We start from the raw sequence: 56748 nt of genomic DNA, 5'->3' as shown, positions 1-56748 counted from the left end.
CGCGAGATCGACGCCGAGCGCCTCGGCCTGTCCCTCGACGAGACCACCACCCCGGCCGGCGTCGCTGCGCTCTGGGCGGTATTCGCCGACGACCAGAACCTGCCGGTCTTCGCCGAGCTGGCGTCCAGTGTCACCGCGCGCCTGCCGCAAGGCCTGCTGCGTCAGTCGGCCATCCTCGCCCACCCGGTATTCAATCGCTATCACTCGGAAACCGAGCTGATGCGCTACCTGCGCAAGCTGGCCGACAAGGACCTGGCGCTGGATCGCAGCATGATTCCGCTGGGCTCCTGCACCATGAAGCTCAACGCCGCCAGCGAGATGATTCCGGTGACCTGGGGCGAGTTCGGCAACCTGCACCCCTTCGCCCCGGCCGAGCAGAGCCAGGGTTACACCCAGCTGACCACTGAGCTGGAGGCCATGCTCTGCGCCGCCACCGGCTACGACGGCATGTCGCTGCAGCCGAACGCCGGCTCCCAGGGCGAGTACGCCGGTCTGCTGGCGATCCGCGCCTATCACCGCAGCCGCGGCGACGAGCAGCGCGACATCTGCCTGATCCCGCAATCGGCCCACGGCACCAACCCGGCAACCGCCAGCATGGCCGGCATGCGCGTGGTGGTGACCAGCTGCGACAGCCTGGGCAACGTCGACATCGAAGACCTGCGCGCCAAGGCTATCGAGCACAAGGATCGTCTGGCCGCGCTGATGATCACCTACCCGTCCACCCACGGTGTGTTCGAGGAAGGCATCCGCGAGATCGCCCAGATCGTCCACGACAACGGCGGCCAGGTGTACATCGACGGCGCCAACATGAACGCCATGGTCGGCCTCTGCGCCCCGGGCCAGTTCGGCGGCGACGTCTCGCACCTGAACCTGCACAAGACCTTCTGCATCCCCCACGGTGGCGGCGGTCCGGGCGTCGGCCCGATCGGCGTCAAGGCGCACCTGATCCCCTTCCTGCCCGGCCACGCCAACATGGCACGCAAGGAAGGTGCGGTCAGCGCCGCACCGTTCGGCAGCGCCAGCATCCTGCCGATCACCTGGATGTACATCACCATGATGGGTGGCGAAGGCCTCAAGCGCGCCTCGCAGCTGGCGATTCTCAACGCCAACTACATCGCCCGCCGCCTGGAAGAGCACTACCCAGTGCTCTACACCGGCAGCAACAGCCTGGTGGCGCATGAGTGCATCTTGGATTTGCGTCCGCTCAAGGACATCAGCGGCATCAGCGTCGACGATGTGGCCAAGCGCCTGATCGACTTCGGCTTCCACGCCCCGACCATGTCCTTCCCGGTGGCCGGTACCCTGATGGTCGAGCCGACCGAGAGCGAAGCCAAGGAAGAGCTGGATCGTTTCTGCGACGCCATGATCGCCATCCGCGAGGAAATCCGTGCGGTGGAGCGTGGTGAGGTGACGGCCGACAGCAGCCCGCTGAAGAACGCGCCGCACACCGCGGCCGAGTTGGCCGGCGAGTGGACCCACAGCTACAGCCGCGAACAGGCGGTGTACCCGCTGGCCTCGCTGGTCGAAGCCAAGTACTGGCCGCCCGTCGGCCGGGTCGACAACGTGTTCGGCGACCGCAACCTGGTCTGCGCCTGCCCGTCAATCGAAGCCTATCAGGAGGCCTAAGCACTAACGCCCTCTCTCTCGCCGAGAGAGAGGGCCAGGCGTTTTTGACCTGCGCGGTGCGCGCCCTGTGTCGGCGCTCATGGCGTTCACCGCGCAGGCCAGGAACACAGTTCACCACTCACGCGGATTCAGCATAACCCTCTACAGGTTTTTCCTTCGCGCTACCCGCGCGCACCAGCCCTTATCTGACGCGGGTCAACCCGCGCACTTACAACAATAAAGAGGTGCTCCAGATGGAATTCATCAACAACCTAACCAATCAAATCAACGGACTGGTCTGGGGTCCACCAATGCTGGTGGCAATCCTCGGCACCGGTCTGTTCCTCATGCTGCGTCTGAAATTCATGCCCCTGAGCAAGATAGGCGCGGGCTTTCGCCTGTTGTGGCAAGGGCGCAAGAAAGACGACGACGCCAGCGGCGAAATCAGCCCGTTCCAGGCGCTGATGACCTGCCTGGCGGCGACCGTCGGTACCGGCAATATCGCCGGCGTCGCGACCGCGATCTTCCTCGGCGGCCCAGGCGCGCTGTTCTGGATGTGGTGCACGGCCCTGGTTGGCATGGCCACCAAATACTGTGAAGTGGTCCTGGCGGTGCATTACCGCGAGACCGATGGGCGCAAGGAGCACGTCGGCGGGCCGATGTACGCGATCAAAAACGGCCTGGGCAAGAAGTGGCTGTGGCTCGGCACCGCCTTCGCCATCTTCGGCGGTTTCGCCGGCTTCGGCATCGGCAACATGGTCCAGGTCAACAGCATGGCCCATGCCCTGACGGACACCTTCGGCATACCGTCCTGGGTCACCGGCGTGGTGGCCATGGTCTTTGTCGGCCTGGTGATCCTCGGCGGTATCAAGCGTATCGGTAAAGTCGCCGCGACGCTGGTGCCGGCCATGTGCGTGATCTATGTCGCCGCCGCCATCGTGGTCCTGATCGTTAATATCGACGCCATTCCGGGCGCCTTCGAGCTGATCTTCACCCATGCCTTCACCCCGACCGCCGCCACTGGTGGCTTCGCCGGCGCGGCAGTGATGGCGGCGATTCGCTTCGGCGTAGCGCGCGGCATCTTCTCCAACGAGGCGGGCCTCGGCACCGCCGGTATCGCCCAGGCCGCCGGCACCACCCACAGCTCGGTACGCTCGGGCCTGATCGGCATGCTCGGGACCTTTATCGACACCCTGGTCATTTGCACCCTGACCGGTCTGGCGATCATCTCCTCGGGTGTCTGGACCAGCGGCGCCAGCGGTGCCGGCCTGTCGGCTGCGGCCTTCGAGTCGGCCATGCCCGGCTTCGGCGGCGCCATCCTCAGCATTGCCCTGGTGGTCTTCGCCTTCACCACCATCCTCGGCTGGAGCTACTACGGCGAGAAGTGCTGGGAGTACCTGGTCGGCACCAAGTCGATCCTGCCGTTCCGCATCGTCTGGGTGCTGGCCGTGCCGTTCGGCGCCGTCGCCCAACTGGACTTCGCCTGGCTGGTCGCCGACACCCTCAACGGTCTGATGGCGCTGCCCAACCTGCTGTCGCTGCTGCTGCTCAGCCCAGTGGTGGTCAAGCTGACCAAGGAATATTTCGCCCGCGACGGCCGTGTCACCAGCGACACACCGGCGCAACGCTAAACCATACCCCTCTCGACGCGACCGCTAGGCGGTCGCGTCCTTAGTACAGGATTGATCCCGATGTTCCATAAAAGCCTGACCCTGAACAACTACGACCCGGCCCTGGCCGAAGCCATAACGGCGGAAGAGCGCCGCCAGGAAGACCATATCGAGCTGATCGCCTCGGAAAACTACACCAGCCCGGCGGTGATGCAGGCCCAGGGCACCGGCCTGACCAACAAGTACGCCGAAGGCTACCCGGGCAAGCGCTACTACGGCGGCTGCGAGCACGTCGATGTGGTCGAGCAGCTGGCCATCGATCGGGCCAAGCAACTGTTCGGCGCCGACTACGCCAACGTCCAGCCGCACTCCGGTTCCTCGGCCAACAGCGCGGTCTACCTGGCCCTGCTGCAGGCCGGCGACACCCTGCTGGGCATGAGCCTGGCCCACGGCGGCCACCTGACCCACGGCGCCAAAGTCAGCTCCTCTGGCAAGCTGTACAACGCCGTGCAATACGGCATCAATAGCGAAGGCCTGATCGACTACGACGAAGTCGAGCGCCTGGCCGTCGAGTGCCAGCCGAAGATGATCGTCGCCGGCTTCTCCGCCTACTCCAAGACCCTGGATTTCCCGCGCTTCCGCGCCATCGCCGACAAGGTCGGTGCCCTGCTGTTCGTCGACATGGCCCACGTCGCCGGTCTGGTTGCCGCCGGCCTGTACCCGAACCCGCTGCCTTACGCCGACGTGGTCACCACCACCACCCACAAGACCCTGCGCGGTCCGCGTGGCGGCCTGATCCTGGCCAAGGCCAACCCGGATATCGAGAAAAAACTCAACTCAGCAGTCTTCCCTGGCGCCCAGGGCGGCCCACTGATGCACGTGATCGCCGCCAAGGCCGTGTGCTTCAAGGAAGCCCTGGAACCGAGCTTCAAGGACTACCAGGCGCAGGTGATCAAGAACGCCCAGGCGATGGCCGCAGTGTTCATCGGCCGCGGCTATGACGTGGTTTCCGGGGGCACCGACAACCACCTGTTCCTGCTCAGCCTGATCAAGCAGGGCTTGACCGGCAAGGCCGCCGACGCGGCGCTGGGCGCCGCGCATATCACGGTGAACAAGAACGCGGTGCCGAATGACCCGCAATCGCCGTTCGTCACCTCCGGCCTGCGCATCGGCACTCCGGCAGTGACCACCCGTGGCTTTAAGGAAGGCGAGTGCCGCGAGCTGGCCGGCTGGATCTGCGACATCCTCGCCGAGCTGGACAACCCCAGCGTGATCGAACGGGTTCGTGGTCAGGTCACCGACCTTTGCACGACTTTCCCGGTCTACTCTGCATAAGCAACGCACTGGTTCAGTGCCGACTGTAGGAGCGGGGCATGCTCGCGATAGTCGCGGGCATGCCCCGCTCCTACAGACAAACCGTACCGCGGCCTGACCAGATGCCGGAGAGATGTATGTCACTTAGCGTTTTCGATCTATTCAAAATCGGCATTGGCCCGTCCAGTTCGCACACGGTCGGGCCGATGCGCGCCGCCGCTCGTTTCGCCGAAGGCTTGCGCCGCGACGACCTGCTGGCGAGCACCGAATCGGTAAGAGTCGAGCTGTACGGCTCGCTCGGCGCCACCGGCAAAGGTCACGGCAGCGACAAGGCGGTGATTCTCGGCCTGCAAGGCGACCAGCCGGATACCGTCGACATCGACAGCATTGCCGGGCGCCTGGAGACCTTGCGCAAAACCGGCGAACTGCAACTGCTCGGCGAAAAGCCAATCCGCTTCGTCGAGAAAGAACACCTGGCGATGATCCGCAAACCGCTGGAGTTCCACCCCAACGGCATGATCTTCCGCGCCTTCGACGCCGCCGGCCTGCAGATCCGTTCGCGCGAGTACTACTCGGTGGGTGGCGGTTTTGTGGTCGATGACGATGCCGCCGGCGCCGACCGTATCGTCGAAGACCAAACCGCCCTGGCCTACCCCTTCACTACCGGCAAGCAATTGCTCACCCACTGCGCCGAACACAAACTGTCGATCAGCCAGGTGATGCTGGCCAACGAAGCGGCCTGGCGCCCGGAAGCCGAGACCCGCACACGCCTGCTGGAAATCTGGCAGGTGATGCAGGACTGCGTCACCGCCGGCTGTCGCAACGAAGGCATCATGCCCGGCGGGCTCAAGGTCAAGCGCCGCGCCGCCGCCCTGTACCGGCAACTGTGCCAACACCCGGAAGCCGCCCTGCGCGACTCGCTCAGCGTGCTCGACTGGGTCAACCTCTACGCCCTGGCAGTGAACGAGGAAAACGCCAGCGGCGGCCGCGTGGTCACCGCCCCAACCAACGGCGCGGCCGGCATCGTGCCGGCGGTGTTGCACTACTACACGCGCTTCATCCCCGGCGCCAACGACGACGCAGTGGTGCGCTTCCTGCTCACCGCCGCCGCCATCGGCATCCTCTATAAGGAGAACGCCTCGATCTCCGGCGCCGAAGTCGGCTGTCAGGGTGAGGTCGGCGTGGCCTGTTCGATGGCCGCTGGCGCCCTGTGCGAAGTGCTCGGCGGCAGCGTGGCGCAGGTCGAGAACGCCGCCGAAATCGGCATGGAACACAACCTCGGCCTGACCTGCGATCCGATCGGCGGCCTGGTTCAGGTGCCCTGCATCGAACGCAACGCCATGGGCTCGGTCAAGGCGATCAACGCCGCACGCATTGCCCTGCGTGGTGACGGTCAGCACTTCGTCTCGCTCGACAAGGTCATCCGCACCATGCGCCAGACCGGTGCCGACATGAAGAGCAAATACAAGGAAACCTCGCGCGGCGGCCTGGCGGTGAACATCATCGAATGCTGATGCCCCGATTCAAGACGACACACAAACCCCTGTAGGAGCGGGCCATGCCCGCGAAAATGACTGACGCAAAGCATCGCGGGCATGGAACTAGGCGTCCCCCCCGCTCCTACGTTGAATTCCTATCCGTCATACAGACACTTAGCTTTGGAGTAACCGCATGACCAGCGAAACCCTGGCGAAAACCCCGCTACACGCTCTGCACCTGGAACTGGGCGCGCGCATGGTGCCCTTCGCCGGTTACGACATGCCGGTGCAATACCCACTCGGCGTGATGAAAGAACACCTGCACACCCGTGAAGCGGCCGGCCTGTTCGACGTCTCGCACATGGGCCAGATCATCCTGCGCGGCCCGAATGCGGCAAAAGCCCTAGAAAGCCTGGTGCCGGTCGACATCATCGACCTGCCAGTGGGCATGCAGCGCTACGCCATGTTCACCGATGAGCAGGGCTGCATTCTCGACGACCTGATGGTCGCCAACCTGGGCGACGACACCCTGTTCCTGGTGGTCAACGCCGGCTGCAAGCACCAGGACCTGATGCACCTGCAACTGCAGATCGCCAGCCAGTGCCAGATCGAACCCTGCTTCGACCGCGCCCTGCTCGCCCTGCAAGGCCCGAAAGCGGTCGACGTGCTGGCGCGCCTGGCCCCGGAAGTGGCGAAGATGACCTTCATGCAGTTCGCCCCGGTGCGCCTGCTCGGCGTCGACTGCTTCGTCAGCCGCTCCGGCTACACCGGCGAAGACGGCTATGAAATCTCGGTGCCGGCCGACCACGCCGAAACCCTGGCACGCAGCCTGCTGGCCGAGCCGGAAGTCGCGGCCATCGGCCTCGGTGCGCGCGACTCGCTGCGCCTGGAAGCCGGCCTGTGCCTGTACGGCCACGACATGAGCACCAGCACCACGCCGATCGAGGCCAGCCTGTTGTGGGCCATTTCCAAGACGCGCCGCGCCGATGGCGCACGTGCTGGTGGCTTCCCCGGCGCCGAGCGGATCTTCGCCCAGCAGCAACAAGGCGTCGCCAACAAGCGCGTCGGCCTGCTCCCGCAGGAGCGCGTGCCGGTGCGTGAAGGCGCGGAAATCGTTGATGCCGATGGCAACGTAATCGGTTCGGTCAGCAGCGGCGGCTTCGGCCCGACTCTCGCGGCACCAGTGGCCATGGGTTATGTGCAGAGCAGCCACATCGCCGTGGACAGCGAAGTCTGGGCCATGGTGCGCGGCAAGCGCGTAGCGATGAAAGTCGCCAAGACTCCGTTCGTGCCGCAGCGCTACTATCGCGGCTGAGGCCTTGGCCAGCGCAGGCTGCGGCGCAATCCGCAGCCTGCGCACCCGCTAGGCCGGGTGCAATCCGGGAAAATTCGAAACGCCCTCTCCTACCCCGCTTGCATCCTGGCTACCGGCTACCTGTAGAAGGCGCGCCCCGCGGCGAATGCAGTCCACAGGGCTGCCGGGTTGTGCGGTCGCGGTACAGACAAAGGCTTCGCCTTGAGGACGGGCCTCCCACAGGGAGGACTCACGCCTGCGGAGCCGAACCGTACCAGCCACCAGGCACTCAAGATAGCTGATGGACCGACCCGGATAGATCGGTGACGTCTTTGCTATCGAGCATCGTTGTTGGGGGATGGCTAAAGCGTCATCCGCCCTACGCTCCTGCCTATTCGCGGATGAAACCCAGCCGACTGCCAAAGGGATAGGTGGCGCGCCTATCGCGCACCCAGGCATCGCCTCGATGCTTGACGGGCATAACCGCAGTCCTGCTGTGCGACTCATCCAACCCCGGCGCAGCGATGCGCAATGCCAGCTCACACAACCACCCGCCAGACAACTGCGTTTGTTACTGAAAACCTCCCGCTCGATATCCCGTACATCCAGGGAAATCGCCTCCACGCTGGGCAGCCGCGCGACCAGGGCGCGGACGATCTGCGTCGACAACTGCTGCTTATGCGCCTGGGTACCACCAGGAGGTTGTGAAAATATCGAGCGCCGTCGCGAAGTAGTCACGGCAAGGGAGTTTTTTCACAAACGCTCATGTCCGATCGAGCGGGCTCAGCACCGCCAGCCCTCCACGATTCAGCACATGGGTATAAATCATGGTGGTCTTGACATCGGCGTGCCCCAGTAACTCTTGCACCGTACGGATATCCTGACCACTTTCCAGCAGGTGGGTGGCAAAGCAGTGCCGCAGCGTGTGCGGGGTGGCCAGCTTGGTAATACCGGCCTCCTTGACCGCCGCCTTGAAGGCGCGCTGCACCCGCTTCTCGTCAAGGTGATGGCGGCGCATCTTGCCACTGCGCGGATCTCGCGACAGACCGCCAGCCGGGAAAACGTACTGCCAGGCCCACTCCAACGGAGCCTTCGGGTATTTCCGCTCGAGGGCAAAGGGCAAATACACATCGCCACGTCCGACCTGGATCTCAGCCTGATGGATGGCCCGCACCACAGCCAAGTGCCGTTGCAACGGCAGGATCAAGCGTTGCGGCAGCACTGTGACCCTGTCCTTCATGCCCTTGCCATCACGGATCACAATTTCCTGGCGGGCAAAATCCACGTCTTTGACCCGCAAACGCATAACCTCCATCAAGCGCATGCCCGAGCCATACAGCAGACTGCCAACCAGCCAAAGCTCGCCCTTGAGCCCTGCCAACACCTGACGAACCTCGGCGATGCTTAGCACCACTGGTAAACGCACAGGCTTCTTCGCCCGGACGATTTCCCCGAGCCACGGCAGATCCAGCTTGAGCACCTGCTTGTAGAGAAACAACAGAGCAGCCAACGCCTGATTCTGCGTGGAAGCGGACACATTTCTGCCTACCGCGAGATCAGATAGGAAAGCCTCGACTTCAGCCGCCCCCATCTCGAGAGGGTGGCGATAGCGATGAAAACGTATGAAGCGCCTGACCCACTCGCAATAGACGCGCTCGGTCCGAATCGAGTAGTGTTTCAGGCGAATCTGCTCGCGCACTTGATCGAGCAACCGGGGCTTTCCGTCCATGGTGTATAACTCCCTTATGCGGTCATCCAACCGCTACAACGCCCAGCCTAGACAGGGATCGACGAGAGGACAAGGAATGTTATCCACCACGCCCGTAAAGCGTTATCACACCATTTGGTGTCTATTTATAGTTAGCAAACCGTATTTCGCTTAAAGGTTTTTTGCACCGCGTACATCAGTAACATCGCTCCATTGCTTACGGGTTTAAAAGTTTTCGAAATTTGCCTTTCTGAACGTCCGCCGCCACTATCGGCGCACAGGCAAATCCGCATATAGTCAGCAGCATTGCAAACATTAAATTTATCGTGTTTCGCTAGGTTCACCGCGTAACGCGTTACAAGCAGGGAAGGCGGTGCTTTAAATTATGCGTACATCCGAGCGTCTAACAATTGGTTCAAATCGCTCGCTGCGCTCGCTGGGACGGGCTAAAGCCCGCCCCTTAACCAAAACGTTAGCCCTCACACATGGAGCCACAATGATTCGTAGCCTTCGGAAAGGTCGTTCAAGCATTTATATCCAGCACCCAAGCACTGGGCATAGCATTGGAGCTGAAAAATACGAATCAGAGATCGCTGACGACAAAGCTATTCTTCGGCTGACATTAAACCCAGTCGACAGTAATCAACGTTCCGATGAAGAATACTTTCATACCGATCAATTAGTATCCGTAAGCATTGATGACTCAACTGTCATTAAAGGTTTTGGTGAGCACGTAACGTCACACAAGCAAAAAATTTCATCGTGGCAGCTGGAAGTTATTTCTTGCGGTAAAAAGTTTTATTATTCGGTCGAGCCGGAGCTTGAAGAGCACGGCAACTATGAACAGCTTAATCTCCGTGTAATCCCCAGCAATGGCTAACAAGTGGTTCAAATCGTTCGCTACGCTCACTGGGACAGGCTAAAGCCTGCCCCTTAACCAAACGTTAAGTTCTTCGGGGGCATCAATGAGTCATGAAGGAAAAACATGCGTGCTCTGCGGTCAGGGGGTTTCAACTAGAAAAGGTGATCACCTGCCACCCGAAAACATTTATCCAAAACCCAGACCAGAAAACTTGGAATTGCATAAAGTTCCCGCTTGCAAGGAGTGTAACAATCCTGCCGGAGTGGACGATGAGGAGTTCAAAATAATAATTGGCCTTAGCACTGGCGAATTCCGGAGCAACGGCAAAGATATAATTAATTCGCTGGGTAAAACTATTGGATTTAACAAAAGACTCGCACGTCAAATTTTCTCCACCAAAAGAGACATGTATGTAAATCGTGGCTCCGGGATTTTAGAGCCAGTAGTGGCAGTAACTTTTGAGTCAAAGGCTTATCAGAACGTCATTAAAAGAATGGTCAAGGGCCTGTACTGGCGTGAAACAAATACGATACTGGACAGCTCGTCAGTCATTCACGTAATACCCACAACTGGGCTCTCTCACAACCTAGCGACCGCATTTATAAATCTAATGAACTCACTTGCTCCTAACCTTTTAAACGATGGAACCTTTGCATATAAATATGTGATTAACGATGACGGTTCAAGCATCTGGGGCATGGAGTTTTTTGGAAAACATACTGTTTTCGCCACTACCGAGCCAAACGAACATAACTAGTGGTTCAAATCGCTCGCTGCGCTCACTGGGACGGGCTAAAGCCCGCCCCTTAACCAAACGTTAAATGACAATGGCTTGCTCCGTGCCAAAACGCATAGAAGAACTAACAGTTACTGATCTAGAGAATAATCGTTGGTGTGTATACCATAACGACGAAGAGGGCTATGACAGCTTTGAATTCGTCATTCCTGACACTCACCCCGGCTTTTCTGAGCATATTATTGAAATCGAATTAGCGAATTTTATTTTTTCTGACGGCACTGTTCTAAAAGGTCTTTTTAACGGCTCAGAATCCTTTTCAGTCTTTCACAATGGCAATTGGTATGATTTCTGGTTCGGCGTTTCAAAACCAAGCGAGAGCATCATGGCCGAATTCAAAGCGTTCTTAACAAAAAATCGCTTAGCCATGCCCGTTACGGCAATCGCGGTACATAGCGGCACATCAAGAACATACAATGGCTTGAAGTACATTGATGACACCAGGGCTATCTGTGAACTTGTCATTTAACAACTGGTTCAAACCGCTCGCTTCGCTCACTGGGACGGGCTAAAGCCCGCCCCTTAACCAAACGTTATACATCATAGCCAAAGAGCATGCATATGGAATGGATTTTAAAAAACAAAGAGTGGCTCTTTAGTGGAATCGCCATTGCAATTCCACTTGCAATAATTGGCTGGTTAATTTCCAGCCGAAGAAATAAACAAACTCAGAAGAGTGGTGACAACTCAACAAACATACAAATTGGTGGGAGTTTAAAATTAGGCGGCAATAAAGATGATAAATAGCCAAAATCAAAAAGGCGGAGATAGCTCAACCAATATTCAAGCTCAGCAAATGGTAGTGCATGTTGGAATTGATGAAAAGCGCGCGAGAGAAATCTACCAAGAAATGATTTTGCAGCTGAGGAATGATTACAGTCAAGAAGCTCTTAATATTGCAAATTATAGAGTTACTGAGTTCGAAAACAGACTAATGTCTAAAATCACTCAGGTTGAAGGCGCATTGGAAGCATTTGCAGATCCTAGCTTCCAGTTGCTTCTTGTAGAAGCTCAAAAAGCTGCGGCTTCTACTGAAAGGCCAGTAGATTATGATCTTTTATCTGAACTGCTAATACATAGATTCCAAAAAGGTGAGAATCGGATCGCGCGCGCAGGCATTAGTCTTGCGGTAGAGATTGTAGATAAAGTTTCTGATGATGCCCTACTAGGCTTGACTGTAAGACATGCATTAGACAGCTTTCTTCCCACAAGCGGAGATATTCATCAAGGACTGGATGTTTTAAATGATCTATTTGGGAAAATACTCTATATGGATCTTCCAATTGGGCAGGACTGGCTTGACCACTTAGACATATTGGATGCAGTACGCTTAATTAATTTTGGGAGCTTAAAAAAGATAGGCCAGTATTATCCTGAGAAATTACCAGGTTATGTTGATGTAGGCATTGAAAAGAACTCGGCGGATCATAACAAAGCCATTGACATACTAAAGAGCCACAACCTATCAATCAACATATTAATTGAGCACGCCCTTAATAGCGACTACGTTAGGCTTTGCGTTCGCAGCAAAAACAGCATTGATGAACTTTCGCTAACTACTCCAATGATTCATGACGGAAAATTAACCACCATTCAACAAGATCTTCCTGAAGAACAGAAGCAAGCAATCCACTCCATATATGAGCTTTACTCTAAGGACGAAAATATAAGGCAAAATAACGTAAAATCATTCTTGAGTGAATGGGACAAAAGGTCGAACTTAAAAACTCTTATGGAATGGTGGGATAACATCGCCACTAGCTTTACCGTCACGTCTGTGGGTAAGGTGCTAGCACACTCTAATGCTCAAAGGTGTGATAGAAATCTACCACCTCTAGATTAGAGTATCAGCGACTGATGTATAACAACTGGTTCAAATCGCTCGCTGGGACGGGCTAAAGCCCGCCCCTTAACCAAACGTTAGGCCGACAACTAGCGTCGAGGCTCACTTAGAAATGTACCGACGCTACGCTCGACAGATGGTGGAGTGGAATCACAGACTCGCCCCGGGGAGGGATCCTGATCCGTTTCGAGCGTGCCTTTTTTCTTCTGCCCTCTACACGGTCAACTTACTCTGCTTATCGCTAGTCATTGGCGTACCTCCATCGGCAGATCCATTCAGCACCAAGCTCCGCATTTTCCTAGTCATGGGCGCTATTGGTGCAGCCAACTGGTACGTTTTTCGCCAAGTTCGAGTAACGCCGCGGAGCGTGCGATGGTCTGACTCAGTTCCTAGCATCGGCGACTATCCTGCGGTGTATGCGCATCTGGCCATTACAATGACACTGGCAGCCGCGCTATTGTTTCAATATGGCACTAGAAGTGCGGCCTAACCAATCATTCAAGCCGAACCCGCTTCGCGGGTCGGCTTAACTCAAGGCGTTAGGATGCCACGTTGAATCGCACCATATTATCCATAGAGCTAATTATTCTTTGTGGGCCGGCGATAGCTCTTCTTGCCTTGGGAATATTTTTCTTACCCGCATCTTTGACTGCTTTACTTTTTTCTCCATTAAGTAGCAGTGATCTTCCAATAGCATCAATTATTACAGTTTTCGGAACGTGGGGCGTAATTTCATTAGCCCGCTTAGCGCGCTATGCATACAGCAAAGAAAGAAACTGGCCTGGGCGGCCAATACAATGGTTTGGGATTTTACTTGGGCTCACTGCTTGTAGTTTCGGCTTATTAACTAGCACAGAGAACTATCTATTTTTTACTATATTCTTAGGCCCAATAATTGTCACAATGCATCTTTTGTACATATCAAGGTTCGGCAAACAGGCCTCCTAACAAGTGGTATATGGACTCTCCCCACAAGTAGTGAGAAGTAGCTTTTCTAGCCCTGTCGTCAGCGCGGTTGCATTCGTATATCCGGCCTTGTCTTGGGCTTTTCGCCCTGGCCATTCTGTAGTTCGCGCAGCGGGGGCCAAGCGTTCAATCGATCACGATCGATCAGCGTTGTTATCGGCCTTGTTCCGCTGCAGGACTCGCCTGTTCCGACAGTGCTGCTGCTCACCACAACCACAAGAAAACCATCACACCTTACTGATTACCCCCGCCGTCAGGCGGGCTTTGTGCTTTACCAGTTACCGTTAAAACGGCGCTCATGGCACCACACCGCCCAGCAGATCCGCACCAGTTTATTGGCCAGGGCAACGGCCGCTTTATTGTGGCCAATTCGTGCCGCCGTCTCGACTGCCCAGCGCTGTAACTGGGTCATTTTCTCGGGTGTACGGGCCTGACAGCGCTGCGCCGCCAGCAAGGCCGCTCGCGAACCGTGGATCAACAGGGTGCGCACGTATACATTGCCTTGCCGGCTGATGTGGCCCAGTTTGCGCCGATCGCCACTGCTGAATTCGCGCGGCGTCATGCCCAGCCAGGCGCTGAGCTGGCGACCATTGGCAAAGCGCTCGGGCTTGCCGACTGCGGTTTTCAGGGCGCTGGCGGTCAGCAGGCCAATACCGCTGACTTCATCGAGTTTGCGCACGACATCATCGTCGGCATGCCAGCGTTTGAGTTGCTGCTCGCACTCGGCCATGCACTGTTCGTGCAGGTTGATTTCCGCCAGGACGATATGCAGTTGATGGCTCAAGGGCGCGATCTCTGGGCGTTCAACCAGCTCATGGGCGGCACGGATAAACGCGGCGGTGGAGGCTGGAGCTTCGATGCCCGCCTCGCGCAGGATGCCGCGCAACAAGTTGATCCGCTGGGTGCGACTCTTCTTCCAGGTTTCGCGTAGCCCGTGCAGTTGCTGTAACTGTTGTTGCTCATGGGTTTTCACCGGCACCGGATGAATATCCTTGCAGCGCGCGGCCTCCAGCATGGCATCGCAGTCGTTGCGGTCGGTTTTGTTACGTCGACGATAGGGCCGAACATAGCGCGGATGGATCAATCTCACCCGATGCCCCTGCGCCTGCGCCACCCGCCCCCAGTAATGGGCTGTGCCACAGGCCTCCATCACCCACTCGACCGGCTCGGCTTGCTCCTGTATATATTGCCTAAACGCCTCTCGGTTCAGCCGCTTACGCTGCACCACCTGGCCGGAACGGACACTCTCGGCAACTTGGTAAACGGACTTGGCCAGATCAACCGCAATTCGCTTCATAACGCCTCTCCCAATGATCAGTCACCACCACTCTCGGTATAGAACGGTGGCGCGGGGAAAGTCCATTACAGCATTCAAACCGTTCGCTTCGCTCACTGGGACGGGCTAAAGCCCGCCCCTTAACCAAACGTTAGAGCAACGACTCATGATAAATATTTTCACTCGCTGGTTTAACGGAAAAACACAGATAGAAGAGTTCGAAAATGACCCGAACAGCTCTGTATGGATTTCTCCTCGCATTTATACCGAGTATCACTGGACGGCAAAAGTTGCTCGAGTGCTGACGGGGTTTTACCTAAGAAATTGGCAATGGGTCTGGGGGACCGCGATAGCTTTACTAGCGCTCTATGTTTCTATACTGGCACTTAAGTAATTTGTAGGCAGAGCCTCAATTGTGAACGCGCCAAATGCTCTAACAAATGGTTCAAATCGTTCGCTTCGCTAACTGGGACGGACTAAAGTCCACCCCTTAACCTAATCGTTTGACGCTACAAACCGAGCATTGGAGTAAAATGCAGAATAATAAATCAGGGCGAATCGAGATGATTTCTTCATCGGCAGAACATATTCGCATCGAGCTTGAAACGCCAGAGTTACTTGCTGAAAAATTAAATGCAGTTGTCTCCGTGAATTGGCCATCGGGAGAATATGATCGAGATGCGATGGAGTTTTTTCTTTCATGTTTCGAAAGCGGTGGAGAAGCTGCGCAAGGCTGGTACGGTTGGTATGCAGTAAACATAGACAATGCAGAAGGTGCTAGAGCACTAGTTGGTGCCGGCGGTTATTTTGGCCCACCAGACATTAATGGCGTTGTCGAGATTGGTTACTCAATATTACCCGAATGGCAGCGCCGTGGTTATGCAACTGAAATGGTTAACCTATTAGCCACTCACGCCTTATCGTTTGATAATGTAAGTAAAATTATCGCTCACACGTCAGCGGAGAATATAGCCTCTATCAATGTATTAACGTCTAGTGGCTTTGAAGGTGCAGGAACTCATGAGGGGAATTTACGTTTCGAATTGACAAGCTAAAATTCTTACCCAGCTTACTTATTGTGCTGTTGCGGATAACAAGCTGCCCAACAAATATAGAGTACAGTTTACTTTTGTCACTTCACTCCTATTTTAGCCAACTATATTTGGCTTGTTAACAGGCCGCCATGAAACTTTGGCCAGCTAGCATTCCATGACTTTGGAGAGACAAGGTAAATGAGAGCAAGCTTAAGAAGAAAGATTATTGAAGTATGCAACAAAAAAATAAGCACCAAAGGGCAAAATGTTGGCCTTTCCTTCTATGCTTTTTTCGCCAATAAAAATGATGAACCAGAATTATTAATGGAAGCAGCAGAATGGTGGATCATGACTCACAAACTTGATCACTTTGAAAAGTCCGAAAAAATCAAGGCAATGATTGAGGCCATCCAATAAATCCGCATATAACGCACCGCATTACAAGCGACTCAAGTCGCTCGCTGCGCTCACTCGGGACTGACTAAAGCCCGCCCCTGAGCCAATCGTTTGGCGTCATACTGAACCCTTCGTGTATCGCCAAGGAGTCTCGATTATGAAAATTGTGCAGGTCGTCGCCGCCGTACTGCTCGCGAGCATCTCAACACTCTGCGCAGCAGCGGACGGTCTAATCCAAGTCAAGAGCCCGTATTCAGTCAAAAACACCGCCGACAAATTTGAGGCGCTCGCCAAGCAGCGTGGCCTGACCGTTTTCGCGCGCATCGATCACGCTGCCGGCGCGGCGAAGGTTGGCAAATCGCTGCGTCCGACAGAGCTGCTCATCTTCGGCAACCCAAAGGCTGGCACGCCGTTCATACAGTGCTCCCAAACGGTCGCAATCGACCTGCCGTTGAAGGCACTGTTCTGGGAAGACGCCAACGCTCAGGTCTGGCTTGGTTACAACGATCCGGCCTACCTTGGTCAGCGTCATGCAACGGCTCAGTGCCCCGCGATCGAAAACATTGGTAAAGCCCTGAGTGGCCTGGCCGAAGCGGCAACTGCCAAGTAGCGCGACCGCTCTTTATGCGTGGTCTGCCCCCGCTGGGTTCGATGCGTTCGACGCAAAGGGCCAAGCGGTGGAATGGTTTTTACGTCCAACTGGAACCTACTGAACAAGGCTGCGGGGCACGCCGCAAGCAATTGACCTCAATTACATCAGCGCGCCGTCAGACACCCCGAGCAGCCGCCCACCAACCGGAGTTGCGCGACGAGATTGCCACAGGAGTGCGCTGGATCGAGTTCTTGAGCATTGAGTAATGCCCGTGGCGGTCGCCAACCAGCGGCCAAGCGATGGCTGATGCCTGTGCATGCAGAACCGACAGCCCATGCTTGCCATCGAGCCGGCCTGTTCCAGCCTGCCGCCTCATGCTGCCGCTCAGATAAACCGCTGGATAGTCTTTTGAGGAGTTCGCCTTGTCAGCAATAGCGCTTACCCTGGCCCAGTATCTGGTGACTGCGAGCGCGCTGGTTATCTTCGCCCTGGGCGCGGTGCATCTGCTGCTCACCTTCGCGGGTAGCTCCTTGCAACCGCGGGACGAGGCGCTGATGGCCCGCATGCATGAGACTTCACCGAAGATCACCCGCGAAACCAGCATGTGGAAGGCCTGGGTTGGCTTCAATGCCAGCCATAGCTTCGGTGCTCTGCTGTTTGGTTCGGTCTATGCCTACCTTGCTCTCGTGCATGGTCCCCTATTGTTTGCCTCGCCATACCTCTTGGGCGTTGGCCTTGTGCTGCTGTGTGGCTACGCCTTTCTCGGCAAGCGCTACTGGTTCAGCACGCCTTACCGCGGCATCCTCCTGGCAACTGCTCTGTACATCGCCGCGCTCATCGCGAGCGGGGTCTGACTCGGCGCATTCGCCTCAGGTTGGCAATGGGCTAGCTAACGCCAATCGCGTGCGGCGCGCAGATGCCGCGGCAGCCCCTGCTTGCCCTGACCAGCAATGCAGCGCCAGACACGCAGGTGGACCCTGCTCGCTGGGCGTCCGCGCCGAGGATCAGCCAGACAACCGTCTGGCCTCCACACCACAGCCGGACGCCAGCAAGGCTTGCCTTGCCTTGCCTAGCGCAACGCCGCCACCATCGCCGCCGCAACACTGAGCACATCCTGGCCCAACTTCATCGAGCGCTTGCCGTCCCAGCCGGTAAGCGGATTGGGACTGTCGTCGTGGTCTTTGAAGGGCATTTCGATGGTGAAGGACAGGCAGTCGAATTCCAGGCCGACCGCGTTGCAGGCCAGGGTGGTATTGGCTTGGCCGGGGGCATCGCGCTTGTAGCCGAACGCGGTCTGGAACTCGGCGCCGAGGGCAATCAGACGGCTGCGGAATTCCTCCTCCAGTTTTTCCAGGCGCGGACTGTAGCCGGGGTTGCCTTCACAGCCAGCGGTGAATACGTGGGGGATTTCCTCGTCGCCATGGATGTCGAGGAACAGATCGACGCCGACGCTGCGCATCTGCTGCTGGACAAAGAACACCTCGGGACTCTCCGCTTCGCTGGCCGATTGCCAGGCGCGGTTGAGGTCCTTGCCGGCGGCATTGGTACGCAGGTGGCCACGGAAGGCGCCATCCGGGTTCATGTTCGGTACCAGGTAGAGGTCGGCCTGTTGCAGCAGGGCATTCAGTTCGGCGTCGTCGCGGTTCTGCAGACGCTCGATCAGGCCTTCCATGAACCATTCGGCCATGTGCTCGCCCGGATGCTGCTGGGCGATGATCCAGATCTTGCGCGGAGCCTGCGGGTTGCGGCTGACCCGCAGCAACGGGATATCGCGGCCCTCGATGCTCTTGCCGCAGGCGAACAGTTCGGCACCGGCCTGGTTCAGCGCCTGCTCGATCAGCCCGTCATGCCGCGCGCGGCTGTAGGGCTCGAAGTAGGCGAACCAGATCTGCGCCTCGCTCGGTTCGATGGCGAAGTTGAGCGCGCCCTCCTCGAAACGGCTGGGCACGCGGAACCAGTTGATATGGTCGTAAGAAGCAACGGCGTTGTAGCCGGTCCAGGCATGACTGTAGGCGGACTCGCCCGCGTTGGTCAGGCTGAAGCCGTAGCGCTGGCCCGGGGTCAGGCCGTCGACTTTGAAGTGGAACCACTGGAAGTGATAGCTGTTGAGATCAGGACGCATGGCCAGCAGCACCTGCTGCGGATTGCTGGCGTCGAGCACCTCGATATTGCCACTGTCGAAATTGCAGCTGATGTTCATGGATACCTCGCGGGCCTGATGGTGCGCTGCACCTTTGCCCGCAAGAATCGCAGGTCTGCCCGCCGGAAGAAACGCCAGAGGCGACAAACAGAGATGCATTGCCGGTCCTGGGCATGTCCGCGCGTCAGGCAAGCACTGGCCGGCCTGATGCGCGGCAGAAATACATCGCGCCGGATCGGCGCGGCACGCCGCAGATCAGGGTAGAGGTCCGCCCTTAATCCGTGTGGAGCACGCGGCGCACGACAACAGCAAGCTGCCGGCCTACCCTGAAGCATGCGCAGGCTCGAACTCCGCGCAGCGATGAAACTAAGTGCCGAGCAACTTGCTGACCTTGGCGGGGTCTTCTAGTTTGCGCCAGCCGGAGCGTGGCGCTGGCCGGCGACCGGGGCGGCCATAGGCAGCGAGCCTAGGCAGTCAGGACATTGTCTTTTCAAACCATTGCTCTTTCATAGCATTGTCCTTTTATAAACAGACGGACGCAGTCACCCGCATCCACTCCAGAAGAAGTGACAGACCATGAACGCTCATCAATGGCTTCGCACGACACTCCCGGCACTCCTCTGCGCAACCCTGCTGCTGGGCGGTTGCGCCAACCAGCAAGCGGAGACCATCAGTGCGCCGCAGACGGGATCAGCCGTAGCCGGCGCATCACCGGTTGAGGACGCAGCGGCCACTCTGGCGAAGCTGCGCAGCCAAGCCAATCGCGGCGACCTCGACAGTCAGTTCCAGTTGGGTAGTTTCTACTTCGTCGGCAAGCCAGAGAAAGACCTCAAGCTAGCCGAGTACTGGTGGAAGCAGGCCGCCGACAAGGGCCACGCCATGGCCGCGGTCAGCCTGGCCTATCTGTATACCGGCCGCGACAATCCCGACTTCGCCAACCCGCAGGGCATGCTCAAGTACCTCAACCAGTCGGCCGCCGGCGGCAACCCGATGGCCCAGCATATTCTCGGCAACCTCTACCTCAAGGGCCAACAAGGCGTACCGCGCGATGCCAACCAGGCTCGCCGGTTGTTCCAAAGCGCCTGCAAGCAGAACTATGAGGTCAGCTGCACGGCGCTGACGACATTGCCCACACCTTGAGCCCCGACCAGAACGCCTTGTGGGTATGAGCCACAGGGCGTTCATGCTCAGTTGCCTTAGGCGGCAAAGCCACCGTCGATAGTCAGACTGGCACCGGTGACATAACCCGCTTCAGGCCCGGCCAAGTAGGCGACGAATGCGGCGATCTCTTCGGCGCGACCGTAGCGACCGCTCAGTCACAGTTGAACACCTGCCTGATGCACTATCGAGCACTGCATTGAACAGAACGGTCTTATTCACTGTCAGATGAAACAGTTAATGATCAATCGCCTCGCCAGTACTACTTAACCCCCCTAGACTTTTAAACGGCATTGACCATAATTGTATTCAACTGTACGCAATGGATAATTTAAGAGCACCTGCTTGATTAAGCCAGGTGGCTGTTTTCCAATAAAACTCAGCCTCAGGCAAACATATTCAGGCCTGTTCGACCGCTGCATCTGCCATTGCCACAGCCACCCGATTGATGACCGCAGCAGTAAGGCCATTGCCTTACGTTGTCATCACACTACTCTTCAACACCATGGGTAATCACGTGACGAAAGACGAACTGCGCGCCGAACTCGAGCGCCAGGCGCAGCGTTACAAGGATGTACAAGGCGGAGAAATCATTACTTACGCCGCTCAACCGGAACCCGAGCGCAAGCCCTGGCGCAAGAAGGCCAACCTTCTTGACCAAGCATTTGAAAAAGAAATCGAAAAGATCGAGAAAGACCTGCAAGCCAAACACGACGAGCACAGCGGCTGACTGCCCTCTGCAGAACGTATTTAGCCCCGCTGGGATAACGCTCGATAACCGCGGTTATTGACGGCGTGGCGTTATCGTCTCTTGCCGCCCAGCAACGAGCCCAGCAGACCGCGCACCAACTGCCGACCAAGCTGGTTGGCGGCCTGGCGTACGGCGCTTTTCATCACCTGCCCGGCCAGGCCGCCCAGCATGCCGCCAATGCCGCCTGCGGGACTCTCCTTGGTTTGCGGTTGCGCCGCCTCGACACTGGCTTGGGCGACACGGGCGGTGAGCAGTTCGTAGGCCGACTCGCGGTCGATCGGCTTGTCGTAGCGCTCGGCCAGCGGCGACTGCCGAATCAGCGCGGCCCGCTCGCTCTCGCTCAACGGGCCGATGCGTGACTGTGGCGGCGCAATGGCCACGCGCCGGACCATGGCCGGCGTGCCCTTGTCTTCCAGGGTGCCAACCAGGGCCTCGCCGATGCCGAGTTCGGTCAGGGTTGCCAGGGTATCGATCGAGGGGTTGGGGCGAAAACCATCCGCTACCGCGCGCAGAGACTTCTGCTCCCTGGTGGTGAAGGCGCGCAAGCCGTGCTGAATCCGCAGGCCAAGCTGGGCCAGCACGTCATCGGGCAAGTCACTCGGCGATTGCGTGACGAAGTAGACGCCCACGCCTTTCGAACGAATCAACCGAACCACCTGTTCCAGTCGTTCCTGCAGGGCTTTCGGGGTGTCGGCGAAGAGCAGGTGCGCCTCATCGAAGAACAGCGCCAGCAGCGGCTTGTCGGCATCGCCGCGCTCCGGCAACTGCTCGAACAACTCGGCCAGCAGCCACAGCAGGAAGGTCGCGTAGACCTTCGGTGCCTCATGCACCAGACGGCTGGCGTCGAGCAGATGAATGCGCCCGCGCCCGTCGCGATCCGGCTGCAGAATGTCTTCCAGTTGCAGCGCCGGCTCGCCGAACAAGGCTTCGGCGCCCTGCTGCTCGAGGCTCGACAGGCGCCGCAACAGGGCCTGGGCAGAGGTTGTGGTGAACAGCGCACTGTCCTCGCCGAGCACCGCCGGCGTGCTCTTCAGGTACGCCAGCAATGCTTTCAGGTCTTTCAGGTCGAGCAATAGCAGCCCTTCGCGATCCGCCACCTTGAACGCCGCATAGAGGGCGGCCTGCTGGCTGTCGGTCAATTCCAGCAAAGCCCCGAGCAGCAGCGGGCCCATCTCGCTGAGGGTGGTGCGCAACGGATGACCGCTCTGGCCATGGATATCCCATAGCGTAACCGGGTAGGCCGTCGGTCGATGCTCAAGCCAGGGCATGCTGGCGATGCGCTCGGCGATTTTTCCCTGAGGCGCCCCGGCGGCGCCGAGACCACAGAGGTCACCTTTGACATCCGCGGCGAACACCGCCACCCCGGCATCGCTGAAGCCCTCGATGAGACGCTGCAGGGTCACGGTTTTTCCGGTGCCGGTCGCACCCGCCACCAGCCCATGCCGATTGGCCAAGCGCAAGGCCTGAGCGACCGGCTGACCAGCAAGGTCAGCGCCGAAAACAAACTGCTCTGATACGGACATTTCGGTGTCTCCCAGGTTAAAGGATTCGTCCACGGGTGCCGAGATAGCAAGACTGCGGTCCCTAGCGCCACAGACTGCGTGCAACTTACAGCCAGCTACGACTGGCAGCTGACCATAGTGAACAACATAAAACATGACCCACAATCTGAAATTCAGTCACAAGATTCTGCTTGCGGCTTCCCTGGTGGTAATCGCCGCCTTCTCGTTATTCACCCTATACAACGATTACCTGCAACGTCATGCAATTCGCGCCAATCTGGAAAACTACCTGAATGAAATGGGTGAGGTAACCGCTGGCACTATCCAAAACTGGTTGTCCGGTCGCATCTTGTTGGTAGAAAGCACAGCTCAGACAATTGCCCAAGACGCATCATCCGACAAGGTCGTTAGCGTGTTGGAACAGAAAGCCCTCAATTCAACCTTCGCCTTTACCTATCTGGGTAGCGACGACGGCGCCTTCACCATGCGCCCAAACAGTGCGATGCCTAAAGACTTCGACCCACGCACCCGCCCTTGGTACAAGGATGCTCAACGTGCGGGCGGCACTATTCTTACCGAACCCTTTGTGGATGCCGCGACCAACGAACTGATCATCGCCATCGCCTCACCAGCTCAATCGGCCGGCGTGGTAGGCGGTGACTTGAGCCTGACCACCTTGGTCAACATCATCAACTCGCTGAACTTTGACGGGATTGGCTATGCCTTCCTGGTCAGTGCCGATGGCAAGATCCTGGTGCACCCGCAGAAAGAACTGGTGATGAAGACGCTCAGGGACCTCTACCCGAGCAACACGCCGCGCATTACCTCCGGCTTCAGCGAGACAGAAATGGATGGTGAGACCCGCATCCTCACCTTCGCCCCGGTCAAGGGCCTGCCCTCGGTCAACTGGTACGTCGGCCTGTCCATCGACAAGGACAAGGCGTATGCGGCGCTCAGTGACTTCCGCGCCTCGGCCATAGTTGCCACGCTGATCGCGGTGGTGCTGATCATCCTCCTGCTGAGCATGCTGATCCGCCTGCTGCTGCAACCGCTGACCCTGATGGGTAAAGCCATGCAGGACATCGCCCAGGGCGACGGTGACCTGACCAAGCGCCTGGCGATCCAGTCCAACGACGAATTCGGCGCCCTGGGCAAAGCCTTCAACCAGTTTGTCGAACGGATTCACGGCTCGATCCGCGAAGTGTCCTCGGCCACCCACCAGGTCAACGAGGTGGCCAAGTTGGTGGTGGCCGCCTCCAACTCCTCGATGATCAACTCCGACGAACAGGCCAGCCGCACCAACAGCGTGGCCGCTGCGATCAACGAGCTAGGCGCCGCCGCCCAGGAAATCGCGCGCAACGCCGCAGATGCCTCGACCCAGGCCTCCGGTGCTCGGGAGCAGGCCGAAGATGGTCGCCAAGTGGTGGGAAAAACCATCCAGGCGATGAATCAATTGTCCGGGAAGATCCGCACTTCTTGTGGCCACATCGAAACGCTGAACAGCAAGACGGTGAACATCGGCCAGATTCTCGAGGTGATCAAGAGCATCTCCCAGCAAACCAACCTGCTCGCGCTCAACGCCGCCATCGAAGCGGCCCGGGCCGGCGAAGCGGGTCGCGGGTTTGCCGTGGTCGCCGACGAGGTGCGCAACCTGGCGTACCGCACCCAGGAGTCGGCACAGGAAATCGAGAAAATGATCGAGGAACTGCAGGTCGGCTCGCGCGAGTCGGTCACCACCATGACCGAGAGCCAGCGTTACAGCGAAGAAAGCGTGCAGATCGCCAACCAGGCCGGCGAGCGCCTGAGCAGCGTGACCCTGCGTATCGGCGAGATCGACGGCATGAACCAGTCGGTGGCCACCGCCACCGAAGAACAGACCTCGGTAATCGAGTCGTTGAACATGGACATCACCGAGATCAACACCCTCAACCAGGATGGCGTGGAAAACCTGCAGGCCACCCTACGCGCCTGCGGCGATCTGGAACAACAGGCTTCGCGCCTGAAGCTACTGGTCGACAGCTTCCGCATCTGAAATCGTCAACAGCAAGAGGGCGCCTATTCGGCGCCCTTTTTTGGTTCTTTGTCCGCGGGTTCCAGTTGCTCGCCAGCCTGCTCCTGCAGCTTGCGCCACAGCTCGGCGGCATCGGCAAATTCAGTACCGCTCTGCGGGCTCAAGGCATCCGGGTCATAACGCCTGACACAGCCCTCACCCAGGGTCGGCGGTGGCTGCGAGGTAGCGCGATCCAGGGGGTCTTGCATGCTGTGCACCTCCGCTAGCGCCAAAATCAGCGCCCAATACATCATTTAAATCGATCGATATCAGCGCAAATTTACGCTTTTTATCGATCACTCCACTTCTCACAATGACCACCTCGACGTACTTCCCAGAGGTGATCATGTACCAGATTCGCCCCGCTGCCGAACGTGGCCATTCGCAATTGAGCTGGCTGAACAGTTACCACAGTTTTTCCTTCGGCGAGTATTACGACCCGCGCTTTCAGGGTTTCTCGCACCTGCGGGTGATCAACGAAGATAGCGTCATGGCCGGTGCCGGATTTGCCACGCACGGCCACCGTGACATGGAAATCATCAGCTATGTTCGCCAAGGCACCTTGGCGCACCAGGATTCGCTGGGCACCCGCGAAGAAATCCAGGCCGGGGAATTCCAGCTGATGCGCGCCGGCTCCGGCATCCGCCACGGCGAGTTCAACGCCTCGGCGAGCGAGTCGGTGCACTTCATGCAAATCTGGATAGAACCGGCGCAACGCGGCTTGGCGCCGGGCTATCAGCAGCGCGCCTTTGCCACGCAGGAAGGCCTGCAGGTTATCGCCACCCCGGACGGCGCCGACGGCAGCCTGCAGATCGCCCAGGACATGACCCTCTACCGCTGGCAGGGCGGCCCGCTCGACTATGTGCTTGCCCCAGGGCGCTGGTTCTACTTGCAGCTGTTGACGGGCCAGTTGAACGGTCCAGGCATACATCTGGCCACTGGCGATGGCCTGCAAGTGCGCGAGCCCGGCACACTCAACCTGCAGGGTCAGGGCGAGGCGCTGCTGTTCGACTTGCCTGCGGTCTGAAACTTCGGTGCCTGCAGGGCTTGGAACACGGACCTGCAGGCGACTTGTATCTTATTTCGAAAGGGCTTTGCCCTGATCGTGCTGGGCGAACTCCTTGACCGCACGCAGCACATCGCTGCGGCTGATCTGGCCAACCAGGCGTCCGTTCTCCACCACCGGGATGCGCCCCAGGCGACCACGCAAAAAGCGCTCGGATACCTCAATGACGTCGGTTTCCGGAGAAATGGTTTCAATCTCGGTATTCATGTAAGAGCTGACCACGCCACCGATCGCCTCGTAATAAGCCCCCGAGAGAATGCCGCGCAGGCAATCGCCCTCGGATAACAAGCCGATCAGGTGTCCCTGGGAGTCAACCACCGGGGCACCAGCAATGCGATGCTCCAACAGCCGATTAATGGCGGTAAACAGATCGGTGTCGGACCGAAAGGTCACCAGATGGCGAGTCATGTAATCGCGCACCTTAATAGATTTGAGCATTAGCGAACTCCTTCAACCTGCACTTGGTTAATGCACGACACGGCAATTAGTCGAACACCACGGTCTTGTTATCGTGAACCAATACACGGTCCTCTAAGTGATAGCGTAGCCCACGGGACAACACCATTTTTTCCACATCCTTGCCCAGACGGACCATTTCTTCGATGCTGTCGCGGTGGCTGACGCGCACCACGTCCTGCTCGATGATCGGCCCGGCATCCAGCTCCTCGGTCACATAGTGCGAAGTCGCGCCAATCAGCTTGACCCCGCGCAGCGAGGCCTGGTGGTAGGGCTTGGCGCCGACGAACGACGGCAGGAAGCTGTGGTGAATGTTGATCACCCGCTGGGCAAAGTCGCGACACAGTTGTGACGGGAGAATCTGCATATAACGCGCCAGGACAATAACGTCGGCGGCATGCGCTTTGACCAGCCGCTCAACTTCATCGAAGGCCAGCTGCTTGTTCTGCGGCTCGACCGGCACATGGAAATAGGGAATACCATGCCACTCGACCATGCTGCGCATATCGTCATGGTTGGAAATCACACAGGCAATATCGCAGTCCAATTCATCGCTGTGCCAACGGTGCAGCAAGTCAGCCAGGCAATGCGACTCGCGACTGGCCATCAACACCACGCGTTTTTTCTGTGCCGAATCAGTGACCCGCCATTCCATGGAAAATTCACGGGCGATGGGCGCAAAGGCTTGGTGAAACCCCGGCAAATCGAACGGTAAGGAATCGGCGCGAATTTCATGGCGCATGAAGAACCAACCGCTGTGATTATCCGAGTGATGACTCGCTTCGGTGATCCAGCCATTGTAGGTGGCTAAAAAATTACTGACCTTGGCCACAATACCAACGCGGTCCGGGCAGGCTATGACCAGCCGAAAAGTACGCATGGGAAACTCCAGAGAAGCGGCAAAGTCGGTCATTCTAGCCACAGTACGAGAAAACTGCAGTATTCCTGAAATCCAGTTCAACCACGTCTTGCCAGACAACCGAGCCGCCTCGACCTGACAGCGCCAGGCTATACGCTTTTGTTGCAGATAGTGGCCTTGCGCGAACCTCGAGAGGCAACGGATAAACACTGACTGGCGGAATCATGGAGTTATCGCAGCCGCATAGTTAAAACTTTGTTTGATAAAGCGTGGCAAAATCTTGCAAAGCTGTTTACTTGTCAAAAGTGTCTGACTATTATTACTGACACTTAGCCACCACCTACTCAATTCAAGGTAAGCCGCATGTCGCTGATCAACGAATACCGCGCTACAGAAGAAGCCATCAAAGAACTGCAAGAGCGCCTGAAAAATCTGTCGCAAGACGACAAGCTGAAAAAAGAACTGGAATTTGAAGGCAAACTGCGCACGCTGATGGGCGAATACCAGAAGTCCCTGCGTGACATCATCGCCATGCTCGACCCGGACGCCAAAATCAGCAAGGCACCGCGCGCTGGCGCCAAGACCACCGGGGTCAAGCGTGCTCGCAAAGTTAAGCAGTACAAGAACCCGAACACCGGCGAAGTGATCGAAACCAAAGGTGGCAACCACAAGACCTTGAAAGAGTGGAAAGCCAAGTGGGGCGGCGATGTTGTTGAAAGCTGGGCAACCCTGCTGGATTAAGCTCTACGCTTGAATCGTCGATTTCAGCGCATAAAAAAACGCCAGCCTTGCTGGCGTTTTTTTATTCTGTAACAACCCTATGTTGCTGGCAAACGCAGGGAGGGCCTGGCGGTGAGCCATCCTACAGAGTCGACAGACAACAGCCACTTGCTATCTAACCCCTGACGCCTCACAGCCCATTAAAGTGCATAGCGCAGACGCAATTGCTGCGCATAGTCACGCCACTCAGTGAGCATGGCCTGCTGCCTCGGCGTGGCCTGAGCGAATATTTCGCCGAGCGCCGTCTCAAAATTCGCCAAGGTATTAGGCGCGCCACACTCGGGCCGGGTTAACCGCTGCTGACAAAATATCACCCAGCGCTGCTGTTCTGCTGCGTCCAGGCTGGAAGAAAAGTTGCGCGCGCGATAACGAAATAATAATTCAGGTAAGCGCGCGTCATCGAGCGGCCAGACATTCTGGGCCAACTGTGCTGGATCGGCACTGCGCACCTGTTCGCATAAACGCCGGTCGCGATCACCGATAAAACCATCATATAGCTGTTGCTCGGGATCCTCGCTGGACGCAAAACCTTCTTCGCCATATATCAGGCCGAGTTTTTCCTGCCATTGCGCCTGAGCGGCAACCAATTGATCGGCGTGCAGCAGAGGCTCGGTCATGTCCAACTGCAAACGCTGAATATCTTCGCCACGCAGCACATTCAACGGCGCGACCACCGGACAACGGTTGATGTGCAGCAACTTCAAGGGTACCGGCAACTCGCCCTCGCCCAGTTGCTCGCGCCGGGTATATAGGCGCCGACGCAAGGACTCGCCATCTTCCTCGAGCAATGGCGCCGGATCGGCGTGCAAGTCGCAAACGATAAGTGCGTTGCGATTGCGCGGATGCCAGGCCAGCGGCAACACCAAAGCCAGATAATGCCGCGCACCGGCGAAACGTCCGGAAATATGCACCAGGGGCTGTAACAACCTAACTTGGTCGAGCACCCGTTGCTTGCTGCGCAGTTGATAGAGGTAGTTGTACAGTTTTGGCTGCTTACTGCGAATCAGCCGAGCCAGCGCGATGGTCGCGCGCACATCGGACAGGGCGTCATGGGCCTGGCCATGCTCGATGCCGTTGGCCGCGGTCAGGCGCTCCAACTTGAGGCTGACGCGGCCGTCTTCCTCCGGCCAGACGATGCCATCCGGGCGCAAGGCATAGGCCGCGCGCACCAGATCGATCAGGTCCCAGCGGCTGTTGCCACCTTGCCACTCGCGGGCATAGGGGTCGAAAAAATTGCGGTACAGGCTGTAGCGGGTGACTTCATCGTCGAAGCGCAAGCTGTTGTAACCCACGCTACATGTGCCCGGCTGGACCATTTCGGCATGCACGCGGGCCATGAATTCGGCCTCGCTCAAGCCTTTACTCGCCAACTGACTGGGCGTGATGCCGGTTATCAGGCAGGCGGCCGGATGCGGCAGAATATCGTCACTGGGCTGACAGTAGATGTTCAGCGGCTCGCCGATTTCATTGAGGTCTTCGTCGGTGCGAATCCCGGCGACTTGCAGCGGCCGGTCGCGGCGCGGATCGATACCGGTGGTTTCGTAGTCGTACCAGAACAGACTGGAGGTCACGGCGGCTTCCTATAGGCAGTGGGCGAAGCCAGTCTAGCATTGCCCGCGCGGCCATCCGGCAGGCACGGATTGCCTGCCTCGAGCGCAGATTGCATGCAGATTGGTTGCTTCGCCGCCTGTCGCTGGCTAGCATCGGGGTTTATTCAGCGCAGACCGCCGATGCCGCATTCCGCCACCTCGCCATCTCCGCGTCCGCCTCGACCACCCGTTCGGCAGCCAACTGCGCTGCTGGATACCCGCTACCAGGTGGAAACCCCGGAAGGCATCGATCTGCTCCTGCGTCCGGCAGGTGTAGTGCCGCGTGCCCTGGCCTTCACCATCGACCTGCTGATTCGCGGCCTGCTATTGCTGGTGACGTACGTCGTCCTCGGTCTGCTCGGCAAGTTCGGCATGGGCCTGGCGACCATCCTGCTGTTCCTGGTGACCTGGTGGTACATGGTGTTGTTCGAGGTGTTCAACCAGGGCCGCTCGCCCGGCAAGCAGATGCTCGGCCTGCGCGTGGTGCACGATGACGGTACCCCGGTCGGCTGGGCCGCTTCGCTGACCCGCAACCTGCTGCGTTTCGTCGATATCCTGCCGTTCGGCTACACCCTGGGCATTCTCAGCTGCCTCAATCACCCGGCGTTCAAGCGCCTCGGCGATATCGCCGCCGGCACTCTGGTGGTGTACCGCGACACCCTGCCCGCGCGCCCGAGCCTGCCGCAGGCGGAACCGCTGCATGCACCCTTCGCCCTCGACCTGGTAGAGCAACGGGCCTTGCTCGGATTTGCCGAGCGCGGCGCCAGCCTGTCCAGTGAACGCCGCACCGAGCTGGCGGCGATTCTTGCCGAGCCACTGCAGGTACCGCGCGAGCAGGCGGAACAGCGGATCAATGGCATCGCCCGCGGCCTGCTGGGGCCGACATGAAACAGAGCCTGTTCGAAAGTCGCCACCAAGCCGACTGGCAAGCCTTCGCCGGACAACTCGACGCGCTCGAACGCGGCAAGACCGACAGCCAGCAGAGCAAGGGCTTCGCCGCCGCGTACCGACGCCTCTGTCAGCAACTGGCCCTGGCCCAGGCACGCGGCTACAGCAATCACCTGATCGAGCAGTTGCAACACCTGGCGCTACGCGGCCACCAGCAGTTCTATCGCCACCGCAGCCCGTTGGGCGCGCAGTTGATCGGTTTCCTACTCGCCGGTTTTCCCCGCCTGGTGCGGGCCGAATGGCGCTGCGTGCTAATCGCCAGCCTGGTGTTTTTTGGCAGCCTGTTGAGCATGGGAGTACTGGTCTATCTGTTCCCCGAGCTGATCTACAGCCTGGTCGATCCGCAGCAGGTCGCGAGCATGGAGCAGATGTACGACCCCGATGCCCGGCGCCTCGGGCGCTTCGGCGAACGCCACTCGGGCGACGACTGGCTGATGTTCGGCTACTACATCATGAACAACATCGGCATCGCCTTTCAGACCTTCGCCAGCGGCCTGCTGTTCGGCCTGGGCAGCCTGTTCTTCCTGCTGTTCAACGGCCTGATGATCGGCGCGGTGGCCGGCCACCTGACCCAGATCGGCTACGGCGAGACCTTCTGGTCGTTCGTCATCGGCCACGGCGCCTTCGAATTGACCGCCATCGCCCTGGCTGGCGGCGCCGGTCTCAAGCTCGGCTGGGCACTGCTCGCGCCCGGTCGCCTGCCACGTAGCGAAGCCTTGCGCCTGGCTGCCGGGCGCAGCGTGCGCTTGGTCGGCGGGGTCATTGTATTTCTGCTTCTGGCCGCTTTTATCGAGGCCTACTGGTCGTCGATGACCTTCGCCGCGCCAACCGTCAAATATGCAGTTGGCGCAGGCCTGTGGCTGCTGGTGCTGAGCTATCTGCTGCTGGCCGGCCGAGGTGCCCATGCGCCTGACTGATGCCAGCGTGGCGATCCGCCCGCGCAGCCCTTGGGAAGCACTGGACCTCGGCGTGCTCCTGGCGCGCCGGCATGCCGGCCTGCTGATAGCCAGCTGGGCATTGGTCAGCCTGCCGATCTTCGCCCTGCTTTGCCTGTTGCTGTGGGATTACCCGGGCTGGGCGATATTCGCCTTCTGGTGGTTGAAACCGGCCTACGAGCGCCTGCCGCTGCATATCCTCGCGCGCGCCCTGTTCGGCGACACGCCAAGCCTCAAGCACGCACTAAAAGCCCTGCCGGGCCTGCTCAAGCCACAACTGCTGGCCAGCCTGACCTGGCGCCGCTTCAGTCTCACGCGCAGCTTCGATCTGCCGGTCATGCAACTGGAAGGGCTGTCCGGCCAGGCGCGCAGCCAGCGCCTGGTGGTACTGGGGCAACGCGATGCCGGCGCTGCGACCTGGTTGACGGTGGTCGGCATGCACCTGGAAATGGCCCTGTGGCTGGGCCTGGCCAGCCTGTTCTACCTGCTGCTGCCGGCGCAGATCGAACTGGACTGGAGCTGGCAGAGCCTGGCCAACGCGGCGGCCGGCGAATGGCTGTGGCTGGAACACCTGTCCAACCTGCTGTATGTCCTGGTGCTGATCGTCTGGGAGCCGGTCTATGTCGCCTGCGGCTTTACCCTCTACCTGAATCGGCGCACCGCCCTGGAGGGCTGGGATATCGAACTGGTGTTCCGCCAACTGCGCCAGCGCCTGACCGGCGTGGCCTATGCCCTGTTGCTCGGTTGCGGCCTGTTACTGCTGCAAGCCCCCCTGCCGGTCATGGCTGCCGAGATCGGCAGTTGCCCGCTGCCGGTGGAAGATCCCAGTGGCCCCGAGGCCGCACGCCTGCTCAAACAACCGCTGAGCAGCCAGGCCGCTCAGGACAGCATCGAGCAACTGCTGGATCGCCCTCCCTTTGAGCACCGCGAAACCGTCACGCGCTGGCGCTTCGGCGAGGAAGAGACCGCACAACCGAACGAGGAGCCGATCAGCGGCCTGTTGGAGTTGCTGGAAAAGTTCTTCAAACTGGCCGAGTTCTGGAACAGCATCGACGCCGTCGCACTGTTTTTCGAGGCCCTGCTCTGGGCAGCCCTGCTCGGCCTGGCGGCCCTGCTGATCTGGCGCTATCGCCAATGGCTCGGCGCCTTCGCCGGGCGTATTGGCCTGGCGCAACGCGCCGCAACGCCGCCCAGCAGCCAGCTGTTCGGCCTGGAAGTGGCCCCGCAAAGCTTGCCGGCGGATGTCGCCGGCGAAGTCGAGCGGCTCTGGGCCGAGCAACCGCGCGCGGCCCTCGGCCTGCTCTATCGCGCGTTGCTCAGCCGCCTACTGCACGACTATCACCTGCCCCTGCACAGCGCCCACACCGAGAGCGAAGTGCTGCGCCTGGTTCAGGAGCTGGATCAGGCCGAACTGAGCGACCTCAGCCAAACCCTGACCCTGCACTGGCAGAACCTCGCCTACGGCCATCGCCTGCCGCCGGATGATCTGCGCCAGGCGCTGTGCCAAGACTGGCGGCGCCTGTTCGATGACGGTGTACGAGGATGAGCAGACGCCACCAGCTCATCCTCGGCAGCGCGCTTGTGCTTGCCCTGGGCCTGCTCGGTCTCTATCTGCTGAGCCGCGCCCAACCCTATCAAGAAACCGTCGAGCACGGCCCGGCACCCGAAGCGCAGGCCAACCCGTACCTGGCCGCCGAGCACTTTCTGCGCCAACAGGGCCTGCGGGTGCAGCGCGTCGATGACCTGCAGGTGCTATCGACATTGCCCAGCGCCGGGCAGACCCTGTTGCTGCTGGGCGATCGCCAACGCATGCGCCCACGCCAGGTCGCACGCCTGCGGGCCTGGGCGGCCAAGGGTGGGCACCTGGTGTTCGTTGCCGAACGCCTGTGGGATGAGGATGAGGGCAAAAGCGGTGACCTGCTGCTCGATAGCCTGGGCCTGCAGCAGTACCAGAGCGACGATATCGACGAGCCTGAGGGCGGGATCGAGGAACCCACGCCAGCGGCAGACGATGCCACGGCCAAGGCCTACCCCGAGCTGACCCAGCTTTACCTGGAAAACGAGCAAGCGCCGGCCTACTTCAGTTTCGATACCGGCTTTCATCTCTACGATGCGCAGAATCGCGCGCATGCCTGGGCCAACAGCGCTGCGGCGACCCACCTGGTTCAGCTCTATCATGGCGACGGTCTGATCAGCGTGCTGAGCGACAGCTGGATCTGGCAGAACGACAGGATCGCCGATTACGACAATGCCTGGCTGCTCTGGTACCTGAGTCAGGACAGCGCCGTGACCCTGCTCTACCACGCCGATCGCGACAACCTGTTCAGCCTGCTGTTGCGCTACTTCCCCCAGGCCTTGCTGGCCCTGGCCCTGCTGGTCGGCCTCGGCCTGTGGCGCGTCGGTATGCGTGAGGGCCCGCTGCAAGCGCCGGCCAGCCCGAATCGCCGGCAATTGCAGGAACACCTGCGCGGCAGTGCCGATTTCCTTCTCCGCCGTTGCGGCCAACACAGCCTGCTGCAGGGTTTGCAGCAGGACATCCAGCGCCGTGCGCGTCGCCGTCATCCTGGTTTCGAACGCCTCGGCGTGACCGAACAATGGCAGGTGCTGGGGCGCCTGACCCGCTTGCCCAGCCGCGCCATCAGCCAAGCCATGCGGCCGCTACCCAAGCAGCGCCTGCCCGCCGTCGAATTCACCCGCCAGGTCGCCCACCTGCAAACACTCAGGAATGCCCTATGAGCGAACACATGCCCGAACAGCTGAGCCCGCCCGCTGCAGCCGCAACCCAAACGCCGAGCAGTCCGGCGCAGCAGCGCCAGCGCGCCAGCCAACTGGCCCAGGCCCTGCGTCTGGAACTGCACAAGGCGCTGATCGGCCAGAATGCCGTGGTCGACGATGTGCTCACCGCCCTGATCGCCGGCGGCCACGTGCTGATCGAGGGCGTCCCCGGCCTGGGCAAGACCCTGCTGGTACGTGCCCTGGCACGCTGCTTCGGGGGTGAATTCAGCCGCATCCAGTTCACCCCAGACCTGATGCCCAGCGACGTCACCGGCCACGCCGTATACGACCTGCAAAGCGAGCAATTCAAGCTGCGCAAGGGCCCGGTGTTCACCAACCTGCTGCTGGCCGACGAGATCAATCGCGCGCCGGCCAAGACCCAGGCGGCCCTGCTGGAAGTCATGCAGGAGCGTCAGGTCACCCTCGAAGGGCGCGCCCTGGCGGTGCCGCTGCCGTTCATGGTGCTGGCCACGCAGAACCCGATCGAGCAGGAAGGCACCTACCCACTGCCCGAAGCCGAGCTGGACCGTTTCATGCTCAAGCTGCGCATGGACTACCCCGAGCAGGCCGAAGAACTGAACATGGTGCGTCAGGTCACCCGCTCGACCCGCGCCGACATGCTCGACGTCACCCCCTTGCGCGCCCTGCTGCAAGCCAAGGATCTGCTGGCCATCCAGAAGATCGCCAGCGATCTGCCGCTCGACGAACAGGTGCTCGACTATGCCGTGCGCCTGGCCCGTGCCACCCGCACCTGGCCGGGACTGATTCTCGGCGCCGGGCCACGCGCCTCGATCGCTATGGTGCGTGGCGGTCGCGCCCGCGCCCTGCTGCGCGGCGGCGACTTCGTCCTGCCGGATGACATCAAGAGCTGCGCCCTGGCGGTACTGCGCCACCGTGTGCGCTTGGCGCCGGAGCTGGACATCGAAGGCCTGGAAGTCGACCAGGTGCTCCAACAGTTGCTCGATCAGGTCCCGGCGCCGCGTCTATGAACCGCTCGACCCAGGGTGCTAGCGCATGAAGCCCGCGCGCGCGTTGCTGATTCTGCTCGGCGTCCTGCTCGGCCTGGCCATTGTGCTCGGCGCCTTGCAGGCCCTGGCAGTCGAGGTGCCGCAAAGCCTGCAGGCGCTCTGGTGGGGACTGCTGCTGGCGCTAACTGGCGCGGCGCTGGTCGATGCCCTGCGCTTGGGCAAATTGCCCTCGCCACGCCTCGAGCGCCAGCTGCCAGGCAATCTGCCGCTGGGCCGCTGGAGCGAGGTGCAGCTGACCCTGCACCACGCCTATGCCCAGCCCGTGGCGCTGGAGGTGTTCGACCATGTGGCCGACGGCATGGCGTTCGAGCACCTGCCGCAACGCATCGATCTGCACCCGGGCGAACAGACCCAATTCGCCTACCGCGTGCGGCCGCTGCTCCGCGGGCACTTCCATTTCGACCAATGTGAAGTCAGCCTGCCCAGCCCGCTGCGCCTGTGGCAGGCTCGCCGCTATCTGCCGTTGCCCGGAGAAACCCGGGTCTACCCGGACTTCGCCCGCCTGCATGGCGCGCAACTGATGGCGGTCGACGACTGGCTCAGCCAGCTTGGCGTGCGCCAGCGTCCGCGTCGCGGCCTCGGCCTGGAATTTCACCAGTTACGCGACTTCCGCGACGGTGACAGCCTGCGCCAGATCGACTGGAAAGCCACCGCCCGCAAGCGCACGCCGATCGCCCGGGAGTTCCAGGACGAGCGCGGCCAACAGATCATCTTCCTGCTCGACTGCGGCCGCCGTATGCGCAGCCAGGATGGCGAACTGGCGCACTTCGACCACGCCCTCAATGCCTGCCTGTTGCTCAGTTATGTGGCGCTGCGCCAGGGCGATGCGGTGGGCCTGGCAACCTTTGCCGGGGAACAGCAGCGCTTCCTCGCGCCAGTCAAAGGACCGGCGCAACTCAATGTACTGCTGAATGCCGTGTACGACCTGCGCAGCACCCTGCAGCCGGCCGACTTCGCCGCTGCGGCCGACGCCCTGCTCGCCCGCCAGCGGCGCCGCGCCCTGGTGGTGCTGGTCACCAACCTGCGCGACGAAGACGATCAGGAGTTGCTCGCTGCAGTCAAACGCATCGGCCGCCAGCACCGCGTACTGATCGCCAGCCTGCGCGAAGAGGTGCTCGACAGCCTGCGCCACACACCGGTCGAGGATCTGGCAACAGCCTTGAGCTACTGCGGCACGGTCGACTACCTCAACGACCGCGCCGGCCTGCACGAGCGTCTGGCCGCGCACAACGTGCCGGTACTCGACGCCCGGCCCAGCGAACTGGGCCCGCAGCTGGTCAGCCGCTATCTGGCCTGGAAGAAGGCCGGGGTGTTGTAGTCCCCATTCCCCAAAAGGCTATATCCCCGTTAGATGTTGAGCTAGCCGCAGTCTCGTGGGAGCGGCTGGGCGGCACCCCGCTTTAGCCGCGAAGTTTTGTTGCTGTAGCGACGGTTTTCGCGGATAAATCCGCTCTCACAAACGCCCTGTGTCTCTTGCAACACGTACAGGGACATAGCCACAAAAAAGCCCGCGAACGAGCGGGCTTTTTGCGACCAAGATGATCAACCGCGCGCGGCCTTGATCACCTCGATATAGGGTTCGGCAAAGCGCTGTTCCTGGACCAGGGCGATGAAGTCGCGACCCTGGGCATCCTTGGCCTCGAGGTCGTAACCGGCTTCGACGAAGAAGCCGACGAACCGCGTGAAATCGTCGACGCGCAGGCCGCGATAGGCCTTGATCAGTTTATGCAACGACGGCGGCGTGGCGTCAGCCGGCTCCACGGCGAGGAACAGCTTGATCGGCTCATCACCAATCTCTTCGCCAATCACCTGTTTCTTGTCTTTACGCATTGTTCACTCCAACTCGGCTGACCACACGGGGCCGGCAGTGTACCTCTGGCGAACCCAGTGGCTCAACGCATCAACCGATCAAGCAGAGGAGCAATAGCTGAGCAGACTCACTGATGCATGCCGCGGCGAACGGGCTACGCGTAAGCAGGCACGGTTCGCCCGACTCATCGTATACAATATTCACCAACACTAACTAACCGGGGGCCACTCCCTTGCCATTGCCCACCTTCACCGCCCCCAACCTCGGCGTCACCCCGACCGCCTCGGAAGTCATCACCAAGCACCTACGCGACGCGATCATCGGCGGCCATTTCGCCGAGAATGAGCCGGTCCGCCAGGACGACATCGCGCGCATCTTCAATGTCAGCAAGATTCCGGTGCGCGAAGCACTCAAGCGCTTGGAGGCCGAAGGGCTGGTGCAATTCCAGCGCAACAAGGGCGCGGTGGTGACCAAGATCTCCGAGCCGGAACTGGCGCAGATCTTCGAGGTGCGGGTGCTGCTGGAAGTCCAGGCGATTCGCCTGGCCGTGCCGAACATGACCGCGGCGACCTTCGTCCGCGCCGAACGCATCTGCGAGGAGTTCATCGGCGAGACCGACATCGGCCGTTGGGCCGAGCTGAACTGGGCACTGCACGCCTGCCTCTACGAACCGGCGCAGCGGCCCTTCCTGCTCAACCTGATTCGCTCCATCCACGACAAGGTGGAACGCTACCTGCGCATGCAGATGAGCCTGTCCGCAGGCAAGGACCGCGCCGACCACGAGCACCGTGAGATCCTCGCGGCCTGCCGTGCGGGCGATGCCGACAAGGCCGCCGAATTGATCGAGCAACACATCATCGGCGTCTGCCGCACCCTCTATGAGCACCTGCCCAATCGCCTGACGCCGAACTGAGATACGGCGAATCTGCGGTCAGCCATCCCCCGGTTTGACCAGCGCCTCGGCGCGTCTGCCGAGCGCCGCCACTGAAAGGTCTTGGTTGTGGGTGGCGATAAGCCAGATAGGCCCGAAGGGGTCTTGCCGCGTGCCCGTGCGATCACCATAGAATTGATCCTGCACCGGCCTGATGACCTTGGCGACGGCCTCGAGGCCGTCCTGAGCCATCGGCTGTGCATCGCGCCGATCGTCCCGATCTATAGCCAGCTGCGCCAGCGAGGCGTTGCAAAGAGCTCTCGCATGACCTCACCCCACTTAGCCGCAGTGCTGGAATCTCGGGAGCAGAGGATCGCTTGCCGGCGCTTACATCGCTCGGCTTTCTCGCCTGGCGCTGTGCCGATATCGTCATCTGCCACCATGAAACCCATCAAGCCGCAGGCAGCCTGAGCGGCCAGTCTTGTACTGACTATTCCTGTGCAGGTGTTGGCATCCATGAAACGCATCCGCGTCATCGACTCACACACCGGCGGTGAACCGACCCGCCTGGTGCTCGACGGTTTTCCGCACCTGGGCCACGGCAGCATGAGCGAGCGCCGCCAGCTACTGGCCGAACGCTTCGACGACTGGCGCGCCGCCAGCATGCTCGAACCGCGCGGCAGCGACGTACTGGTCGGCGCGCTGCTGTGCGCGCCAGTGGACCCCAGCGCCAGTGCCGGGGTGATCTTCTTCAACAACAGCGGCTATCTGGGCATGTGCGGCCACGGCACCATCGGCCTGATAATTTCCCTCGCTCACCTCGGGCGCATCCAGCCCGGCCTGCACCGCATCGAAACCCCGGTCGGCACGGTCGAGGCGACCCTGCATGAGGATCGTTCGGTCAGCGTGCGCAACGTGCCCGCCTACCGCTACCGTCAGGCGGTCAGCCTACAGGTGCCCGGCCTGGGAACGGTCAGCGGCGACATCGCCTGGGGCGGCAACTGGTTCTTCCTGATCGGCGAACACGGCCAGCGCATCGCCGGTGACAACCTCGAAACGCTGACCGCCTATTGCTGGGCAGTGCGCCAGGCGCTGGGGCAACAGGCCATCCGCGGCGAGGATGGCGGCGAGATCGACCACATCGAGCTATTTGCCGATCCCGAAACGCCGATCGGCTCGCAGCCAAGCGTCGCGAGCGAAGAGGAGGCAAGGCAAGAGCAGGCGAAAAAGCGCAGTTTACAAGGCGTAAATGAGCATTTTGAGCCTGCTCTTAACGCAGCATCATGCGCGAAGCCCGCAGCAGCTTCGCTGCGAGCCGACAGCCGCAACTTCGTGCTGTGTCCGGGCAAGGCCTACGACCGCTCGCCCTGCGGCACCGGCACCAGCGCCAAGCTGGCCTGCCTGGCCGCCGACGACAAACTGCAGCCCGGTCAGTTGTGGCGCCAGGCCAGCGTGATCGGCAGCCAGTTCGAGGCCAGTTACGAGTGGCAGGCAGACGGGCGCATCGTTCCGACCATTCGCGGTCGCGCCCACCTCAGCGCCGAGGCCACCCTGCTGCTGGAGGACGACGATCCCTTTGCCTGGGGCATTCGTCCATGAATGCCGACATCATCGTCGTCGGTGCCGGCATAGTCGGCAGCGCCTGCGCCCATGAGTTCGCCCGCCGCGGCCTCGACGTGCTGGTGCTGGACAGCCAGCGCGGTGGCGCCACGGCGGTGGGCATGGGCCATCTGGTGGCGATGGATGACAACCCGGCGGAACTGGCGCTCAGTCAATACTCCATCGAACTGTGGCGGCAATGGGCGCCAAGCCTCGACGCGGGCTGCGCCTACCGCAACTGCGGCACCCTGTGGCTGGCCGCCAACCGCGAGGAGTTGCAGGCCGCCGAACACAAGCGGGAAACCCTCAGCGCCCAGGGCATCGCCTGCCAGATGCTCGACGGCGCTGCCCTGCGCCAAGCCGAGCCAATGCTGCGCAAGGGTCTGCTCGGCGCGCTGAAAGTCAGCGGCGACAGCATCCTCTATGCACCGAATGCCGCGCACTGGCTGCTGCAACAGGGCGGCGCACGCATCACCCGACGCCAGGAGCAGGTCAGCGAGGTCGACGGCAACCGCGTGCGCCTGGTCGATGGCCGCTGGCTGACTGCCGAGGCCGTGGTGCTGGCCAACGGCATTCACGCCACCGAGCTGTGCCCCGAGTTGCCGATCCGGCCGAAGAAGGGCCATCTGCTGATCACCGACCGCTACCCCGGACGCATCCAGCATCAACTGGTCGAACTCGGCTACGCCGCCAGCGCCCACGCCAGCACAGGCACCTCGGTGGCCTTCAATGCGCAGCCACGGCCGACCGGGCAGATCTTCCTCGGCTCCTCGCGCCAGTTCGACAGCCTCGACCCGCAGGTCGAGGGCCCGGTGCTGGCGCGCATGCTGCGCCGCGCCCTGGATTACCTGCCGGGGCTGGCCGAGCTGAATGCCATCCGCAGCTGGACTGGCTTTCGCGCCGCCACCCCGGACGGCCTGCCACTGCTCGGCGAGCATCCGCAGCAGCCCGGTCTGTGGCTGGCGGTCGGCCACGAAGGGCTGGGCGTCACCACCGCGCCGGGCAGCGCCCAGATTCTCGCCGCGCAACTGTTCAAGGAACCCGCGGACATCGACCCTAGCCCTTATCTACCGGGACGCTTTCTGCCGGCGCCTCGGCCCCTGGAGCACAGTGCATGATCGAACTCAGCCTCGATGGTCTTGCGCTGCGTGTCGCAGAGGGCAGTACGGTAGCCGCCGCACTCTATCTGGGTGGCGACGGCAGCAGCCGCACCTCGGTCGGCGGTCAGCGCCGTGCCCCGGTGTGCGGCATGGGCATCTGCCAGGAGTGCCGGGTCAGCATCGACGGCCAGCGCCGCCTGGCCTGCCAGACCTTGTGCCAACCCGGCATGCGCGTGGAGACCCACGCATGAACGAAGATTTCGACCTGCTGATCATCGGCGCCGGGCCTGCCGGCATGGCCGCGGCCCTGGCTGCCGCCCCCAGTGGCCTGCGCATTGGCGTCATCGACGACAACCCGCTCCCCGGCGGGCAGATCTGGCGCGACGGCGTGCAAGCCCAGCTGCCTGCCAATGCCCAACGCCATCGCGCGGCACTGGCGGCGGCGGAGAATATTCGGCTGTTCAGTTCGACCCGAGTGGTCGCCATCGCCGGGCCGCAGCAGTTGCTCCTGGAAGATGGCGAACGCGCCTGGCGCGCACGCTACGCCAAGCTGATCCTCTGCACCGGCGCGCGGGAGCTGCTACTGCCCTTCCCCGGCTGGACCCTGCCCGGCGTCACCGGCGCCGGCGGCCTGCAGGCGCTGATCAAGGGCGGCGTGCCGGTGGCCGGCGAACGCCTGGTGATCGCCGGCAGCGGCCCGCTGTTGCTGGCCAGCGCCGCCAGCGCCAAACAGGCCGGCGCACAAGTCCTGCGCATCGCCGAACAGGCGCCCGCGACTGCCTTGGCCGGGTTCGCCCTGCAGTTGCCGCGCTGGCCAAGCAAGCTGCTGCAGGCCTTGCAGCTGTTCGATGCCAGCTACCGCAGCAACAGCCATGTACTGGCCGCGCTCGGCGAGGAACGTCTGGAAGCTGTGCGCCTGCTGCAGAACGGTAAAGTGCTGGAGATCCCCTGCGAGCGCCTGGCCTGTGGTTTCGGTTTGCTGCCCAACACCCAGTTGGGCCAGGCCCTGGGCTGCCGCATCGCCGGACAGGCCATCGCCGTCGATCAATGGCAAGCCTGTAGCCTGCGCGATCACTACGCGGCGGGTGAATGCACCGGCTTCGGCGGCAGCGAACTGGCCCTGATCGAAGGCGCCATCGCCGGTCACAGCGCCATCGGCGAACAAGCCAAAGCCCGCGCGCTGTGGCCACAGCGCCAGCATTGGCAAGCCTTCGCCGATCGTCTCGGGCGCAGCTTCGTCCTCGACCCGCGGCTCAAGCAACTGGCTGCGCCGGACACCCTGGTCTGCCGCTGCGAGGATGTGCCCTATGCCGCACTCGCCGGGCGCGACGACTGGGTCGACGCCAAATTGCGCAGCCGTTGCGGCATGGGCGCCTGCCAGGGGCGGATCTGTGGCGGCGCGACGCAATTCTTGTTCGACTGGCCGGCCCCGGCGCCGCGCCCGCCGTTCTCCCCGGTGCGCTGTGAGACCCTGCTGCACCTGGCCGACGCACCCGACGCGGCGCCGGCCCCCACTCCAGGCAAAATCGCGACGCTTCCCAGCGCCGTGCAGACCGACTTAGAGTAGCGGGCTTCCCGTCTCGCCTGGATTCCTTGCATGCTGCCCCTGCCGCTGCCCACCCCGCGCGATCTGCCCGAGCTGCTGGGCAGCCTGCAACAGATCACGCCCCTGCTGGATGCCATGCCCGGCGTGGTGTTCTTCATCAAGGACACCGCCGCCCGCTATGTGCTGGTCAACCAAACCCTGAGCCAGCGCTGCGCGGTAAACAACCACCATGAGTTGCTGGGCCAGACCGCCGAGCAGGTGTTTCCCTCACGCTTCGGCCCGCTCTACACCGAGCAGGATCGTCGGGTACTGGAGGGCAGCGGGCAGCTCAGCGACCAGTTGGAGTTGCACCTGTACCCCGGCCGTCAGCCGGGTTGGTGCCTGACCCATAAGCTGGCCCTGCGTGACCCGCAGGGCATGATCATCGGCATGGCCGGCATCTCCTACGACCTGCAGGCCCCGCAAGCTAGTCACCCGGCCTATCAGCAACTGGCCGCGGTAGACGCGCATATCCGCCAGCACTACGCCCAACCCATCAGCCTCAAAGACCTCACCGCCATCGCCGGCCTGTCCGTCGCCCAACTGGAGCGCCACTGCAAACGCATCTTCCAGCTCACCCCACGGCAGATGATCCACAAGGCGCGCCTGGGCGCGGCCTCGCAGTTGCTGGCCGCGCACCTGCCGATCACCGACATCGCCCTGCGCTGCGGCTACACCGATCACAGCGCCTTCAGCCGTCAGTTCAAGGCCCTCACCGGGTTGTCTCCCAGTCAGTATCGCGAGCGTCTGCGCGACGCTTAGCAAGCCGCAGAACAACTGCTGCGCTCGTCTATGCGGCCTTGCAACAGAGCGAAGCGAGCCCATCAGCCTCAGCAAAGCGCAGCGTTGCGGCCGTTTCGCCTTGTGCCCCACATGGATGTGAGAAATGCCGTACCCGTAGGGAACGGGTACGGCCCTAGCCTTTGTTTCAATGACTTGCCTAGGCTGTTACCTCGATTCGTAGCCTAAACGCACATCCCTGGGGCGCGCTGCTCCCTTAGGTGACACCCCGTCCAAGCGCGGGCTGTCTGCGGGCTGGGCGGCGCGCCTCAGCAAGAAAACCTCACGAATACGCCCTGTGCCCGCCCTCAGCGGCTCGCGCGGCTCAACAGCGCCGTTTATTACCTGCCCACCCGCACCCGATCGGCTCTTGGCACAGCCAATGCATATAAAATATCGTATACGAAATCATTGATACGAAAGACGCAGCACCCTTTAACTGCTCGACCCCACCACTCCACGAGGCCCCTATGAAAAATCCAACAACTGCCGTAGCCCTCACCGTTGCTCTTAGCGCGTCCCTGATTGGCCAAGCCCAGGCCGACAAACTCGACGACATCATCCAATCGGGCAAACTGCGCTGCGCCGTGACCCTGGACTTCCCACCCATGGGCTTTCGCGATGAAGGTAACAACCCCGCCGGTTTTGACGTCGACTACTGCGCTGACCTGGCGAAAGTCCTTGGGGTAACCCCTGAAGTGGTCGAAACACCGTTCCCGGACCGGATTCCCGCGCTGATCTCAGGCCGGGCCGACGTTATCGTCGCCTCAACCTCCGACACCCTAGAACGCGCAAAAACTGTGGCGATGACCGTGCCCTACTTTGCCTTCCAGATGGTCGTACTGACCCGAGAAGACAGTGGCATTGAGAAATACGCAGACCTCAAGGGTCGCCCAGTGGGTAACACCAGTGGCACCTTCGAGGCTATCGCCCTGGAAAAAGACGTCAAAAGCTGGGGCAATGCCGCCAGCTTCCGCGCTTACCAAAGCCAGAACGACACCATCCTCGCCGTTACTCAGGGTCACATCGATGCCTCTGTCGTAACCAACACAGTGGCGGCCTCGACCCTCAAGTCAGGCAAATACAAAGGCCTCAAAGTGGCCGGCAATGCGCCCTACACCATCGACTACGTGTCCCTGGCGGCCAAGCGCAACGAGTACGGCCTGATCAACTACCTGAATCTCTTCGTCAATCAGCAGGTCCGTTCGGGCCGCTATGCCGAGCTGTACCAGAAGTGGATCGGCGGCGCTCCGGTGGAGCTGACGGTTCCAGGTGTTTACTACTAAGCCCCGCGCGCCAACACCCCCATCCACTGGTTAACGCACGGTCGCCAACCCGGCCGTGCGGGAGTTACACATGCCTGAATTCGCAGTAACGGCACGCAGGCTGGTTGCAGGCAATGCACAAGGCGAATTGCTCTATGCAGACGTCGGCTTGAGCTTCTGGGGCGGCGTCGATCCCTTTAGCGGCGAGGTGATCGATCGCCACCATCCCCTCAGCGGCCAGGTCATTGCGGGACGTGTGCTGGCCATCCCCAGTGGCCGCGGCTCCTGCACCGGCAGCAGCGTACTACTGGAACTTATTCTCAACGGTCATGCCCCTGCCGCACTGGTCGTGGCGCACCCCGAAGAAATTCTCAGCCTGGGCGTGCTGATCGCCCAGACCTTGTTTGACTGTGGCTTGCCCGTCGTCTGCATCGGCGCTGAAGCCTTTTCCCGGCTGCATGACTGCGCGTTTGTCCGCGTTGCAGATGACCGGGTTAGCGCCTTCAGCCAGAGCCCCGCGGATAACTGGCAAGCGACCACGCCAGATACCCGCGCCACGCAGTGGGCCACTGGGCCAATTGCCCTGAACGACAGTGACCGCGACTTGCTCGCGGGCAAACACGGCAAGGCCGCCCAGGTCGCCATGCAGATCGTCTTGCAAATGGCCGAGTTGCAGGGCGCCGGCGAATTGATCGATATCAGCCAGGCGCACATCGATGGCTGCATCTATACCGGTCCGGCCAGCCTGCGCTTTGCCGAACAATTGCTTGCCTGGGGTGCCGCCGTCAAAGTCCCGACCACGCTCAACTCGATCTCGGTCGACCAGCGTCTCTGGCGCCAGCAAGGCATCGATCCGGCATTCGGCGAACCCGCCAGCCAGCTCGGTGAGGCGTATATGGCAATGGGTGCGCAACTGAGTTACACCTGCGCACCGTACCTGCTCGACAGCGCGCCGCAGGCCAATGAACAGGTGGTCTGGGCTGAATCCAACGCCGTGGTGTATGCCAACAGCGTACTCGGCGCCCGGACGCAGAAATACCCGGACTACCTGGATATCTGCATCGCCCTGACCGGTCGCGCACCACTCACCGGCTGTCATCTGGATGCCGGCCGCTTGGCCACACTGCAAATTGAAGTAGCGCCGCTCGGCCCACTCGATGATGCGTTCTATCCACTGCTCGGTTATCACGTCGGCGCGTTGTCTGGCAGCCAGATCCCCGTGCTCAACGGCTTGCAGAACGCGGCGCCTACGCGGGACGATTTGAAGGCCTTTGGCGCCGCGTTTGCGACCACCTCCGGCGCCCCGATGTTCCACATCGCCGGGGTTACCCCAGAAGCCGCCAGCATAGAGCAGGCGCTGGGCGGCCTCCCGCCCCTGCACATTGCAACAGTCAGCGCAGCCGGCTTGCTCGATAGCTGGAACGAACTCAACAGTGCGCCGTCTCCGCAGCTGGGCCTGGTAGCGCTAGGCAATCCGCACTTCTCTTTGAGCGAGTTCGCCGCCTTGGCCGCATTGTGTGAGGGCCGCAGCAAACACCCCGACGTCGCCCTGGTGATCACCTGCGGACGGCACGTGCAGCAACAAGCCAGCGCGGCTGGCTACCTGGCGACGCTCGATGTGTTTGGCGCACAACTGGTGACCGATACCTGCTGGTGCATGCTCGGCGAGCCGGTGCTCCCGGTCAGCACCAGCAGCCTGATGACTAACTCAGGCAAATACGCCCACTACGCCCCAGGCCTGGTCGGACGCACGGTGCATTTCGACAGCCTGGCGGCCTGCGTCGCAGCGGCCTGTCGAGGATTTGTCAGCGGCGAACTTCCCGCCTGGTTGAGCCAGGCCCATCAGCCAAGGGAAAAATTGCGCGATGTTTGACTATAACTTTCACTGGCGCTCGGCTTTAAAAGCACTTCCGGACATGCTCGGCGGTGCTTGGGTCACCTTTGAGACGGCCGCGTTATCGATGGTCTTTGGCGTGCTGATCGCGCTGCTGTTAACCGTCATGCGGCAGAGCCAGAACCCGCTGGCGCGGGGTGTTTCCGGGGCCTGGGTCTCGGTTGCTCGGAACACCCCATCGTTGTTTCAGATCTACCTGTTGTACTTCGGCCTCGGCTCGTTCGGCCTGCACATCAGCTCATGGGCCGCACTGCTGGCCGGGATCACGTTCAACAACGCCGGCTACCTGGCAGAGAACTTTCGTGGCGGGCTCAAGGCCGTTCCCGATACCCAGATGCGCGCGGCCCGTTCACTGGGCATGAGCGCATTCAAAGCCTACCGGTTGATCATCGTCCCGCAGCTACTGCGCATTGTGTTCTACCCCCTGACCAATCAGATGGTCTGGGCCGTGCTGATGACCTCGCTGGGGGTGATCGTCGGCCTCAACAACGACCTCACCGGGGTGACCCAGGACTACAACGTAAAGACCTTCCGCACCTTTGAGTATTTCGCGCTCGCGGCCGTGCTTTATTACCTGATTGCCAAAGCCATCGTAATGGTCGCCCGCCTACTCGGCTGGCGCCTGTTCCGCTACTAAGAGGGCAATGGCCATGTTGACTACCAGCCTCACCGCAACCGATCTGCTGTTCATGCTCCAGGGTGCCTGGACCACTATCCTGCTCACCCTCTGGTCGATGCTGCTGGGCACATTCGGCGGGGTTATCTGTGGCCTGCTGCGCGCCACGTTGCCGCGGGCAACCCTGCCGATGGCCTGGGTGCTGGATATCTTTCGCAGTGTGCCGCTGTTGATCCAGTTCGTGCTGTTCAACTCGCTGAAAAGCATCGTCGGCCTCGACTGGAGCGCGTTCACCATTGCCTGCGTAGTGCTCGGCGTATACGCCACGGCCTATTGCACGGAAGTGGTGCGCAGCGGTGTCCTCGCGGTATCGCCCAATGTCCGCCGCGCCAGCCGCTCGCTGGGATTGAGCTACTGGCAAGACCTGCGCTACATCGTCATGCCGATGGCCACCCGCGTGGCGTTTCCGGGCTGGCTGAACCTGACCCTGTCGGTGATGAAAGACACCGCCTTGGTCATGTGGATCGGCATCATCGAACTGCTGCGCTCCTCACAAACCATAGTCACACGCATCCAAGAACCGCTGCTGGTCCTGTGCATCGCAGGGCTTATCTACTACTTCATCAGCCTGGTTGTGGCCCGCTTGGGTAATCAACTGGAGAAAAGGTGGCAGGAAAATGATTGAGATCGAACGCGTACACAAATCCTTCGGCGACCTGGATGTGATCAAGGGCGTCAGCCTGACCGTCGAAAAAGGCGAAGTGGTGTCGATCATCGGTGGCTCGGGCTCGGGTAAGTCGACCCTGCTGATGTGCATCAATGGCCTTGAATCGATTCACCGCGGCAGCATTCGGGTCGACGGCGTCGAGGTACATGACAAAGCCACCGACCTCAACCAGCTACGCCAGAAGATCGGCATCGTGTTCCAGCAGTGGAACGCCTTCCCGCACCTCACTGTGCTGGAAAACGTCATGCTGGCGCCGCGCAAAGTGCGTGGCCAAAGCCGCGCCGAGGCAGAAGAAATAGCGGTCAAGCAACTCACCCATGTTGGCCTCGCGGACAAGCTCAAGGTGTTCCCGGGCAAGCTCTCCGGCGGCCAGCAACAACGCATGGCCATCGCCCGCGCCCTGGCCATGTCGCCGGACTACATGCTGTTCGATGAGGCCACCTCGGCGCTCGACCCGCAGCTGGTCGGCGAGGTGCTGGACACCATGCGCCTGCTCGCCGAAGACGGCATGACCATGGTCCTGGTGACCCACGAGATCAGTTTCGCCCGCGAAGTGTCCGACCGCGTGGCGTTCTTCCGTGATGGTCTGGTGCATGAAATCGGCACACCCGACCAGGTACTCGGCAACCCGCAGCGTGCGGAAACCGCCGACTTCCTCAAGTCCGTGCTCTAGCAGGACGTTGAGAAACGTAGGCGAGGCGGCCGAGGCAAGGCAAAAACGGCCGAAAAAGCGCAGTTTACTGGCTGTAAATGAGCATTTTGAGGCCGTTTTTAACGCCGTATCGGCAACGTAGGTAGTTTTTCATCGTCCTGCTAGGAGCCTGTGATGCGTTCATCGAAGATCATCCATGTGGTCAGCTGCCACGCCGAGGGCGAGGTCGGCGATGTGATAGTCGGTGGCGTGGCCCCACCGCCCGGCGACACGGTCTGGGCGCAATCACGCTGGATCGCCGAAGACCAGACCTTGCGCAACTTCATGCTCAACGAGCCGCGCGGCGGCGTGTTCCGCCACGTCAATCTGCTGCTGCCAGCCAAGGACCCACGGGCGCAGATGGCCTGGATCATCATGGAGCCGGCCGACACCCCGCCAATGTCGGGCTCCAACTCGTTGTGCGTGGCCACCGTGCTACTGGAAACCGGCATCCTGCCGATGAGCGAGCCAGAAACCCGCCTGGTGCTGGAAGCCCCCGGCGGCCTGATCGAAGCCGTCGCGCAATGTCGCGACGGCAAGGTCGAGCGCGTCGAGGTACGTAACCTGCCCTCCTTCGCCGACCAGCTGGATGCCTGGATCGAGGTGGAAGGCATCGGCTCGCTGCAGGTGGACACCGCCTATGGCGGCGACAGCTTCGTGATCGCCGACGCCCACGCCCTGGGTTTTGCCCTCAGCGCCGACGAAGCCGCCGACCTGGCGGCCTGCGGGCTGAAAATCACCCGTGCGGCCAATCAGCAGCTGGGCTTCGTCCACCCGCTGAACCCGGACTGGGCGCACATCTCCTTCTGCCAGCTGGCGGCGCCGGTGAGCCGCGAGAACGGCATCGCCAACGCGGCTAACGCAGTGGTGATCCGGCCCGGCAAGGTAGACCGTTCGCCCACCGGCACCGGCTGCTCGGCACGCATGGCGGTGCTGCACGCCAAGGGCCAGTTGCAGGTCGGCGAGCGCTTTATCGGCCGTTCGATCATCGGTTCCGAGTTCCACTGCCATATCGATAGCCTCTGCGAGGTGGCCGGGCGTCCGGCAATCATCCCCTGCCTGTCCGGCCGGGCCTGGATCACCGGCACTCACCAGCATTTGCTCGACCCGAGCGATCCCTGGCCGCAAGGCTACCGACTGTCCGATACCTGGCCGGTCGAGACCTGCACCTAAGCGCCAGCGCCCGCCGTACCTCCGCCGGGCATGGCTGCAGCGACACACACGCCGCACACCGAAAAATACCCGCGCCATCGAGCAAGTTTTGTCTGGTATTTTTCTGCACAAAAGATATCGTATACGAAATACATAAATCACCAGCGGAGACACAACCATGAGCAAGCGCGTCAACTGGAGCGGGGTATTCCCTGCAGTCACCACTCAATTCAACCCTGACTTCTCGGTAAACCTGGAGCAGACCCACAAGGTGATCTCCAACCTGGTGCGCGACGGCGTATCCGGCCTGGTGGTCTGCGGCAGCGTCGGTGAGAACACCTCGCTGACCATCGAGGAGAAGATGGCCGTCACCGAAGTGGCCAAGGACGCGTCCGCTGGCCGGGTGCCGGTGATCTGCGGCATCGCCGAGTTCACCAGCGCCGGCGCCGCCAAGGTGGCCAAGGCGGTTGAGCGGGTCGGCGTCGACGGCATCATGGTGATGCCCGCGCTGGTTTACTCCTCCAAGCCGCACGAGACCGCCGCGCACTTTCGCAGCGTGGCCACGGGCACCGACCTGCCGGTGATGGTCTACAACAACCCGCCGATCTACAAAAACGACGTCACCCCGGAGATCCTCATCTCCCTGGCCGACATCGAGAACGTGGTGTGTTTCAAGGACTCCTCCGGCGACACCCGCCGCTTCGTCGACGTGCGCAACCAGGTGGGCGACCGCTTCATCCTGTTCGCCGGCCTCGATGACGTGGTCCTGGAAAGCATCGCGGTCGGCGCCGAGGGCTGGATCTCCGGCATGTCCAACGTGTTTCCCAAGGAAGGCGAAACCATCTTCCGCCTGTGCAAGGCCGGCCGTTTCGACGAGGCCATGCCGATCTACGAATGGTTGATGCCGATCCTCCACCTCGACGCCCGCCCGGACCTGGTGCAGTGCATCAAGCTGTGCGAGGAAATCGCCGGGCGCGGCAACGCCCTGACCCGCCCACCACGCCTGGCCCTGCAAGGCGAGGACCGCGCCCACGTCGAGACGATCATGGCCAAGGCCATGGCCAACCGCCCCGCTCTGCCGGATGTCGGCCTGTAGGCAAGACCCTATCGGGGGTATAGCCGCTATACCCCCGATTCACGCAAAGACCCATCGCACACGCAGCCTGCCGGGATTTTTTAGCGGCTGCGTCATTCGCCAGAAACAAGGTGGACAGTCCGTGTTCGACCTGAGCCACCGACAACGAATAAGGGGCCTCACATGATCCGCAAAGCCAATCTCTTCGCCACACTTGGGCTGGCGCTGTGCTGTGCCAGCAGCCAGGCCGCCGACTACAGCTACACCGTGCCGACCTCGGTGCCTGAAGGCAGTTTTTTCTTCGAGAATTTCCTCGTGCGCTTCTCCAAGAATGCCGCCCTGCTGACCGACAACCAGGTAAAAATCCGTCCAATTGGCGCCGGCGTGATCGTGCCCCCGCTACAGGTCTATGAGTCAGTGCAGAACGGCGTACTCCAAGCCGGTCACTCGACCCCGACTTACCTAGCCAATCAAGACCCCTTGAATAACGTCTTCGCCAGCTTCCCGGGCGGCATGTCAGGTGAAGAAACGCTCGCCTGGCTGTATGAAGGCAACGGCTTGCAAGCACTGCAAGCGTTCCGCGAAAAAGAGATGGGCCTGCACAGCATGGTCGTCGGCGTGGGCAGTTCTGAAATCCTCGCCCACTCGAACAAAAAAATCACCTCACTGGAGGACTTCAAAGGCCTCAAATACCGCACAGCGGGTGCCTGGGCCGAAGTGATCAAACAAGTGGGAGCCGCACCGACGGTGGTACCGCCTGGCGAGATTTACACCCTGCTGCAACGTAAAGGGGTCGATGCCATTGAGTGGGCCACGCCCGGTGCCAACCTGTCGGAAGGTTTCCATGAAGTGGCACCCTTCATTCTGACGCCGGGGGTGCACCAGCCATCGTTCGTCTGGGAGTTTTTCATGAAGGTCGAGACCTGGAATGCCATGGACAAAGCCACTCAGCAAAAACTCGAAGCGGCCGCCAAGCTCACCACCATGCAGGGTTATCTGCACTTCCTTGATGCCGATATGAAGGCGATGCAGGCCTACAAGAAAGCCGGTGTCGAGATCGTTCAACTGGATAAAGCCGTGATTGAGCAACTGGCCAAGATGGGCCAGCAGTTGATGGCCGAAAAGATCAAGCAACGCCCGGCTGGCGCGACCGACGCGCAAGCCATTCTCGACGATTACAACGGCTACCTGCAGCGTTGGTCGCAGAACTCGTCCTACCTCTATAGACATTGATCACCTACCTGTCCGGGCACGCCGCTGACGGCGGCCCGGAGCTGGAGCGCCTATGAAGAGCAAATGGTACAACTGGCCAGCCTCGAGCCTGCTCGGCGTCGCCGTGACAATGGCGGCACTACTGGTACTGGCGATGATCTACGAGGTCTTCGCGCGCTACGTACTGAATGCCCCCACCCTGTGGGCCTTCGACATTTCCTACATGCTCAACGGTGCGATGTTCATCCTTGGCTGCGCCTATGCGCTCAAGGAAGAAGCCCATGTGCGCATCGACTTTCTGACGAACTCGCTCAAACCCGTGTGGCAACGCAGGCTGAATGCCTTGTTCTACCTGTTTTGCCTCACCCCAGCGCTGGCCGGCCTGACCTGGATCGCACTCAACCGCACGCTGCATGCCTTCAGCAGTGGCGAGGTTGAGCACGTCAGCCCTTGGGCACCGTTGATGTGGCCCTTCTATAGCGCACTGGCCATTGGCCTGGCGGCGCTGACCTTTCAGGTGATTGTCGATGCATGGCTATTTATTGCTAATCGCAAAGATCCCGGCCATAAGGAAGTTTGATTGATGGACTACCTTCCGCTGTTGATGTTTGCCCTGTTGTTTCTGTTCATTTTCATGGGCATTCCGGTCTCCTTTTCGTTGATCACCGTGTCGTTCTTTTGCGGCATGCTGATTTTCGGGGAAAACATTTCCCAGCAAATGTACGGCTCGCTGCTCCAGGCTTCGACCAACTTCACCTTATCGGCTATTCCGTTATTCGTGATGATGGGCGCCGTGCTGGAAAGAAGTGGACTGGCCAAGCGTTTGTACAACGCCCTGCAACTCTGGCTTGGCGGCTTTTCCGGTGGTCTGGCAATTTCCACCATGCTGATGTGCGGCATTTTCGCCGCCAGCTCAGGGATTGTCGGAGCAGTGGAAATTGTCGTCGGCATGATGGCAATACCGGCGATGAGCAAATACAAGTACGACAAATCGCTGATGTCGGGAACCATCTGCGCAGGCGGTTCACTCGGGACGATTATTCCGCCTTCGGTGATCGTCGTGGTGTATGCCTCGATGGCGCAGTTGTCGATTGGTCAGTTGTTCGCCGCCACCCTGATTCCCGGGCTACTCATGCTCGGCTTGTTCCTGCTCTACATCATCATCGTGTGCTGGTTGAAACCCTCGCTGGCGCCGGTGGTGCCCGAGATGAAAGCGACCCCACTGAGTGAAAAACTGCGGGCCACGCTCAAGGGACTGATCCCTCCATTTCTGCTGATTTTTGCAGTGCTTGGTTCCATGTTGATGGGCATCGCCTCGCCGACCGAATCCGCGGCTGTGGGCGCATTTGGCGCGGTGGTGTTGGCATTGTGCTTCCGTGAGCTGAGCTGGCAGCGCCTGTGGGATGCACTGGTCACCACAATCAAAATTACCGCGATGATCATGCTCATCGTGGTCGGCGGCACCATGTTCACCGCCATCTTTGCCGCCAGCGGTGGCGGCTGGATGCTCTCGAGCTTCATGCAGGACCTGGGCCTCAGCTCGTATGCGCTGATCATGGTGCTAATGCTGATCGTGCTGCTGGCCGGCATGGTGCTCGACTGGATCTCGATCGTGCTGATCTTCGTGCCGATCTTCACCCCGCTGATCAAGGCCGCCGGGATCGATCCGATCTGGTTCGCGGTGATGTTTATGGTGGTGATCCAGACCGCCTACCTGACCCCGCCGCTGGCGCCGTCGATCTTCTACCTCAAGTCCATCGCCCCCGCCGACATCAGTTACCGCCACATGTACCGGGGCGTAGTGCCGTTCATCCTGATTCAGCTGTTGCTGTTCCTAATCATCCTGGCCGCCCCGAGTCTCGCCACCTGGCTGCCAGGAAAACTGTTCTGACACTCACTCTGCCGGAGTCCCGCATGCTCAATCTTGTTGGCCATAACTACATCGGCGGCGCTCGCAGCGCTGCCGGTCAAGACACCCAGACCAGCTTCGACGCCTGCACAGGCGAAGCCCTGCCCTACCGCTTCAGTCAGGCCACAGTTGCTGAAGTAGATGCCGCCGCCAAGGCCGCCGCTGCCGCTTACTCGCAGTTCCGCAGTCTGCCGGCCAGCCGCCGCGCCGAGTTTCTCGAGGCCATCGCCGACGAAATCGATGCCATGGGCGAGGACTTCGTTGCCCTGGTCTGTAGCGAAACCGCCCTGCCTGCAGGACGTATCCAGGGCGAACGGGGGCGCACCAGTGGGCAGATGCGCCTGTTCGCCCAGGTATTACGCCGAGGCGACTTCTACGGCGCTCGGATTGATGGTGCCCTGCCCGAGCGCCAGCCACTGCCGCGCCCGGATGTGCGTCAGTACAACATTGGCGTCGGCCCGGTCGCAGTGTTTGGCGCCAGCAACTTTCCGCTGGCGTTCTCCACCGCTGGCGGCGACACCGCGGCAGCGTTAGCGGCAGGCTGCCCGGTGGTATTCAAGGCGCACAGCGGCCACATGGCCACAGCGGAATGCGTGGCCGATGCGATCATTCGCGCCGCCGAAAAAACCGTCATGCCCGCCGGCGTGTTCAACATGATCTATGGCAATGGTGTCGGTGCCGACCTGGTCAAGCACCCACTGATTCAAGCCGTCGGCTTTACCGGTTCCCTCAAGGGCGGTCGGGCACTGTGCGACATGGCCGCCGCCCGTCCGCAGCCGATCCCGGTGTTCGCCGAGATGTCCAGCATCAACCCGGTGCTGCTGCTGCCGGCCGCCCTGCAACAGCGCGGCAGCAAAATTGCCAGCGAGCTGAGTGGGTCCGTGGTCCTTGGCTGTGGCCAGTTCTGCACCAACCCGGGCCTGATCATCGCGATTCGCTCAGCTGAATTCAGCGCATTCCTGCAAGAATTCAGCGCCCAGATGGCCGCACAACCGGGGCAGACCATGCTCAATGCCGGCACCCTCGACAGTTACCGTCGCGGTGTCGACAGCCTCCTTGCGCACCCTGGCATCGAACATCTGGCCGGCACCCGGCAAACCGCGAGCAAAGCCCAACCGCAGCTGTTCCAAGCGGATGTGAGCTTGCTGCTGAATGGCGACGAACTGCTCCAGGAAGAAGTGTTCGGCCCGACCACGATTGTGCTCGAAGTGGCGGACAAGACCGAGCTGCTGGCTGCGCTGCAAGGTTTACACGGACAGCTGACCGCCACCCTGATCGCCGAGAATGAAGACCTCGCGCCCTTCGCCGACGTAGTGGCGCTGCTTGAGCAGAAGGTCGGCCGGGTATTGTTCAACGGCTACCCAACGGGTGTGGAAGTGTGTGACGCGATGGTGCATGGCGGCCCTTACCCTGCGACCTCGGACTCACGCGGCACCTCGGTGGGCAGCCTTGCCATCAACCGTTTCCTGCGGCCAGTGTGCTACCAGAACTGTCCTGATCAATTGCTTCCGCAAGCCCTGCAAGACGCCAACCCACTGGGAATTGCCCGCTTGGTTGATGGCCTGATGCAGCGCCCATCCATGACCTGACAAGTGTCGGCGAGGAAATAGATGGATGCTTTGCCCCGGCTCGATGAGTCGGGGCTTTTTTAGCTTATGGAGGATGGGTCGGGCCGCGCAGGGTCGGCGCTAACCACTAACTTGTCGGTTGGCGAGTAGTTGGCTGCGGCTTAACCCAGCCAAGCAGCCGATAGCGCCTGGTGGGTTACCCGACGCGCAGTTGCCGAGGTGCACCTTCACCCCGCGATGCGTCGTTAACCTACCCAGACTTCATCCAGCCGAACAGCCGTGACTAGTCGGCAATCAGCGCCTTGAGATCGTCATACAAGGCCTGGGGAATCTGCACGCCCTGCTCGGCGCTGCGCGCTCGGGCCTCGTAGCGGCGCTGTGACGGCAGGCGCGCGCCCTGGCCCTGGATACTCTCGAACATCGCCTCGGCCCGAGCCAGATGTTCATCAGTGGCATCACCGAGAAAGCGCCGTGGATCAATCACCACGATCAGTTCACCGTGATACGGCGATGACTTGCTGCCCGCGTCATAAGCCAGTGATTCGGCACTGGTCAGATCACCAATCAGCGGGCCGGCAATCAGCTCCACCATCGCCGCCAGTGCTGAGCCTTTGTGCCCACCAAAGGTCAGCATGGCGCCGTTCATGACCGCCTCGGCATCCGTGCTCGGCTGGCCATGCTGGTCAATCCCCCAGCCCAGCGGAATGGGCGTGCCCGCACGCCGATGCAGCTCAATCTCACCACGGGCAATCGCACTGGTGGCGAAATCAAAAATAAACGGGTTGTGCCCGGCACGTGGCCAACCGAAGGCAATCGGGTTGGTGCCGAACACCGGCTTGCTGCCACCTGCCGGTGCCACCTGCCGGTGCCACCCAGGCATGGCTTGGGGTAAAGGCGAATGCCACCAGACCGGCCTCGGTCAGCGCCTCGATCTCGACCCACAATGCCGAGAAGTGCACACAGCGATTAATCGCCAGCGCGGCGATTGCGCACTGCCTGGCCTTTTCAACCAGTACCGGCAAGCCGGCCTGAAACGCCAGCTGAGAAAAGCCCCCTTTGGCATCCACCCGAACCAGCGCCGGAGCCTGATCGATAACCTCCGGTTCGGCGTCTGCAACGACCTTGCCTGCCTTCAGCGAGCTGACGCAGCCCAGCAGCCGATACAGGCCATGGGATGCGCAGCCATCACGCTCACCCGCCAGCACCGTAGCGGTCACCGCCTGTACATGCGCCTCGCTGAAGCCGTTGCTGCGCAATATGTCCTGCGCCAGTTCGCGTGCTTGTTCCAGGGTCAATCGAATCACGGTCAGCTCCCTCTAATAATCAGTGGGTAGAGTGGCGCTTCAGGCTTGACCCGGCTTGACCCGTTCACTCGAGCAAGATGACGAATTCGGCACAACAGTGCTCAGGCGAACTGCCCGCGCATCCAGGCCAGATAGTCGGCGACGTCCGCATCGCCCTCGCTCGGCGCCCAGGGCGCGCGCTCGCCCTCACCGACCGGCCGGTAGGGCCCGGCCTTGCACTCGAATAGAATACTGTCGGCGGCCAGCACCACCAGCGCGTGGAACACCCCGGGCGGCAGGTCGACGCCAACACAGTCGCCGCCCGCCTCGAGTACGCGCGTGTCCAGCAGTTCGCCGCTGACGCTGAAAATCAGCAGGCCCAGACGCCCTTGCAGCACCAGCAGCGCTTCGGCTTTGTCCGCCGAGAGATGACGGTGCGGCGCAATATAGGTATCAGGCTGCAAGCCCACAGCCATGCGGTGGCAAGGCTCTTCCATCTGGTGGAAACTATGCTGTTGACGCTGGCGCGGACTGGCCGCAGCCTTCCCGGCCAACTCAGTAAACAGGGCGTGATCGAGAAAGCGCGGTGCGTCCATGGGCTTACATGCCCTTGACCGCATAGATCCCGGCGGCGTTGCGCCAGTAGCCCTTGTAGTCCATGCCGTAGCCGAAGAGATAACGGTCGATACAGGGCAGGCCAACGTAATCGGCCTTCAGGTCGGGGCGCGCCTTGCGGTCGTGCTCCTTGTCGATCAATACCGCGGTGTGCACCGCGCGGGCGCCGGCGTGGCGGCAGAAGT

General features: G+C 60.8%; 54 protein-coding genes and 2 pseudogenes (2 of these 56 cut by a window edge). 42 read left to right on the top strand and 14 right to left on the bottom strand.

Translation table 11 applies throughout. The annotated features are described in order from the left end of the window. From gcvP to gcvT, 5 genes are all read left to right on the top strand, one after another. Positions 1-1626: the 3' portion of an aminomethyl-transferring glycine dehydrogenase gene (gene gcvP / locus B2D37_RS00605; protein ID WP_079200904.1), read on the top strand. The gene continues 1236 nt to the left of window position 1, outside the view; the window shows 1626 of its 2862 coding nt (coding positions 1237-2862); its start codon lies beyond the left edge, outside the window; it ends in the stop codon at positions 1624-1626. A 233-nt stretch (positions 1627-1859) separates the two neighbouring features. Beyond that, on the top strand, positions 1860-3236 hold the full coding sequence (locus B2D37_RS00600) for a sodium:alanine symporter family protein (protein WP_079200903.1): 1377 nt from the start codon (positions 1860-1862) through the stop codon (positions 3234-3236). Positions 3237-3296: 60 nt separating this feature from the next. Beyond that, positions 3297-4550, top strand: coding sequence for a serine hydroxymethyltransferase (gene glyA, locus B2D37_RS00595; protein WP_079200902.1), 1254 nt, complete (start codon positions 3297-3299; stop codon positions 4548-4550). Positions 4551-4666: 116 nt separating this feature from the next. Further along, positions 4667-6043 (top strand): L-serine ammonia-lyase, encoded by a 1377-nt coding sequence (locus B2D37_RS00590; protein WP_079200901.1) that lies wholly within the window; start codon positions 4667-4669, stop codon positions 6041-6043. A gap of 157 nt (positions 6044-6200) precedes the next feature. After that, on the top strand, positions 6201-7322 hold the full coding sequence (gene gcvT, locus B2D37_RS00585; protein WP_079200900.1) for a glycine cleavage system aminomethyltransferase GcvT: 1122 nt from the start codon (positions 6201-6203) through the stop codon (positions 7320-7322). A 742-nt stretch (positions 7323-8064) separates the two neighbouring features. On the opposite strand, the gene B2D37_RS00575 is transcribed toward gcvT, so the two are convergent. Continuing rightward, positions 8065-9030 carry an integron integrase gene (locus tag B2D37_RS00575; RefSeq protein WP_079200899.1) on the bottom strand — a complete coding sequence of 322 codons (966 nt, stop codon included), beginning with the start codon at positions 9028-9030 and terminating at the stop codon, positions 8065-8067. A gap of 475 nt (positions 9031-9505) precedes the next feature. Between B2D37_RS00575 and B2D37_RS22950 the strand changes: the two genes are divergently transcribed. From B2D37_RS22950 to B2D37_RS00560, 5 genes are all read left to right on the top strand, one after another. Further along, positions 9506-9889: a hypothetical protein gene (locus B2D37_RS22950; protein ID WP_154067013.1), complete on the top strand. Its 384-nt coding sequence runs from the start codon at positions 9506-9508 to the stop codon at positions 9887-9889. A gap of 85 nt (positions 9890-9974) precedes the next feature. Beyond that, positions 9975-10628, top strand: coding sequence for a hypothetical protein (locus tag B2D37_RS22945; RefSeq protein WP_154067012.1), 654 nt, complete (start codon positions 9975-9977; stop codon positions 10626-10628). Positions 10629-10710: 82 nt separating this feature from the next. Next, entirely contained in the window at positions 10711-11136 is a 426-nt protein-coding gene (locus B2D37_RS22940) for a hypothetical protein (RefSeq protein ID WP_154067011.1), read from the top strand. 92 nt (positions 11137-11228) lie between these two features. After that, positions 11229-11414: a hypothetical protein gene (locus B2D37_RS00565; RefSeq protein ID WP_079200897.1), complete on the top strand. Its 186-nt coding sequence runs from the start codon at positions 11229-11231 to the stop codon at positions 11412-11414. Further along, positions 11404-12510, top strand: coding sequence for an LPO_1073/Vpar_1526 family protein (locus B2D37_RS00560; RefSeq protein WP_079200896.1), 1107 nt, complete (start codon positions 11404-11406; stop codon positions 12508-12510). The genes B2D37_RS00565 and B2D37_RS00560 overlap by 11 nt, the downstream gene beginning before the upstream one ends. A gap of 1237 nt (positions 12511-13747) precedes the next feature. On the opposite strand, the gene B2D37_RS00555 is transcribed toward B2D37_RS00560, so the two are convergent. Further along, positions 13748-14773, bottom strand: a complete 1026-nt coding sequence (locus B2D37_RS00555) for an IS110 family transposase (protein WP_079200895.1) — start codon at positions 14771-14773, stop codon at positions 13748-13750. Positions 14774-15285: 512 nt separating this feature from the next. Here B2D37_RS00555 and B2D37_RS00550 point away from each other — a divergent pair. From B2D37_RS00550 to B2D37_RS00535, 4 genes are all read left to right on the top strand, one after another. After that, entirely contained in the window at positions 15286-15807 is a 522-nt protein-coding gene (locus B2D37_RS00550) for a GNAT family N-acetyltransferase (RefSeq protein WP_218190356.1), read from the top strand. Positions 15808-15984: 177 nt separating this feature from the next. After that, the gene (locus B2D37_RS00545; RefSeq protein WP_079200894.1) at positions 15985-16203 is read left to right on the top strand and encodes a DUF6500 family protein; all 219 of its coding nucleotides are present in this window, start codon (positions 15985-15987) and stop codon (positions 16201-16203) included. Positions 16204-16339: 136 nt separating this feature from the next. Continuing rightward, entirely contained in the window at positions 16340-16792 is a 453-nt protein-coding gene (locus B2D37_RS00540; protein ID WP_079200893.1) for a DUF302 domain-containing protein, read from the top strand. A 404-nt stretch (positions 16793-17196) separates the two neighbouring features. Beyond that, the gene (locus tag B2D37_RS00535) at positions 17197-17628 is read left to right on the top strand and encodes a hypothetical protein (protein ID WP_256573130.1); all 432 of its coding nucleotides are present in this window, start codon (positions 17197-17199) and stop codon (positions 17626-17628) included. 215 nt (positions 17629-17843) lie between these two features. Here the strand turns inward: B2D37_RS00535 and B2D37_RS00530 are convergent, their stop codons facing one another. Continuing rightward, entirely contained in the window at positions 17844-18974 is a 1131-nt protein-coding gene (locus B2D37_RS00530; protein WP_079200892.1) for a M14-type cytosolic carboxypeptidase, read from the bottom strand. 516 nt (positions 18975-19490) lie between these two features. Between B2D37_RS00530 and B2D37_RS00525 the strand changes: the two genes are divergently transcribed. After that, positions 19491-20054, top strand: coding sequence for a tetratricopeptide repeat protein (locus B2D37_RS00525; protein WP_079200891.1), 564 nt, complete (start codon positions 19491-19493; stop codon positions 20052-20054). Between the two features lie 56 nt (positions 20055-20110). Here the strand turns inward: B2D37_RS00525 and B2D37_RS00520 are convergent. Further along, positions 20111-20221 (bottom strand): annotated as a pseudogene (locus B2D37_RS00520) (SDR family oxidoreductase); the annotation flags it as partial. Positions 20222-20589: 368 nt separating this feature from the next. Between B2D37_RS00520 and B2D37_RS00515 the strand changes: the two are divergent. Continuing rightward, entirely contained in the window at positions 20590-20802 is a 213-nt protein-coding gene (locus B2D37_RS00515) for a hypothetical protein (RefSeq protein ID WP_079204854.1), read from the top strand. A 71-nt stretch (positions 20803-20873) separates the two neighbouring features. Here the strand turns inward: B2D37_RS00515 and B2D37_RS00510 are convergent, their stop codons facing one another. Further along, positions 20874-22346 carry a helicase HerA-like domain-containing protein gene (locus B2D37_RS00510; RefSeq protein WP_079200890.1) on the bottom strand — a complete coding sequence of 491 codons (1473 nt, stop codon included), beginning with the start codon at positions 22344-22346 and terminating at the stop codon, positions 20874-20876. A gap of 133 nt (positions 22347-22479) precedes the next feature. On the opposite strand from B2D37_RS00510, the gene B2D37_RS00505 reads away from it, so the two are divergent. Beyond that, entirely contained in the window at positions 22480-24357 is a 1878-nt protein-coding gene (locus B2D37_RS00505; RefSeq protein ID WP_079200889.1) for a methyl-accepting chemotaxis protein, read from the top strand. A 23-nt stretch (positions 24358-24380) separates the two neighbouring features. Here the strand turns inward: B2D37_RS00505 and B2D37_RS00500 are convergent, their stop codons facing one another. Continuing rightward, positions 24381-24584, bottom strand: a complete 204-nt coding sequence (locus B2D37_RS00500) for a hypothetical protein (protein ID WP_079204853.1) — start codon at positions 24582-24584, stop codon at positions 24381-24383. Positions 24585-24721: 137 nt separating this feature from the next. On the opposite strand from B2D37_RS00500, the gene B2D37_RS00495 reads away from it, so the two are divergent. Next, a complete protein-coding gene (locus tag B2D37_RS00495) occupies positions 24722-25402 on the top strand; it encodes a pirin family protein (protein WP_079200888.1) in 681 nt (226 codons plus the stop codon). A 51-nt stretch (positions 25403-25453) separates the two neighbouring features. Here B2D37_RS00495 and B2D37_RS00490 read toward each other — a convergent pair whose 3' ends face one another. Beyond that, positions 25454-25879 carry a CBS domain-containing protein gene (locus B2D37_RS00490; RefSeq protein ID WP_079200887.1) on the bottom strand — a complete coding sequence of 142 codons (426 nt, stop codon included), beginning with the start codon at positions 25877-25879 and terminating at the stop codon, positions 25454-25456. A gap of 46 nt (positions 25880-25925) precedes the next feature. Continuing rightward, positions 25926-26777 carry a formyltetrahydrofolate deformylase gene (gene purU, locus B2D37_RS00485; protein ID WP_079200886.1) on the bottom strand — a complete coding sequence of 284 codons (852 nt, stop codon included), beginning with the start codon at positions 26775-26777 and terminating at the stop codon, positions 25926-25928. Between the two features lie 342 nt (positions 26778-27119). Here purU and mvaT point away from each other — a divergent pair, with 342 nt between their 5' ends. After that, positions 27120-27497: a histone-like nucleoid-structuring protein MvaT gene (gene mvaT / locus B2D37_RS00480; protein ID WP_079200885.1), complete on the top strand. Its 378-nt coding sequence runs from the start codon at positions 27120-27122 to the stop codon at positions 27495-27497. A gap of 179 nt (positions 27498-27676) precedes the next feature. Here the strand turns inward: mvaT and sbcB are convergent, their stop codons facing one another. Continuing rightward, on the bottom strand, positions 27677-29107 hold the full coding sequence (sbcB, locus tag B2D37_RS00475; protein WP_079200884.1) for an exodeoxyribonuclease I: 1431 nt from the start codon (positions 29105-29107) through the stop codon (positions 27677-27679). Between the two features lie 159 nt (positions 29108-29266). On the opposite strand from sbcB, the gene B2D37_RS00470 reads away from it, so the two are divergent. Genes B2D37_RS00470 through B2D37_RS00445 form a run of 6 tightly spaced genes read left to right on the top strand, consistent with a single transcriptional unit; the run spans position 29267 to position 36129 of the window. After that, the gene (locus tag B2D37_RS00470; RefSeq protein ID WP_079200883.1) at positions 29267-30013 is read left to right on the top strand and encodes an RDD family protein; all 747 of its coding nucleotides are present in this window, start codon (positions 29267-29269) and stop codon (positions 30011-30013) included. Then, a complete protein-coding gene (locus B2D37_RS00465) occupies positions 30010-30990 on the top strand; it encodes a stage II sporulation protein M (RefSeq protein WP_079200882.1) in 981 nt (326 codons plus the stop codon). Before B2D37_RS00470 ends, B2D37_RS00465 begins: the two co-directional genes overlap by 4 nt. Next, on the top strand, positions 30977-32554 hold the full coding sequence (locus B2D37_RS00460) for a DUF4129 domain-containing protein (RefSeq protein WP_079200881.1): 1578 nt from the start codon (positions 30977-30979) through the stop codon (positions 32552-32554). The genes B2D37_RS00465 and B2D37_RS00460 overlap by 14 nt, the downstream gene beginning before the upstream one ends. Then, positions 32551-33744, top strand: coding sequence for a DUF4350 domain-containing protein (locus tag B2D37_RS00455; protein ID WP_079200880.1), 1194 nt, complete (start codon positions 32551-32553; stop codon positions 33742-33744). Before B2D37_RS00460 ends, B2D37_RS00455 begins: the two co-directional genes overlap by 4 nt. Then, entirely contained in the window at positions 33741-34772 is a 1032-nt protein-coding gene (locus B2D37_RS00450; protein ID WP_079200879.1) for a MoxR family ATPase, read from the top strand. Before B2D37_RS00455 ends, B2D37_RS00450 begins: the two co-directional genes overlap by 4 nt. Before the next feature lie 25 nt (positions 34773-34797). Then, positions 34798-36129, top strand: coding sequence for a DUF58 domain-containing protein (locus tag B2D37_RS00445; protein ID WP_079200878.1), 1332 nt, complete (start codon positions 34798-34800; stop codon positions 36127-36129). Positions 36130-36353: 224 nt separating this feature from the next. On the opposite strand, the gene B2D37_RS00440 is transcribed toward B2D37_RS00445, so the two are convergent. Then, positions 36354-36641: a PA4642 family protein gene (locus tag B2D37_RS00440; RefSeq protein WP_079200877.1), complete on the bottom strand. Its 288-nt coding sequence runs from the start codon at positions 36639-36641 to the stop codon at positions 36354-36356. 218 nt (positions 36642-36859) lie between these two features. Between B2D37_RS00440 and B2D37_RS00435 the strand changes: the two genes are divergently transcribed. Then, positions 36860-37534: a GntR family transcriptional regulator gene (locus B2D37_RS00435; protein ID WP_079200876.1), complete on the top strand. Its 675-nt coding sequence runs from the start codon at positions 36860-36862 to the stop codon at positions 37532-37534. 18 nt (positions 37535-37552) lie between these two features. Here B2D37_RS00435 and B2D37_RS00430 read toward each other — a convergent pair whose 3' ends face one another. After that, positions 37553-37744, bottom strand: a complete 192-nt coding sequence (locus B2D37_RS00430; RefSeq protein ID WP_079200875.1) for a hypothetical protein — start codon at positions 37742-37744, stop codon at positions 37553-37555. Positions 37745-38008: 264 nt separating this feature from the next. Here B2D37_RS00430 and B2D37_RS23475 point away from each other — a divergent pair, with 264 nt between their 5' ends. The 16 genes from B2D37_RS23475 to B2D37_RS00350 all read left to right on the top strand — a co-directional run bounded on the left by B2D37_RS23475 (position 38009) and on the right by B2D37_RS00350 (position 54686). Beyond that, positions 38009-39091, top strand: a complete 1083-nt coding sequence (locus B2D37_RS23475) for a proline racemase family protein (protein ID WP_079200874.1) — start codon at positions 38009-38011, stop codon at positions 39089-39091. Beyond that, a complete protein-coding gene (locus B2D37_RS00420; protein WP_079200873.1) occupies positions 39088-40209 on the top strand; it encodes an FAD-binding oxidoreductase in 1122 nt (373 codons plus the stop codon). The genes B2D37_RS23475 and B2D37_RS00420 overlap by 4 nt, the downstream gene beginning before the upstream one ends. Further along, entirely contained in the window at positions 40206-40442 is a 237-nt protein-coding gene (locus B2D37_RS00415; protein WP_079200872.1) for a (2Fe-2S)-binding protein, read from the top strand. Before B2D37_RS00420 ends, B2D37_RS00415 begins: the two co-directional genes overlap by 4 nt. Continuing rightward, positions 40439-41758, top strand: a complete 1320-nt coding sequence (locus B2D37_RS00410; RefSeq protein ID WP_079200871.1) for an FAD/NAD(P)-binding oxidoreductase — start codon at positions 40439-40441, stop codon at positions 41756-41758. The genes B2D37_RS00415 and B2D37_RS00410 overlap by 4 nt, the downstream gene beginning before the upstream one ends. Before the next feature lie 30 nt (positions 41759-41788). Beyond that, positions 41789-42538, top strand: coding sequence for an AraC family transcriptional regulator (locus B2D37_RS00405; protein WP_079200870.1), 750 nt, complete (start codon positions 41789-41791; stop codon positions 42536-42538). Positions 42539-43026: 488 nt separating this feature from the next. After that, the gene (locus B2D37_RS00400) at positions 43027-43842 is read left to right on the top strand and encodes a transporter substrate-binding domain-containing protein (RefSeq protein ID WP_079200869.1); all 816 of its coding nucleotides are present in this window, start codon (positions 43027-43029) and stop codon (positions 43840-43842) included. Between the two features lie 70 nt (positions 43843-43912). Then, positions 43913-45694 (top strand): aconitase X, encoded by a 1782-nt coding sequence (locus B2D37_RS00395; protein ID WP_079200868.1) that lies wholly within the window; start codon positions 43913-43915, stop codon positions 45692-45694. Further along, entirely contained in the window at positions 45687-46352 is a 666-nt protein-coding gene (locus B2D37_RS00390; RefSeq protein ID WP_079200867.1) for an amino acid ABC transporter permease, read from the top strand. Before B2D37_RS00395 ends, B2D37_RS00390 begins: the two co-directional genes overlap by 8 nt. Positions 46353-46365: 13 nt before the next feature. After that, positions 46366-47016 carry an amino acid ABC transporter permease gene (locus B2D37_RS00385; RefSeq protein WP_079204852.1) on the top strand — a complete coding sequence of 217 codons (651 nt, stop codon included), beginning with the start codon at positions 46366-46368 and terminating at the stop codon, positions 47014-47016. After that, positions 47009-47731: an amino acid ABC transporter ATP-binding protein gene (locus B2D37_RS00380; protein WP_079200866.1), complete on the top strand. Its 723-nt coding sequence runs from the start codon at positions 47009-47011 to the stop codon at positions 47729-47731. The genes B2D37_RS00385 and B2D37_RS00380 overlap by 8 nt, the downstream gene beginning before the upstream one ends. A 153-nt stretch (positions 47732-47884) precedes the next feature. Beyond that, on the top strand, positions 47885-48922 hold the full coding sequence (locus B2D37_RS00375) for a proline racemase family protein (protein ID WP_079200865.1): 1038 nt from the start codon (positions 47885-47887) through the stop codon (positions 48920-48922). A 157-nt stretch (positions 48923-49079) separates the two neighbouring features. Further along, positions 49080-49997 carry a dihydrodipicolinate synthase family protein gene (locus tag B2D37_RS00370; protein ID WP_079200864.1) on the top strand — a complete coding sequence of 306 codons (918 nt, stop codon included), beginning with the start codon at positions 49080-49082 and terminating at the stop codon, positions 49995-49997. A gap of 162 nt (positions 49998-50159) precedes the next feature. Next, the gene (gene dctP, locus B2D37_RS00365) at positions 50160-51209 is read left to right on the top strand and encodes a TRAP transporter substrate-binding protein DctP (protein ID WP_079200863.1); all 1050 of its coding nucleotides are present in this window, start codon (positions 50160-50162) and stop codon (positions 51207-51209) included. A gap of 52 nt (positions 51210-51261) precedes the next feature. Beyond that, complete coding sequence (locus B2D37_RS00360) at positions 51262-51768, top strand: TRAP transporter small permease subunit (protein WP_218190355.1); 507 nt, start codon at positions 51262-51264, stop codon at positions 51766-51768. Positions 51769-51771: 3 nt separating this feature from the next. Then, positions 51772-53079, top strand: a complete 1308-nt coding sequence (locus tag B2D37_RS00355) for a TRAP transporter large permease subunit (protein WP_218190354.1) — start codon at positions 51772-51774, stop codon at positions 53077-53079. A 23-nt stretch (positions 53080-53102) separates the two neighbouring features. Then, positions 53103-54686: an aldehyde dehydrogenase (NADP(+)) gene (locus tag B2D37_RS00350; RefSeq protein WP_079200862.1), complete on the top strand. Its 1584-nt coding sequence runs from the start codon at positions 53103-53105 to the stop codon at positions 54684-54686. 262 nt (positions 54687-54948) lie between these two features. On the opposite strand, the pseudogene B2D37_RS00345 reads toward B2D37_RS00350, so the two are convergent. From B2D37_RS00345 to B2D37_RS00335, 3 genes and pseudogenes are all read right to left on the bottom strand, one after another. Next, positions 54949-55969: pseudogene (locus B2D37_RS00345) on the bottom strand (Ldh family oxidoreductase). A gap of 101 nt (positions 55970-56070) precedes the next feature. Then, positions 56071-56544, bottom strand: coding sequence for a WbuC family cupin fold metalloprotein (locus tag B2D37_RS00340; RefSeq protein WP_079200861.1), 474 nt, complete (start codon positions 56542-56544; stop codon positions 56071-56073). Between the two features lie 4 nt (positions 56545-56548). Beyond that, positions 56549-56748: the final stretch of a hypoxanthine-guanine phosphoribosyltransferase gene (locus B2D37_RS00335; RefSeq protein WP_079200860.1), read on the bottom strand. 358 nt of this gene lie beyond the right edge of the window; the window shows 200 of its 558 coding nt (coding positions 359-558); the start codon falls outside the window, past its right edge — the gene reads right to left on this strand; the stop codon is at positions 56549-56551.

The organism is Pseudomonas sp. CC6-YY-74, from assembly GCF_002025205.1.
GTDB classification, from domain to species: Bacteria; Pseudomonadota; Gammaproteobacteria; order Pseudomonadales; family Pseudomonadaceae; genus Aquipseudomonas; species Aquipseudomonas paeninsulae.
This window is presented reverse-complemented; position numbering and strand designations above follow the sequence as displayed.

Coding starts and splice junctions, on each gene's coding strand:
- B2D37_RS00395 (WP_079200868.1), top strand. CDS start 43,913: ATGCCTGAATTCGCAGTAACGGCACGCAGGCTGGTTGCAGGCAATGCA.
- B2D37_RS00420 (WP_079200873.1), top strand. CDS start 39,088: ATGAATGCCGACATCATCGTCGTCGGTGCCGGCATAGTCGGCAGCGCC.
- gcvT (WP_079200900.1), top strand. CDS start 6,201: ATGACCAGCGAAACCCTGGCGAAAACCCCGCTACACGCTCTGCACCTG.
- mvaT (WP_079200885.1), top strand. CDS start 27,120: ATGTCGCTGATCAACGAATACCGCGCTACAGAAGAAGCCATCAAAGAA.
- B2D37_RS00355 (WP_218190354.1), top strand. CDS start 51,772: ATGGACTACCTTCCGCTGTTGATGTTTGCCCTGTTGTTTCTGTTCATT.
- purU (WP_079200886.1), bottom strand. CDS start 26,777: ATGCGTACTTTTCGGCTGGTCATAGCCTGCCCGGACCGCGTTGGTATT.
- B2D37_RS00415 (WP_079200872.1), top strand. CDS start 40,206: ATGATCGAACTCAGCCTCGATGGTCTTGCGCTGCGTGTCGCAGAGGGC.
- B2D37_RS00360 (WP_218190355.1), top strand. CDS start 51,262: ATGAAGAGCAAATGGTACAACTGGCCAGCCTCGAGCCTGCTCGGCGTC.
- B2D37_RS00565 (WP_079200897.1), top strand. CDS start 11,229: ATGGAATGGATTTTAAAAAACAAAGAGTGGCTCTTTAGTGGAATCGCC.
- B2D37_RS00375 (WP_079200865.1), top strand. CDS start 47,885: ATGCGTTCATCGAAGATCATCCATGTGGTCAGCTGCCACGCCGAGGGC.
- B2D37_RS00600 (WP_079200903.1), top strand. CDS start 1,860: ATGGAATTCATCAACAACCTAACCAATCAAATCAACGGACTGGTCTGG.
- B2D37_RS00455 (WP_079200880.1), top strand. CDS start 32,551: ATGAGCAGACGCCACCAGCTCATCCTCGGCAGCGCGCTTGTGCTTGCC.
- B2D37_RS00430 (WP_079200875.1), bottom strand. CDS start 37,744: ATGGCTCAGGACGGCCTCGAGGCCGTCGCCAAGGTCATCAGGCCGGTG.
- B2D37_RS00370 (WP_079200864.1), top strand. CDS start 49,080: ATGAGCAAGCGCGTCAACTGGAGCGGGGTATTCCCTGCAGTCACCACT.
- B2D37_RS00560 (WP_079200896.1), top strand. CDS start 11,404: ATGATAAATAGCCAAAATCAAAAAGGCGGAGATAGCTCAACCAATATT.
- B2D37_RS00530 (WP_079200892.1), bottom strand. CDS start 18,974: ATGAACATCAGCTGCAATTTCGACAGTGGCAATATCGAGGTGCTCGAC.
- B2D37_RS00500 (WP_079204853.1), bottom strand. CDS start 24,584: ATGCAAGACCCCCTGGATCGCGCTACCTCGCAGCCACCGCCGACCCTG.
- B2D37_RS22950 (WP_154067013.1), top strand. CDS start 9,506: ATGATTCGTAGCCTTCGGAAAGGTCGTTCAAGCATTTATATCCAGCAC.
- B2D37_RS00460 (WP_079200881.1), top strand. CDS start 30,977: ATGCGCCTGACTGATGCCAGCGTGGCGATCCGCCCGCGCAGCCCTTGG.
- B2D37_RS00445 (WP_079200878.1), top strand. CDS start 34,798: ATGAAGCCCGCGCGCGCGTTGCTGATTCTGCTCGGCGTCCTGCTCGGC.
- B2D37_RS00450 (WP_079200879.1), top strand. CDS start 33,741: ATGAGCGAACACATGCCCGAACAGCTGAGCCCGCCCGCTGCAGCCGCA.
- B2D37_RS00550 (WP_218190356.1), top strand. CDS start 15,286: ATGCAGAATAATAAATCAGGGCGAATCGAGATGATTTCTTCATCGGCA.
- B2D37_RS00350 (WP_079200862.1), top strand. CDS start 53,103: ATGCTCAATCTTGTTGGCCATAACTACATCGGCGGCGCTCGCAGCGCT.
- B2D37_RS00470 (WP_079200883.1), top strand. CDS start 29,267: ATGCCGCATTCCGCCACCTCGCCATCTCCGCGTCCGCCTCGACCACCC.
- B2D37_RS00505 (WP_079200889.1), top strand. CDS start 22,480: ATGACCCACAATCTGAAATTCAGTCACAAGATTCTGCTTGCGGCTTCC.
- B2D37_RS00495 (WP_079200888.1), top strand. CDS start 24,722: ATGTACCAGATTCGCCCCGCTGCCGAACGTGGCCATTCGCAATTGAGC.
- B2D37_RS00390 (WP_079200867.1), top strand. CDS start 45,687: ATGTTTGACTATAACTTTCACTGGCGCTCGGCTTTAAAAGCACTTCCG.
- dctP (WP_079200863.1), top strand. CDS start 50,160: ATGATCCGCAAAGCCAATCTCTTCGCCACACTTGGGCTGGCGCTGTGC.
- B2D37_RS00525 (WP_079200891.1), top strand. CDS start 19,491: ATGAACGCTCATCAATGGCTTCGCACGACACTCCCGGCACTCCTCTGC.
- glyA (WP_079200902.1), top strand. CDS start 3,297: ATGTTCCATAAAAGCCTGACCCTGAACAACTACGACCCGGCCCTGGCC.
- B2D37_RS00340 (WP_079200861.1), bottom strand. CDS start 56,544: ATGGACGCACCGCGCTTTCTCGATCACGCCCTGTTTACTGAGTTGGCC.
- B2D37_RS00405 (WP_079200870.1), top strand. CDS start 41,789: ATGCTGCCCCTGCCGCTGCCCACCCCGCGCGATCTGCCCGAGCTGCTG.
- B2D37_RS00575 (WP_079200899.1), bottom strand. CDS start 9,030: ATGGACGGAAAGCCCCGGTTGCTCGATCAAGTGCGCGAGCAGATTCGC.
- B2D37_RS22945 (WP_154067012.1), top strand. CDS start 9,975: ATGAGTCATGAAGGAAAAACATGCGTGCTCTGCGGTCAGGGGGTTTCA.
- B2D37_RS00590 (WP_079200901.1), top strand. CDS start 4,667: ATGTCACTTAGCGTTTTCGATCTATTCAAAATCGGCATTGGCCCGTCC.
- B2D37_RS00510 (WP_079200890.1), bottom strand. CDS start 22,346: ATGTCCGTATCAGAGCAGTTTGTTTTCGGCGCTGACCTTGCTGGTCAG.
- B2D37_RS23475 (WP_079200874.1), top strand. CDS start 38,009: ATGAAACGCATCCGCGTCATCGACTCACACACCGGCGGTGAACCGACC.
- B2D37_RS00540 (WP_079200893.1), top strand. CDS start 16,340: ATGAAAATTGTGCAGGTCGTCGCCGCCGTACTGCTCGCGAGCATCTCA.
- B2D37_RS00465 (WP_079200882.1), top strand. CDS start 30,010: ATGAAACAGAGCCTGTTCGAAAGTCGCCACCAAGCCGACTGGCAAGCC.
- B2D37_RS00410 (WP_079200871.1), top strand. CDS start 40,439: ATGAACGAAGATTTCGACCTGCTGATCATCGGCGCCGGGCCTGCCGGC.
- B2D37_RS00490 (WP_079200887.1), bottom strand. CDS start 25,879: ATGCTCAAATCTATTAAGGTGCGCGATTACATGACTCGCCATCTGGTG.
- B2D37_RS00545 (WP_079200894.1), top strand. CDS start 15,985: ATGAGAGCAAGCTTAAGAAGAAAGATTATTGAAGTATGCAACAAAAAA.
- B2D37_RS00555 (WP_079200895.1), bottom strand. CDS start 14,773: ATGAAGCGAATTGCGGTTGATCTGGCCAAGTCCGTTTACCAAGTTGCC.
- B2D37_RS00440 (WP_079200877.1), bottom strand. CDS start 36,641: ATGCGTAAAGACAAGAAACAGGTGATTGGCGAAGAGATTGGTGATGAG.
- B2D37_RS00380 (WP_079200866.1), top strand. CDS start 47,009: ATGATTGAGATCGAACGCGTACACAAATCCTTCGGCGACCTGGATGTG.
- B2D37_RS00385 (WP_079204852.1), top strand. CDS start 46,366: ATGTTGACTACCAGCCTCACCGCAACCGATCTGCTGTTCATGCTCCAG.
- B2D37_RS00400 (WP_079200869.1), top strand. CDS start 43,027: ATGAAAAATCCAACAACTGCCGTAGCCCTCACCGTTGCTCTTAGCGCG.